This is a genomic window from Peribacillus sp. NPDC097895 (genome assembly GCF_050277555.1).
Classification (GTDB): Bacteria; Bacillota; Bacilli; order Bacillales; family DSM-1321; genus Peribacillus.
Map to the genome: position 1 here is coordinate 1 of NZ_JBNNSH010000004.1, position 57671 is coordinate 57671.

Annotated in this window: 60 protein-coding genes and 7 pseudogenes (1 of these 67 running past the window's edge); 49 read left to right on the forward strand and 18 right to left on the reverse strand. The window is 36.9% G+C overall.

From position 1 onward, the window contains the following. The 3 genes and pseudogenes from ACQKMH_RS19085 to ACQKMH_RS19095 all read right to left on the reverse strand — a co-directional run. A pseudogene (locus ACQKMH_RS19085) lies at positions 1-212 on the reverse strand (NAD(P)/FAD-dependent oxidoreductase); the annotation flags it as partial. Positions 213-251: 39 nt separating this feature from the next. Next, positions 252-689, reverse strand: a complete 438-nt coding sequence (locus ACQKMH_RS19090; RefSeq protein ID WP_427589012.1) for a DUF1641 domain-containing protein — start codon at positions 687-689, stop codon at positions 252-254. Between the two features lie 187 nt (positions 690-876). Next, positions 877-1038, reverse strand: a complete 162-nt coding sequence (locus ACQKMH_RS19095) for a hypothetical protein (protein WP_427589013.1) — start codon at positions 1036-1038, stop codon at positions 877-879. A 1086-nt stretch (positions 1039-2124) separates the two neighbouring features. On the opposite strand from ACQKMH_RS19095, the gene ACQKMH_RS19100 reads away from it, so the two are divergent. From ACQKMH_RS19100 to spoVK, 9 genes are all read left to right on the forward strand, one after another. Next, a complete protein-coding gene (locus tag ACQKMH_RS19100; RefSeq protein WP_427589014.1) occupies positions 2125-2580 on the forward strand; it encodes an SMI1/KNR4 family protein in 456 nt (151 codons plus the stop codon). Positions 2581-2720: 140 nt separating this feature from the next. Beyond that, on the forward strand, positions 2721-3428 hold the full coding sequence (locus tag ACQKMH_RS19105) for a response regulator transcription factor (protein WP_427589015.1): 708 nt from the start codon (positions 2721-2723) through the stop codon (positions 3426-3428). Further along, positions 3425-4486 (forward strand): sensor histidine kinase, encoded by a 1062-nt coding sequence (locus ACQKMH_RS19110; RefSeq protein WP_427589016.1) that lies wholly within the window; start codon positions 3425-3427, stop codon positions 4484-4486. The genes ACQKMH_RS19105 and ACQKMH_RS19110 overlap by 4 nt, the downstream gene beginning before the upstream one ends. A 98-nt stretch (positions 4487-4584) precedes the next feature. After that, a complete protein-coding gene (locus ACQKMH_RS19115) occupies positions 4585-5361 on the forward strand; it encodes an ABC transporter ATP-binding protein (RefSeq protein ID WP_427589017.1) in 777 nt (258 codons plus the stop codon). Then, the gene (locus ACQKMH_RS19120) at positions 5339-7279 is read left to right on the forward strand and encodes an FtsX-like permease family protein (RefSeq protein ID WP_427589018.1); all 1941 of its coding nucleotides are present in this window, start codon (positions 5339-5341) and stop codon (positions 7277-7279) included. Before ACQKMH_RS19115 ends, ACQKMH_RS19120 begins: the two co-directional genes overlap by 23 nt. A gap of 578 nt (positions 7280-7857) precedes the next feature. After that, positions 7858-9180, forward strand: coding sequence for a sensor histidine kinase (locus ACQKMH_RS19125; protein WP_427589019.1), 1323 nt, complete (start codon positions 7858-7860; stop codon positions 9178-9180). A gap of 625 nt (positions 9181-9805) precedes the next feature. After that, on the forward strand, positions 9806-10726 hold the full coding sequence (gene miaA, locus ACQKMH_RS19130) for a tRNA (adenosine(37)-N6)-dimethylallyltransferase MiaA (protein ID WP_427589356.1): 921 nt from the start codon (positions 9806-9808) through the stop codon (positions 10724-10726). Between the two features lie 3 nt (positions 10727-10729). Beyond that, a complete protein-coding gene (gene hfq / locus ACQKMH_RS19135) occupies positions 10730-10963 on the forward strand; it encodes an RNA chaperone Hfq (protein ID WP_034313436.1) in 234 nt (77 codons plus the stop codon). A 399-nt stretch (positions 10964-11362) separates the two neighbouring features. Beyond that, positions 11363-12319, forward strand: coding sequence for a stage V sporulation protein K (spoVK, locus tag ACQKMH_RS19140; protein ID WP_427589020.1), 957 nt, complete (start codon positions 11363-11365; stop codon positions 12317-12319). Between the two features lie 37 nt (positions 12320-12356). On the opposite strand, the gene ACQKMH_RS19145 is transcribed toward spoVK, so the two are convergent. After that, positions 12357-12965, reverse strand: coding sequence for a trimeric intracellular cation channel family protein (locus ACQKMH_RS19145; RefSeq protein WP_427589021.1), 609 nt, complete (start codon positions 12963-12965; stop codon positions 12357-12359). Positions 12966-13132: 167 nt separating this feature from the next. On the opposite strand from ACQKMH_RS19145, the gene hflX reads away from it, so the two are divergent. From hflX to ACQKMH_RS19190, 9 genes and pseudogenes are all read left to right on the forward strand, one after another. Next, positions 13133-14386, forward strand: coding sequence for a GTPase HflX (hflX, locus tag ACQKMH_RS19150; RefSeq protein ID WP_427589022.1), 1254 nt, complete (start codon positions 13133-13135; stop codon positions 14384-14386). Positions 14387-14399: 13 nt separating this feature from the next. Beyond that, the gene (locus ACQKMH_RS19155; RefSeq protein WP_427589023.1) at positions 14400-15668 is read left to right on the forward strand and encodes an aminotransferase class I/II-fold pyridoxal phosphate-dependent enzyme; all 1269 of its coding nucleotides are present in this window, start codon (positions 14400-14402) and stop codon (positions 15666-15668) included. Positions 15669-15863: 195 nt separating this feature from the next. Continuing rightward, entirely contained in the window at positions 15864-16268 is a 405-nt protein-coding gene (locus ACQKMH_RS19160) for a MerR family transcriptional regulator (protein ID WP_230159528.1), read from the forward strand. Between the two features lie 39 nt (positions 16269-16307). After that, the gene (gene glnA, locus ACQKMH_RS19165; RefSeq protein WP_427589024.1) at positions 16308-17642 is read left to right on the forward strand and encodes a type I glutamate--ammonia ligase; all 1335 of its coding nucleotides are present in this window, start codon (positions 16308-16310) and stop codon (positions 17640-17642) included. 117 nt (positions 17643-17759) lie between these two features. Continuing rightward, positions 17760-17858 (forward strand): holin, encoded by a 99-nt coding sequence (locus tag ACQKMH_RS19170; RefSeq protein WP_427589025.1) that lies wholly within the window; start codon positions 17760-17762, stop codon positions 17856-17858. A gap of 47 nt (positions 17859-17905) precedes the next feature. After that, positions 17906-18847: a GH25 family lysozyme gene (locus ACQKMH_RS19175; protein ID WP_427589026.1), complete on the forward strand. Its 942-nt coding sequence runs from the start codon at positions 17906-17908 to the stop codon at positions 18845-18847. 214 nt (positions 18848-19061) lie between these two features. After that, the gene (locus tag ACQKMH_RS19180; RefSeq protein ID WP_427589027.1) at positions 19062-19520 is read left to right on the forward strand and encodes a hypothetical protein; all 459 of its coding nucleotides are present in this window, start codon (positions 19062-19064) and stop codon (positions 19518-19520) included. 62 nt (positions 19521-19582) lie between these two features. Further along, positions 19583-20506 carry a hypothetical protein gene (locus ACQKMH_RS19185; RefSeq protein WP_427589028.1) on the forward strand — a complete coding sequence of 308 codons (924 nt, stop codon included), beginning with the start codon at positions 19583-19585 and terminating at the stop codon, positions 20504-20506. Between the two features lie 25 nt (positions 20507-20531). After that, positions 20532-20783: pseudogene (locus ACQKMH_RS19190) on the forward strand (VOC family protein); the annotation flags it as partial. A gap of 794 nt (positions 20784-21577) precedes the next feature. Here the strand turns inward: ACQKMH_RS19190 and ACQKMH_RS19195 are convergent. Further along, on the reverse strand, positions 21578-22399 hold the full coding sequence (locus tag ACQKMH_RS19195) for an STAS domain-containing protein (protein ID WP_427589029.1): 822 nt from the start codon (positions 22397-22399) through the stop codon (positions 21578-21580). 711 nt (positions 22400-23110) lie between these two features. On the opposite strand from ACQKMH_RS19195, the gene ACQKMH_RS19200 reads away from it, so the two are divergent. From ACQKMH_RS19200 to ACQKMH_RS19230, 7 genes are all read left to right on the forward strand, one after another. Then, a complete protein-coding gene (locus tag ACQKMH_RS19200; RefSeq protein ID WP_427589030.1) occupies positions 23111-23962 on the forward strand; it encodes an alpha/beta fold hydrolase in 852 nt (283 codons plus the stop codon). Next, a complete protein-coding gene (locus tag ACQKMH_RS19205) occupies positions 23955-25166 on the forward strand; it encodes a SpoIIE family protein phosphatase (protein ID WP_427589031.1) in 1212 nt (403 codons plus the stop codon). Before ACQKMH_RS19200 ends, ACQKMH_RS19205 begins: the two co-directional genes overlap by 8 nt. Before the next feature lie 363 nt (positions 25167-25529). Further along, entirely contained in the window at positions 25530-25742 is a 213-nt protein-coding gene (locus ACQKMH_RS19210; RefSeq protein WP_427589032.1) for a hypothetical protein, read from the forward strand. A gap of 477 nt (positions 25743-26219) precedes the next feature. Then, a complete protein-coding gene (locus tag ACQKMH_RS19215; protein ID WP_427589033.1) occupies positions 26220-26414 on the forward strand; it encodes a hypothetical protein in 195 nt (64 codons plus the stop codon). Between the two features lie 85 nt (positions 26415-26499). Then, the gene (locus ACQKMH_RS19220) at positions 26500-26715 is read left to right on the forward strand and encodes a hypothetical protein (protein ID WP_427589034.1); all 216 of its coding nucleotides are present in this window, start codon (positions 26500-26502) and stop codon (positions 26713-26715) included. Between the two features lie 420 nt (positions 26716-27135). Next, entirely contained in the window at positions 27136-27366 is a 231-nt protein-coding gene (locus ACQKMH_RS19225; RefSeq protein WP_427589035.1) for a hypothetical protein, read from the forward strand. Beyond that, the gene (locus ACQKMH_RS19230; protein ID WP_427589036.1) at positions 27359-27745 is read left to right on the forward strand and encodes a hypothetical protein; all 387 of its coding nucleotides are present in this window, start codon (positions 27359-27361) and stop codon (positions 27743-27745) included. The genes ACQKMH_RS19225 and ACQKMH_RS19230 overlap by 8 nt, the downstream gene beginning before the upstream one ends. Here ACQKMH_RS19230 and ACQKMH_RS19235 read toward each other — a convergent pair. Beyond that, positions 27671-27981: pseudogene (locus tag ACQKMH_RS19235) on the reverse strand (tyrosine-type recombinase/integrase); the annotation flags it as partial. The gene ACQKMH_RS19230 and the pseudogene ACQKMH_RS19235 sit on opposite strands and share 75 nt — an antisense overlap. A gap of 166 nt (positions 27982-28147) precedes the next feature. Here ACQKMH_RS19235 and ACQKMH_RS19240 point away from each other — a divergent pair. Next, complete coding sequence (locus ACQKMH_RS19240) at positions 28148-28276, forward strand: hypothetical protein (protein WP_427589037.1); 129 nt, start codon at positions 28148-28150, stop codon at positions 28274-28276. A 49-nt stretch (positions 28277-28325) separates the two neighbouring features. Here ACQKMH_RS19240 and ACQKMH_RS19245 read toward each other — a convergent pair whose 3' ends face one another. Further along, a complete protein-coding gene (locus tag ACQKMH_RS19245) occupies positions 28326-28757 on the reverse strand; it encodes a CotD family spore coat protein (RefSeq protein WP_427589038.1) in 432 nt (143 codons plus the stop codon). Between the two features lie 226 nt (positions 28758-28983). Here ACQKMH_RS19245 and ACQKMH_RS19250 point away from each other — a divergent pair, with 226 nt between their 5' ends. From ACQKMH_RS19250 to ACQKMH_RS19275, 6 genes are all read left to right on the forward strand, one after another. After that, a complete protein-coding gene (locus ACQKMH_RS19250; protein WP_427589039.1) occupies positions 28984-29325 on the forward strand; it encodes a hypothetical protein in 342 nt (113 codons plus the stop codon). A gap of 308 nt (positions 29326-29633) precedes the next feature. After that, positions 29634-30809, forward strand: coding sequence for an oxalate decarboxylase family bicupin (locus ACQKMH_RS19255; RefSeq protein WP_427589040.1), 1176 nt, complete (start codon positions 29634-29636; stop codon positions 30807-30809). A gap of 63 nt (positions 30810-30872) precedes the next feature. Then, positions 30873-31553 (forward strand): DUF6944 family repetitive protein, encoded by a 681-nt coding sequence (locus tag ACQKMH_RS19260; RefSeq protein ID WP_427589041.1) that lies wholly within the window; start codon positions 30873-30875, stop codon positions 31551-31553. A 118-nt stretch (positions 31554-31671) separates the two neighbouring features. Further along, on the forward strand, positions 31672-32013 hold the full coding sequence (locus ACQKMH_RS19265) for a YolD-like family protein (protein ID WP_427589042.1): 342 nt from the start codon (positions 31672-31674) through the stop codon (positions 32011-32013). Between the two features lie 292 nt (positions 32014-32305). Further along, positions 32306-32764, forward strand: a complete 459-nt coding sequence (locus tag ACQKMH_RS19270) for a LytTR family DNA-binding domain-containing protein (RefSeq protein WP_427589043.1) — start codon at positions 32306-32308, stop codon at positions 32762-32764. Further along, positions 32761-33171 carry a DUF3021 domain-containing protein gene (locus ACQKMH_RS19275; RefSeq protein ID WP_427589044.1) on the forward strand — a complete coding sequence of 137 codons (411 nt, stop codon included), beginning with the start codon at positions 32761-32763 and terminating at the stop codon, positions 33169-33171. The genes ACQKMH_RS19270 and ACQKMH_RS19275 overlap by 4 nt, the downstream gene beginning before the upstream one ends. Before the next feature lie 320 nt (positions 33172-33491). Here the strand turns inward: ACQKMH_RS19275 and ACQKMH_RS19280 are convergent. Next, positions 33492-33629, reverse strand: a pseudogene (locus ACQKMH_RS19280) (helix-turn-helix domain-containing protein); the annotation flags it as partial. 14 nt (positions 33630-33643) lie between these two features. On the opposite strand from ACQKMH_RS19280, the gene ACQKMH_RS19285 reads away from it, so the two are divergent. The 3 genes from ACQKMH_RS19285 (at position 33644) to ACQKMH_RS19295 (ending at position 36202) form a co-directional block, all read left to right on the forward strand. Beyond that, positions 33644-34432, forward strand: coding sequence for an acyltransferase family protein (locus tag ACQKMH_RS19285; RefSeq protein ID WP_427589357.1), 789 nt, complete (start codon positions 33644-33646; stop codon positions 34430-34432). A 276-nt stretch (positions 34433-34708) separates the two neighbouring features. Then, a complete protein-coding gene (locus ACQKMH_RS19290; protein ID WP_427589358.1) occupies positions 34709-35587 on the forward strand; it encodes a YitT family protein in 879 nt (292 codons plus the stop codon). Positions 35588-36034: 447 nt separating this feature from the next. After that, positions 36035-36202, forward strand: a complete 168-nt coding sequence (locus tag ACQKMH_RS19295; RefSeq protein WP_427589045.1) for a hypothetical protein — start codon at positions 36035-36037, stop codon at positions 36200-36202. A 25-nt stretch (positions 36203-36227) separates the two neighbouring features. Here ACQKMH_RS19295 and ACQKMH_RS19300 read toward each other — a convergent pair whose 3' ends face one another. Beyond that, positions 36228-36896, reverse strand: coding sequence for a DNA alkylation repair protein (locus ACQKMH_RS19300; RefSeq protein ID WP_427589046.1), 669 nt, complete (start codon positions 36894-36896; stop codon positions 36228-36230). 254 nt (positions 36897-37150) lie between these two features. Next, positions 37151-37408 carry a hypothetical protein gene (locus ACQKMH_RS19305; protein WP_427589047.1) on the reverse strand — a complete coding sequence of 86 codons (258 nt, stop codon included), beginning with the start codon at positions 37406-37408 and terminating at the stop codon, positions 37151-37153. 810 nt (positions 37409-38218) lie between these two features. Here ACQKMH_RS19305 and ACQKMH_RS19310 point away from each other — a divergent pair. Next, positions 38219-38427: pseudogene (locus ACQKMH_RS19310) on the forward strand (ERCC4 domain-containing protein); the annotation flags it as partial. A gap of 122 nt (positions 38428-38549) precedes the next feature. Here the strand turns inward: ACQKMH_RS19310 and ACQKMH_RS19315 are convergent. Next, positions 38550-38723: a hypothetical protein gene (locus ACQKMH_RS19315; RefSeq protein WP_427589048.1), complete on the reverse strand. Its 174-nt coding sequence runs from the start codon at positions 38721-38723 to the stop codon at positions 38550-38552. A 215-nt stretch (positions 38724-38938) separates the two neighbouring features. Then, complete coding sequence (locus tag ACQKMH_RS19320) at positions 38939-39403, reverse strand: hypothetical protein (protein ID WP_427589049.1); 465 nt, start codon at positions 39401-39403, stop codon at positions 38939-38941. Between the two features lie 611 nt (positions 39404-40014). On the opposite strand from ACQKMH_RS19320, the gene ACQKMH_RS19325 reads away from it, so the two are divergent. The 5 genes and pseudogenes from ACQKMH_RS19325 to ACQKMH_RS19345 all read left to right on the forward strand — a co-directional run bounded on the left by ACQKMH_RS19325 (position 40015) and on the right by ACQKMH_RS19345 (position 42869). Next, positions 40015-40152, forward strand: a complete 138-nt coding sequence (locus tag ACQKMH_RS19325) for a hypothetical protein (protein WP_427589050.1) — start codon at positions 40015-40017, stop codon at positions 40150-40152. A 322-nt stretch (positions 40153-40474) separates the two neighbouring features. Then, positions 40475-40806 (forward strand): annotated as a pseudogene (locus ACQKMH_RS19330) (transposase); the annotation flags it as partial. Between the two features lie 652 nt (positions 40807-41458). After that, positions 41459-41749, forward strand: a complete 291-nt coding sequence (locus tag ACQKMH_RS19335) for an RNA polymerase alpha subunit C-terminal domain-containing protein (RefSeq protein WP_427589051.1) — start codon at positions 41459-41461, stop codon at positions 41747-41749. Between the two features lie 95 nt (positions 41750-41844). Further along, positions 41845-42201 (forward strand): MFS transporter, encoded by a 357-nt coding sequence (locus tag ACQKMH_RS19340; RefSeq protein WP_427589052.1) that lies wholly within the window; start codon positions 41845-41847, stop codon positions 42199-42201. Between the two features lie 536 nt (positions 42202-42737). Continuing rightward, positions 42738-42869, forward strand: a complete 132-nt coding sequence (locus ACQKMH_RS19345) for a hypothetical protein (RefSeq protein WP_427589053.1) — start codon at positions 42738-42740, stop codon at positions 42867-42869. A 1004-nt stretch (positions 42870-43873) separates the two neighbouring features. Here the strand turns inward: ACQKMH_RS19345 and ACQKMH_RS19350 are convergent. The 5 genes from ACQKMH_RS19350 to ACQKMH_RS19370 are packed head-to-tail and all read right to left on the reverse strand — an operon-like array spanning position 43874 to position 48816. Next, positions 43874-45199, reverse strand: a complete 1326-nt coding sequence (locus ACQKMH_RS19350; RefSeq protein WP_427589054.1) for an MFS transporter — start codon at positions 45197-45199, stop codon at positions 43874-43876. 31 nt (positions 45200-45230) lie between these two features. Then, positions 45231-46379 (reverse strand): galactonate dehydratase, encoded by a 1149-nt coding sequence (dgoD, locus tag ACQKMH_RS19355; RefSeq protein ID WP_427589055.1) that lies wholly within the window; start codon positions 46377-46379, stop codon positions 45231-45233. 57 nt (positions 46380-46436) lie between these two features. Further along, complete coding sequence (locus ACQKMH_RS19360; protein ID WP_427589056.1) at positions 46437-47063, reverse strand: bifunctional 4-hydroxy-2-oxoglutarate aldolase/2-dehydro-3-deoxy-phosphogluconate aldolase; 627 nt, start codon at positions 47061-47063, stop codon at positions 46437-46439. Positions 47064-47083: 20 nt separating this feature from the next. Then, positions 47084-48037 (reverse strand): sugar kinase, encoded by a 954-nt coding sequence (locus ACQKMH_RS19365; RefSeq protein WP_427589057.1) that lies wholly within the window; start codon positions 48035-48037, stop codon positions 47084-47086. Between the two features lie 14 nt (positions 48038-48051). Further along, positions 48052-48816, reverse strand: a complete 765-nt coding sequence (locus tag ACQKMH_RS19370) for an IclR family transcriptional regulator (protein WP_427589058.1) — start codon at positions 48814-48816, stop codon at positions 48052-48054. Positions 48817-49232: 416 nt separating this feature from the next. Here ACQKMH_RS19370 and ACQKMH_RS19375 point away from each other — a divergent pair, with 416 nt between their 5' ends. From ACQKMH_RS19375 to ACQKMH_RS19400, 6 genes are all read left to right on the forward strand, one after another. Continuing rightward, a complete protein-coding gene (locus tag ACQKMH_RS19375) occupies positions 49233-49934 on the forward strand; it encodes a FadR/GntR family transcriptional regulator (protein ID WP_427589059.1) in 702 nt (233 codons plus the stop codon). A 115-nt stretch (positions 49935-50049) separates the two neighbouring features. After that, complete coding sequence (locus ACQKMH_RS19380) at positions 50050-51303, forward strand: enolase C-terminal domain-like protein (protein ID WP_427589060.1); 1254 nt, start codon at positions 50050-50052, stop codon at positions 51301-51303. Between the two features lie 73 nt (positions 51304-51376). Next, a complete protein-coding gene (locus ACQKMH_RS19385; RefSeq protein WP_427589061.1) occupies positions 51377-52387 on the forward strand; it encodes a zinc-dependent alcohol dehydrogenase in 1011 nt (336 codons plus the stop codon). 11 nt (positions 52388-52398) lie between these two features. After that, complete coding sequence (locus ACQKMH_RS19390) at positions 52399-53160, forward strand: SDR family oxidoreductase (protein WP_427589062.1); 762 nt, start codon at positions 52399-52401, stop codon at positions 53158-53160. 263 nt (positions 53161-53423) lie between these two features. After that, a complete protein-coding gene (locus ACQKMH_RS19395) occupies positions 53424-54755 on the forward strand; it encodes an MFS transporter (RefSeq protein ID WP_427589359.1) in 1332 nt (443 codons plus the stop codon). A gap of 132 nt (positions 54756-54887) precedes the next feature. Further along, positions 54888-55022 (forward strand): hypothetical protein, encoded by a 135-nt coding sequence (locus tag ACQKMH_RS19400; protein WP_427589063.1) that lies wholly within the window; start codon positions 54888-54890, stop codon positions 55020-55022. Positions 55023-55062: 40 nt separating this feature from the next. Here the strand turns inward: ACQKMH_RS19400 and ACQKMH_RS19405 are convergent. Then, a pseudogene (locus tag ACQKMH_RS19405) lies at positions 55063-55311 on the reverse strand (LysR substrate-binding domain-containing protein); the annotation flags it as partial. Positions 55312-55703: 392 nt separating this feature from the next. Between ACQKMH_RS19405 and ACQKMH_RS19410 the strand changes: the two are divergent. Continuing rightward, the gene (locus ACQKMH_RS19410; RefSeq protein ID WP_427589064.1) at positions 55704-56906 is read left to right on the forward strand and encodes a M20 family metallopeptidase; all 1203 of its coding nucleotides are present in this window, start codon (positions 55704-55706) and stop codon (positions 56904-56906) included. A gap of 74 nt (positions 56907-56980) precedes the next feature. Continuing rightward, a protein-coding gene (locus ACQKMH_RS19415) for a DUF3100 domain-containing protein (RefSeq protein ID WP_427589065.1) crosses the window boundary here: on the forward strand, positions 56981-57671 show its 5' portion. Its footprint extends 122 nt past the window's final position; 691 of the gene's 813 nt are visible here — the first part of the coding sequence; it begins with the start codon at positions 56981-56983; its stop codon lies beyond the right edge, outside the window.

A 57671-nucleotide genomic window follows, 5' to 3' on the forward strand; every position in this document is an offset into this window, starting at 1 on the left:
TTTCCTTTGAAAAGTTTTTCCAAAGGAATGGAAATGGCTTGCTCAGAAATGGATCCGCCTGCAAGACGATGCAATTCGGTGATGATTTGGTGTGTCGGAAATTGATTCACCACTGTAACCTGCACTTCATCCTTATTGTAATATTCACGTACGGATAACGCAGATAGTAAACCAGCGTATCCTGCACCTAAGATGACGATTTGTTTTGACATAGTTAATCCCCCGTCCTTACTGATTGAATGTTCATGAATTTATTTTTGGTTTTTATGTTCTGAAGAGATTTCAAGGAAAGCTTGGGCGAAACGGAAAAGTTTTTGTGCTTGTGGGTCTTTCATCATTTTTAACAGACCAAATAGACCAATTACATCTTGATTCGCTTCAGCACGATCTTTAGCTTCGATGGCAGTAGCCGCAAGCCCTTTCACTGAATCGACTACAGGTGTCGCGATTTCTGAAATCGCGCTGACTGTATCATTTTTCAGTACATCATCCGTCGCTACCGATTGAGCAAAATCATAAGACTTTGTTAAAATATTCACTAACTCAGTCAGCTTTGGTAATTGCTCAACTAAAGTGTTCAAGGATTCCTGTACCTCAGGATTTAAAAGCTGATCAAGAATATCCAATTGTCCTTGGTTTGCTGAATTATTAAGTGTTTCGTGTTCAGGTTTTGAGACTACTTCTACCATATCTAATTCCCCTTTAAACTTCATTTATTTTGGTTTATATGTTTTCCGCCGATACTACTAATCATACGACTCTAATCTCTTAATTTCAAATATATTTTTAGTGATATGAATATAATTTTATAGTTATAATTATGAGTTAGTAGGTGGGTTAAGTGATTTATCTTAATATTTCAAAAAAATATTAAGATTATTCTGTATGTAATATCTTTAATAGAGAGTTACTTTCAGATGTTACTTCCAGCATATATAGCAAACTGAAGACAAACTCGATGATGATTGATAGTAAAACTTGAACGTTGCGTTGGACGCCAAGCACTCGCTTTCTGCGGGCGATCCGCCCTCGGTGCATTCGCGCCTGCGGTGTCTCCCTTGGACGCGTATTCCCGCAGGAGTCTCGTACCTTCCGTTCCAATCAACTTTGTTTTTGGAGTTTGATAGAAACTCCTTTTATTTATAAACAGTTATAATTTCACCTATTTGTTTGTTTTGCTATAATGTCCATAATCTTTCATGGCTTGCACTTGTTCCAAGAATATTTCATCTGATTTAGGGTAAATAATATTATCGGAAATGGAGATGATGCCTTTGGTAGAAAGAAGAATGTTAAAGGTCCGTGGAGAAATGATAGAAGTATCCTCCAGGTATTGTACGAAATATAGTAAATGGAATTGTACTGCTAAACTTCCTAATAGTTCTATAATAGCTTATTGTCGGGATAAGAATAAGCTTCGTGCTGAGACAGTTTCTATGAGTAGGCTATTAATCACTTATGATGACTATAAAATTGGTTGAAAGTTTAATAAAAAAAGGCACACAAACCTGAAAATGGTTAGGTGCCTTTTTTATTGATTATTTCTGTAAGTTTAATTATTCACTTTCAAATGGGATGTACGATTATTAAATCGGATGAAACGCCCTTATTTATTGTATTCAGGAAGATGTATCAATGTATCGTCAGCATAGAAATAAATAGTATGCAGAACAGGTATTTGAAGAATGCGCATGCGATACAATGGCAATATGTCCATGCCCGCACATTATGTCCACTGCCTATAATTTTTCTGCAATCAACACATTCTTTTAATGAAGAAAAAATGTCTTTTTAGCAGCGCTAATTTCTTAATAGAAATAAGAATGAAACAGATTGCTCAAAAAAAATATCAGAAAATACTGAAATAAATAGTAAAATTATGTTAATATATTTAAAAAAGTGTAATTTTTCTATTCCTTATGAATATTTTATGTTCTAAGGATCTGCATGGAGAACAGGTCTTTTAGAATACCAGAGTTGTAATCAGAAAGTGAAGTTCCAATAGGCTGAGAATAATCAGTAAATCCTTGGCCGATTTATAAACCGCAATAACAAGTGAATAGGGTCATTATCTAGTGGTGATTTTTAGTAGGTTGCTACAATAAATGAAATGGAGTTGGTAGAATGGTGAATATTACTGGATACGGCAAAGCCGCACAAGAGGCAGTGAATGATTTTCAGGGATTTGTAGGTTTTGAAATCCCTGCAGATTATAAACAATTTCTCCTAAAGTATAATGGCGGCGCACCTGCAGTGCAAAATAGTAAGTTTTATGTAGATGCATTAGACACTCTCGTTTGCTTAAATGTACTTTATGGATTAGATCTTGAGGAAAAAGAGTTGGATTTACAAAAATGGCATGAAGAATACAGAGAAGGCTTACATAAGAATTGTATTATCATAGGGAATGATACGTGTGCAGGTAAAATCTTGTTAATAAATAACGAAGAGGAAAAGGGAGTTTACTTCTGGGATCAGGGGTGGTATTCGGATCCTTCAAGCCAGGAAGAAAATATTTATAAAGTTGCAGCGAGTTTTAAATCATTCATTGAGGGACTGAAAATCCCGGATGAAATTTAATTTAATGTGAATCTCCTTGATTGGTTCCTGCCATTCAAGGTTTTTTATTTATGTATTTATGAGCAATAAATGGGGTGTTATTGCATGTGTAGAACTGAAAGTGCAAAAGGGGACCGCGTCATTTTATAGAGGAGGAAAAGATGTATAAAATCTTATTGGTTGAAGACGATGTAAAAATAGCTGGAATCTTGGTTAATTATTTAAAAAGGTATGGGTATGAGGTTTTTGAAGTTAAGCAAATGGAAAAAGTCTTTGCAGAGTTCCAAGAGATAAGGCCGGATTTGGTTTTATTGGATATCAATCTACCCTATTATGATGGTTTCCATTGGTGCCGACTGATGAGGACGGTTTCAAAGGTTCCCATCATTTTTATTTCTGCAAGGACAGATGAAATGAACCAGGTCATGGCCATTGAATATGGGGGTGATGATTATATAACGAAACCGTTTCATTTGGAAGTCGTACTTGCAAAAATAAAGAGTGCCCTTCGCAGGGTTTATGGCGAATATGCCGAAACATCCTCATTCCATCATCGTGTAAAGGAAATGGATGGATTAACACTATATTTGGAGAAAGCGATGATTGAATATCAACACAAGCAGGTACTGTTATCCCAAAATGAGTTGAAATTATTGAATTGTTTACTAAAACAGTATGACACCATTGTCTCGCGAGAAGATTTACTTGAAGCGCTATGGAATGATGACTCATTTGTTGATGATAACACTTTGACTGTCAATGTCACTAGAGTACGGAGGAAACTAGAGGATATTGGAATCAAGTCCGCCATAACAACAAGCAGGGGAAAAGGATATCGGCTTAAAATCATGCAAGGTGAAGAAAAGTGAAGTTCAAATCCTACATAAAAGACCGTCTCTATTTTATATTTTATACCGTTCTATTAGGAAGTTTGCTCATCATTACTTATGCGTTTTCCGTTCTGGAAGCGGGGAATCACATATCGATTTCTAATATTATCTATCTATTTACCCTCGCAATGTTTATGATGTTACTATTTTTAGCGATTGATTACATAAGGCATTATCGTTTTCTTAATCAGTTAGGAAGGATGAAGCAAGAAGCAGCCTTGACGTTTGAATATGTCGAAGCCTTTATGAATCCCATGACAAATGAACATAAGTTGTGGATTGAGCTTTTTCAACAAATGAACCGGGCTACAATCGAGCAATTACAAGAACAAATCAAACAGAAGGAACAATATGAGCTATTGATTCACCAATGGGTTCATCAAATGAAGACACCTGTTTCGGTTATTTCTTTACTGATTCAAGAAGGAAAAAGGACATTTTCTGATGAAACGATGAAAGATTATCTTAACGAGATTGAGGATGAAAATGATCGTTTTCGCAGAGGGCTGGAAATTATATTACACGGTGCAAGGCTGCAGCGTTTTTCGGAGGATGTAAAATCAGAGCGGATTGACTTAATTAATTTAGTCAAGCAAGTGATCAACGAGGAAAAGAAACAATTCATTCAACGTTTCATTTATCCCAAGCTTGAAACAGAGCATGAAAACGTTTATGTGCATTCGGATCGTAAGTGGCTCCACTTTGCGATAAGCCAGGTTGCTTATAATGCACTGAAGTATTCAAGGCAAGGAGCGCATGACAGCATTACGTTTCGCATCGTTGAAAAAGAGTCTGAGATTTATCTTAGTATCATGGATCAGGGCATTGGAATTGTCCCGCATGACATAAAACGAGTGTTTGATTCATTTTTTACAGGAGAGAACGGACGAAACCAACAAGAGTCAACTGGTATGGGGCTTTATTTAGTGAAGGAGATCGTTAACAAATTTGGACATGAAGTTACCATTCAATCGACTGTATCCGTAGGGACCACAGTGGAATTTCTTTTTAAAACGAATACCTTACATGAAAGGTGACAGAATTGTAAGGCTGTTTTGCCGTTATGTAATAAACTTCGATGGGGGCCTCCGGCTTTATTTTTTATACTTACAATAAGAAAGGGAGGTATTCTAGTATGTCGATTTTAAAAGCAGAGCAATTATCCAAAACTTATTTTCAAAAGCAGGGGAATTTATTTCATAAAGCATTAGATAATTTCTCCATGAATGTTCAAAAAGGGGAGTTTGTCGGGGTGATGGGTCCTTCAGGAAGCGGGAAAACAACTTTGCTTAACTTAATGGCCACGATTGATAGGCCGACAACAGGGAAAGTGACTCTAAATGATCAAAATCCTAATGAATTAAACAATCATGATCTGTCTTTGTTTCGAAGGAGGGAGATTGGATTTGTTTTTCAAGACTTTAATCTCCTTGATACACTTACCGTTCGGGAAAATATCCTTCTTCCTTTAGCTTTAGACCATTATAAACAGCATGAAATGGAAGATAGGGTAAATCAGTTGGCACACTTACTTGGTATAGAAGGGATTTTAGAAAAACGGACTTTTGAAATTTCCGGAGGTCAGCAGCAGCGAACATCTTGTGCAAGAGCGATGATTCATGAACCATCCATTATTCTGGCTGATGAACCGACAGGTAATTTGGATTCCAAATCCGCCAAGCAGGTAATGGATAGCTTCACGACGCTTCAGGAGAAAAAGGGGGCATCCATCCTCATGGTCACCCATGATCCAACTGCCGCCAGTTTTTGTGACAGGATACTATTCATTAAGGACGGAAAGTTTTTTTCAGAGGTTCACAATGGTGGGGAAAGACAGTCCTTCCATCGTCGAATTTTAGATACGTTGAGCGTTTTGGGGGGAGTCTACCATGAACATTCGACTTCTCGCTAAGCGTAATATCCAAGGAAATACCCAACGTTATCTTGCTTATTTTTTCAGTATGGTCCTTTCTGTTTCAATCTTTTATATATATGCATCCTTTATCTTTCATCCAGATGTGGTCACTACGAATATCCCTGGAGGGCAGCTTGTTCGCAGGGGGCTTATAGCAGCTGAAATTGTCATCATCGTTTTTTCTGTTTTCTTTATCGCTTATTCTAATGCTGCATTCTTACAGCCGCGTAAAAAAGAATTTGGATTGCTCACATTATTCGGGATGTCCCAAGCCCAACTTAGAAAACTGATTTACTGGGAGCAAACGATGGTATCCCTCCTATCGATCATGATCGGGGTTGGATTGGGGTTATTGTTTTCAAAGTTATTCTTAATGGTAGTTTCTTGGTTATTAGAGGTGGAGACACCATTATCATTTGTATTTGTTCCTAAAGCTTTTGTGTATACGATTGTTGGTTTCATTTTATTGTTTCAGGTACTATCGCTTCTTTCATTGTTTCAAATCGGAAATGCAAAGGTAGTCGATTTGTTAAAAGATAAACAAAAACCTAAAAAGTCACCGATTGTATCAAAGTGGTTAATTGCACTATCAGTAGTATGCTTGGGCATTTCTTATTATTTGGCGGTTACGATGAAAATGAACAATGCATATATTCGGGTATTGCCCATTTTGGTTTTCATCCTGATCGGCACTTATTTTTTATTCAGCCAAAGTATTGTCGCTCTTTGCAGGAGGCTTCATCTGAAGAAGAAGAGCTTATATAATGGAACGAATTTAATTACTCAAACAAACTTAATATTTAATATCAAGGATTATTCCAGGTTATTCTTTTTAACCTCGATCATTACAGCTGTCATTTTGACAGCTGGAGGAACACTTTTCATGTTCACAGCAGATCTCAAGAAGCAAGGGGTGGATAACATCCCGCAATCAATTGGCTGGGTTGAAAATGATGCTTCTGTTTATTCCGTCATTGAACCAACTATGGTGGAGAGATCCTTAAAAGAAGATGGATTCAAGATCCTTTACAAAGTCAATATGACAGGCGTGCCCATTACACATATGATTCCCAATATGAAAACGGGAGAACCTATTGAAGATAGGTCATTATTAATCTCGGAAAGTGATTTTAACAAAGTAGCGGCATTGAGAAAGCTAGATCCAATCAAGTTATCGGGAAAAGAAGCGGTATATATTTTTCCTTATGCAGGAATGGATTATGAATTCATACAAAAGGGGGAAGAAAAGGAACTTCACCATGGCAAACAAATCGTACGAGTAACGATGGCAGATCAGCGAAATCAAACGATAATTGCTCCCATCAAATCAGCTACGACCCTAATGGTGGTTGATGATCAATTATTTAATGAAATCACGGCTGATGTGCCACTAAAAGAAATGATAAGAGCCCGCGGGTACGAAGTGAAAGATTGGGAAAAGGCAATAGAAACATCCAGGGAAATCGAAAAAATGTCGAACAACCCTGACCACAATCAATTGCAAACAAGAGCGCCTATTTATCAAAAGATGAAACAGGGAAGCATGTTGATCCTATTTATCGGCTTGTTTGTCAGTTTATTATTTTTTATAGTCCAAGGCAGCATGATGTATCTGCGTGTGTTTACGAACTTAGAAGATAAAAGAATTCAAATACATGCACTTCATCGATTGGGCCTAACAAAAAAAGAAATTCGGCAAATCTTAAGTGCGGAAATACGCATCCTCTTTTTTGCGCCTTTTGTGATAGGGATGATTCATGCAATATTTGCCTACATGGCATTAAGCAATTTATTGGGCTCCAATTTGTTTGGCTATTCGTCTATAGTCATCGCTACGTATTTTCTTCTTCAATTACTATATTATCAAATAACTAAAAGAATGTATGAGCGGGCTGTCATTAATACGATGAACTAAAAGCTATGATTAAATGGAATCGGGGGATATTGCTCCGATTCCATTTTCTATTTCAGCTCTTTTAAACTTGTGGAAAAACTTTAGGTCATTTCATTGACGTTTCCAGGAATAGTGAATTAGTCAATACGTACTATTGTAAGAGGATGCACCTGTTATTTATGTTGGACTGGATGCTATCACAATTAAAATAAATGAAATTTGGCCTGTTTCGACAGTTAACACTTAAAAAACTTGTAATATTTTCATATAAAGGGTAAAATTATTTGTTTCAAGAAACAATAATGAAACATCGGACCCTTTCTTTTTCCGTTTTCATTTATATTAAAATGATACATATATGGAAATAAAACACCAAATTGGAAATCATTGATCGTTGATATTAGTGTACATGATAAATTTAAAGTTAAAAGGTAAAAAAAGAACTGGGTAAGCTGTTAATTACTTGCTTAATTGTAGTCTTATATGCCTGTAATTATAAAGATTATTTGATTTTTCTCTACTTCTTTGCTCCTTTCTATAGTAAACTCACAATAGGTTCGTTAACTTTTAGCTGCTAGAGATGAGGTAAGTTTAATCCTATGAAAAATAAAAAGTTAAGGGCATTTCTTTATTTGACCATTCTTTTATTAATTGTTTTCATTCTCCTAAATATGTTTTCTACTTATTTAAGCATTAAAAATTCTGTTCAAAAATCCGTTGCAAATCAAAACTTGGTAGCTGCTAGGTCTATTGCCGACTCAATGGATATAGAGGCCTATCAACGATTTCTTAATAACCAAGTAAAGAGCCGGGAATATGAGGATATTAAAGCTTACTTAGAAGATGCCCGTGAAAAAATCGGAGCTTTGTATGTTTATACTATTAAGGTAGATAATCCGGTAGTATCCAAGGCTATGATTACTGGCTTTTCTAAGGATCATAAAGGGGATTTTCCCATTGGTGGGGTATGTACTGTACCAGCCAAGCAGGTGAAACAGGCCTATGAAGGCAAAAGCTTTATTACTGGGATTCTAGAGGATCCCGAATATGGGGATTATTTGACTGTCGGAGTGCCAATGAAAGATCAAAGTGGTAAGATTATTGGTTTTTTAGGTATTGATGTTAGTGCTGAGGATATCAATTCCATTAATGAAAAAGTATTGAAAAGCAGTATTGCCATCCTTGTTTATAACGGGGGATTTGTTATTATGCTGCTGGTAACCTTTTTTGTCATTCAAAAATGGTATCAAAAAGAACTGACACGTGAAGTGGGGGATACGGAGGATACATATCAATCGGAATTTCAATCGCTTATTGCTTCGGTCCATTCATTAAGGCATGATTTTTCCAATCATATTCAGGTGATACACGGCCTTCTCAAATTAGAAGAAAACGCTAAAGCGCTCGATTATTTAACCGGTCTCTCAAAAGAAGTGCATTCGATTGCATCGATGAAGTTGGATGTAATCCATCCAGGTCTATCAGTCCTGTTAGAGACTAAAAGGCTCTCCGCGCAGAATTATAACATCGATATTGAGCTTGATATTTCATCTAACTCGTTCAACAGGGTCAAAACAATCGATTTGATAAAATTGTTATCAAATGTCATAGATAATGCAATTGAGGCAACGATTGAATTGCCAGAGCAAGAACGCCGAATGAAAATTGCCTGTATAGCGGATGAGGAAAAGTATACGTTTATGGTCACGAACACCGGTCAAATGATTTCCGCCTTAGACCAGGAGAATATATTCGCTAGCGGATTTTCAACCAAAAAGGCACAAAAGGGCAAGGTTCGTGGGCAAGGCTTGTTTATCGTTAAAGACTTAGTGGACAGGTACGATGGAGAGATTCGAGTACAGTCTAATGAGAAGCAGACTTCCATTACGATGATTATACCTGTAAATGAAAAAATGGGCTGATTCATTTTCAAAGGGAAGCACAATAAAAAAGTCCGTAAAAAGGGCGCTAAAAACCTAAAAGGAATGATTCCTAATAATATAGAAGGAATCATTCTTTTTTATGACCATAGTTATTGAAGTATCGTGATCACATCTATCTTACAGAAAATTCATTCCTCATATAATCAGTCTCCTGTCCCAAAAAGTACGCATACTTAGTAAAGCCCTGTTTATGGAAATGAAACCTTTTTAATGAAGAGTTAATAGGAATTCTATATTCATTTATGGAGAAACCCGAAGGTGAAGTTTTTGTTGGAATGCAGCGGGGGCCTCAATTGCAGTTTCGGAATACTGCACTCTAACAAACTCAGACAATAAAACATAAACTATATGCCAAGACAACCGTTTTTGCAGGTTAATAATGAATGTAAATAAAGTGACTTTAAGACCAGCTTACCTTCATGTTTTTCCGTAAAAAGGAGTGAATAAAAGAATGGAAAATGGACATAATGGGAAGATGTTTAGCTGCTTTCATCGAGATTATGATAAGATAGGAAAAAAAATCATATAAGGCAGTGAGAGTGTGAAACAACAAAAAGGAAAACTTCTCGTCATCATTGGACCGACTGCTGTTGGCAAGACAAAAATGAGCATCGAGATGGCTAAGTTATTTAATGGTGAAATTATCAGTGGAGATTCGATGCAGGTATATAAAGGAATGGATATTGGGACTGCAAAAATCAAGAAGGAAGAAACAGAAGGAATTCCGCACTTTTTACTGGACATTAAGGATCCGGATGAACCATTTAGTGCAGCTGAGTTCCAGGAGCGCGCTAATGCTTGTATCGAGGACATCCAAAGCAGAGGTAAACTCCCTATTATCGTCGGTGGAACAGGATTATACATACAATCGGTCATTTATGATTATCAATTTTCGGAAGCTCCATCAGACCCGGTTTATAGGGATGGACTGGAAAAACAGGTAAGGGAGTTCGGAATCAATCCTGTTTTTGAGCAATTGCGAAAGGTCGACCCTGAAAGTGCAAATCGGATTCATCCTAATAATGTAAGACGGGTAATCAGGGCACTTGAGATTTTCCATTGTACAGGTAGTACGATGAGTGAGCAGCTGAATGATCAGCCAACAGAATTGAAATACGATACGTGCATCATTGGCTTGACCATGGAACGTGAAAAATTATATCAACGTATCGATCAACGTGTTGATGGGATGGTAGAAGAAGGACTGATTTCTGAGGTGAAGTCATTTTATGAACAAGGATTGAGGGATTGCCAATCAATCCAGGCTATAGGCTATAAAGAAATCTATGATTATTTTGAAGGAAGAGCTTCATTGGATGAAGCAGTGGAAACTTTAAAGCAAAACTCACGTCGATACGCCAAAAGGCAATTAACTTGGTTTCGGAACAAAATGGATGTGATTTGGTTTAATATGACCGATCTCGAAGGCTTTCCAAAAAAAATACATGAAATATCTGGATTTATTGCAGGAAAGCTTTTCAATGAAGGCGAATACATAAAATTAGAGAGAAAAGAGGAGGACTAATACATGAAACAATCAGTAAATATTCAAGATCAATTTCTTAATCAGTTACGAAAAGATGGTACGTATGTGACGGTATTTTTATTAAATGGTTTCCAGATTAGAGGTCAAGTTAAAGGGTTCGATAATTTTACCGTTTTATTTGAATCAGAGGGCAAGCAACAGTTAGTTTATAAACATGCGATTTCTACATTCGCTCCACAACGTAATGTTCAAATTGATTACGAGGTGAAGGAATAATCATATATATGAATGTGAAAACAGGTTTCGCTTATAGCGGCCTGTTTTTTTGTTTGCTTTACTCGTTTCTTTTTCAAAGAATCGATAATTTTACGTATCTGTATTGAATATATATTAAGGGACGGATTATTTTCCGGGAAACCGCAGGAAATGACATCGCAGCAAATAAATTGCCGAATCGAAAGAGTACTTGTCGTAAATATTTTTCTGAGGGAAGTATTCTGTCAGAATAAGGCGCCTTTTGAAAGGGAATATGGCTAACTATAAGAAATTTTTGGAATACCAAAAAGTAATAGGAATTTTCCGATGGGTTAGTTATGGCTATGCTACATATGACTATACCATCATAAATCGAATGAAATTGTGGAGTTAGGGGTCCAAGATGGAGAGGTGAATGCATTGGAACAACCGATCCGTATGAAAAATAACGGGCAAATCAATATTGTGTTTAATGCGGAAAACAGAAAAGCGCTACAAAAGGATCTACCGATAAAAGAAATTTTGGTGCAAGAAATCCCCCACCAGCATGTAGCATTGAAGGAAATTGAAGATGAACTGAAATCGCTGGTAGGAATGGAAGAAATGAAACGGATGATTAAAGAGATATATGCCTGGATTTACATTAACAAGCAGCGTGAGGCAAAAGGGCTGAAGACCGGCCGTCAAGCACTGCATATGATGTTTAAAGGAAATCCTGGAACAGGGAAAACAACGGTTGCACGTTTAATCGGGAAGTTGTTTCAAAAAATGAATGTACTCTCAAAAGGGCATTTAATTGAAGCGGAGAGGGCAGATCTGGTCGGAGAATATATTGGTCATACTGCCCAAAAAACAAGGGATTTAATTAAAAAGGCCATTGGCGGGATTTTATTTATCGATGAAGCCTATTCTTTGGGAAGAGGCGGCGAAAAGGATTTTGGTAAAGAAGCCATAGATACCCTTGTTAAACATATGGAAGATCGCCAACATGAATTCATTTTAATTCTTGCTGGGTATTCGCGGGAAATGGATTATTTCCTTAGCCTTAATCCTGGCCTTCATTCCAGGTTCCCGCTTGTTGTAGACTTTCCGGATTATACGATCGATCAGTTAATGGAAATAGCTGATCTTATGCTCCAGGAAAGGGAATATTTAATGAATCGGGATGCTGAAAGGAAATTAAAAGAACACTTAATCGTATTACGTTCATTTCGAGGATCGATTTCATTCTCTAACGGCCGTTATATCCGCAATGTACTTGAAAAGTCGATCAGGGCGCAGGCGATGCGGCTTTTACTGGAGGATTCGTTTGAAAAAACCGATTTACTGACCCTTACCAGCCAAGATTTGATCTTTGAGGATGATGAGAAAGAATGACAAAGGAAAGCCCACCAAAATGGCGGGCTTTTCTAATTTATGTTTTCGGTACCCATTTTTTATTGGGAAGGTGCCAATTATAAGTGTAAGAAAGGACTCGTAGTATTGTGATGACGGCAAAGAGCATATAAAGCTGCCATGACTGGGATAAAACTCCGCTTCCTAAAGCTAGGCCTGCAATGATGGCCCACACTACGTAAATTTCTTTTCTGAAGACCAATGGCTTTCTTCCGGCGAGCACGTCACGGACTATTCCTCCGCCGCATCCAGTTAATGCAGCTGATACGATGATGGCGCTTATTGGATGATTAAGTTCTACGGCATACATCGCGCCTTGGATAGCAAAAGCTGAAAGGCCAATGGCATCACTGAAGTTTCCCCATCTGTCCCAATGTTTTGATAGGATTGTAGGAAAAACAAAAACGATGGTGATGGATATTATAGCAATGGTAAAATAAAAACTTTGATTCCATAACGTTGAAACGGGGACGCCTATCAGTAGATTCCGAATGGCTCCACCGCCAAATGCCGTTATGATTCCTAAAATATAAACTCCTAAAATATCATACTCTTCTTCCATGGCAATGATGGTCCCGCTAATGGCAAATGCTATCGTACCTATGAAACTTAATACTTCCCATGTCATATGAATGTTCCCTCTATGTCTTCTCAAATTTGATGTTAAAGTCAAACTTGATTTTAGCATGATTATGGACTTTTTAAAACGGGTAAAAGCTTAGTTTTCAGGAAAGTTTTATAAGTGCGAATTTTTTGTTATGATTAACTGAAATCTTCGAGAAGGTGGTGCATGATTTGGAAGAACGAATAAAGGAAAAAGCCGTGTTGATAGGATGTCAAACAACAGAAGCTAATGAACGGTTTGATTATTCACTTGATGAGTTGGCTTCGTTGGCGAAGACGGCGAATGCTGAGGTATTACTGACCATAACCCAGAAAAGGGAAACCATCGATCCAGCTACATATATAGGTAAAGGCAAAGTGGAGGAGCTTCGGAATCTGGAAGAGGAGCTGGAGCCGGATTTATTCATCTTTAATGACGAACTATCCCCGAGCCAGATTCGAAACCTTTCGAAACAATTGGAGGCAAGGATCATTGACCGGACACAGCTCATATTAGATATCTTTGCTCAGCGTGCGCGTTCCAGAGAAGGGAAGCTACAGGTCGAACTTGCTCAGCTCCAATACCTATTGCCGCGTTTAGTCGGACAGGGAACGGCCATGTCCAGGCTTGGGGGCGGAATCGGCACAAGGGGTCCAGGAGAAACGAAGCTTGAAAGCGACCGTCGACACATTCGTGGCAAGATTGATGAAATCAAGCAACAATTAAGTGGCATAGTAAAGCACCGAGAACGCTATCGCGATAGAAGGAAACGGAATAAGACCTTCCAAATTGCACTTGTAGGATATACCAATGCAGGTAAATCAACGCTGTTCAACCGTTTGACGGAGGCGGATTCGTTCGAAGAGAACCAGTTGTTCGCTACACTGGACCCCATGACACGAAAGGCCATTCTCCCCAGCGGCTTTACCGTGCTGTTGACGGATACGGTTGGCTTTATACAAGATTTGCCGACATCCTTAATCGCCGCGTTCCGCTCGACTCTGGAAGAAGTGAAAGAAGCGGATCTATTGCTCCATGTGGTCGATTCCTCAAGTACCGATTACTTTAATCATGAGAAAACGGTGCATGATTTGCTAAATGACTTAGAAGTCCCTTCCATTCCACAGCTAACGTTGTATAATAAGAAAGATAAGGTTCACACTGATTTTGTAAGGTCTTCCAATCATCCTTCTTTATTGATCAGTGCATATGAACCATCGGACCTGAATCATATCATGGAAGAAATTGAAAAGTACGTGATTGAAGAAATGGTCCCATATTATGTTTTCCTCCCTTCGAGTGAGGGTAAACTATTATCACAGCTAAAGAATGAAACCATATTGCGCACTCTCTCCTTTAATGAAGAAACGGAAAGATATGAATGCAAAGGTTTTTGTCTAGCTGATCATCCATTAACCGGGCAGCTAGAGAAATTTTCATTATAAAGGGGAATTTTTGATGTATCAGCAGTTAACAAATGGAGTAGTGTTAAAAAACATTGCCCAGGAAGTCGAAGCAATGATTTCTCCATTACATAAGCAAGTGGATGAACGAATTGAAGAAAATCAATTCCGGGTATTACAAAGTTATCAAGCACATAGAGTGAGTGATTCACATTTCATCCCTACGACAGGGTACGGATACGATGACACGGGACGCGATACGCTTGAATTGATATATGCAGATGTTTTTGGTGCAGAAGCTGGATTGGTACGCCCTCAAATCATTTCGGGCACACATGCCATTTCCACCGCTTTGTTCGGCATATTGCGCCCAGGTGATGAATTATTATACATAACTGGAAAACCGTATGATACGTTGGAAGAGATTGTCGGTATCCGGGGCTCGGGCATCGGATCTTTACGCGATTTTAATATAAGCTATAAGGCCGTGCCATTAGCAGAAGCTGGGACCGTTGATTTCAAAGCAGTCAAGCAAGCCATTCAACCAAATACCAAGATGATTGGTATACAGCGTTCAAAAGGGTATGCTACACGTCCTTCTTTCACGATTGATGAAATCAAGGAAATGATTTCCTTTGTGAAAGAAATAAATCCTGAAATTGTCGTCTTCGTCGACAACTGTTATGGAGAGTTTGTTGAAACGCAAGAGCCATGTCATGTCGGGGCGGATTTAATGGCAGGTTCATTGATTAAAAACCCAGGTGGCGGGATCGTGAAAACCGGTGGATACATTGTCGGTAAAAAAGATCTTGTCGAAGCTTGCTCTTATCGATTAACATCACCTGGAATAGGTGCAGAAGCGGGCGCTTCGCTTTATAGTTTGCAGGAAATGTACCAAGGTTTCTTTCTTGCGCCACATGTCGTAGGCCAAGCTGTTAAAGGAGCCATGTTCACAGCCGCATTTTTAGAGAAAATAGGTATGAATACATATCCTCGATGGGATGCGAAGCGCACTGATTTGATTCAATCCGTCCAATTTGATGACCGGGATAAAATGGTTGCCTTCTGTCAGGCCATTCAATATGCATCACCAATCAATTCCCATGTAACACCATATCCTGCCTATATGCCGGGTTATGAAGATGATGTTATCATGGCAGCGGGCACTTTTATACAGGGAGCAAGCATTGAGCTGACGGCAGATGGTCCGACAAGGGCTCCATATGTTGCATACGTTCAAGGCGGGTTGACATATGCCCATGTTAAAATGGCTGTATTGACCGCAGTGAATGCGCTAATGGATAAAAAACTGATTCAATTGTAATGGGAATTTGGCGGTATTGTAAAAGGAATCCAGATCAACTGGATTTCTCCAATAAACAATAGTCACAATATTTGTTGAGTTACAAATCATTCGACTTTTCCGAAAAAAAGACGTCATAAAATGTAACATCATATTGACAAGTTTAATAACATGATATAAGATTATATTAAGATAAACAAAAGGAGGATGCTAAGAATGAGCGGCAACAACATTCGGCGTTCGATGCCTCTTTTTTCCATCGGAATCGTCATGCAGCTAACTGAGTTGTCTGCACGCCAAATTCGGTATTACGAAGAGCATCAACTTATTACTCCTATGAGAACAGATGGAAATCGTCGGGTTTTTTCTTTAAACGATATTGATCGACTACTTGAGATTAAAGACTTAATCGAACAAGGAGTCAATCTGGCCGGCATAAAAAAAATTTTCACTGTAAAGGAACAAAATTTACCTAAGACTCAAGATTTAGAACAAGCGGAAAAAATAAGGCGTGACCTAAGTGACGAGGAGCTTCGTAAGCTTCTGCGCGCTGAGCTTTTACAAGGCGGTAAGCATCGAACATCTCTACGACAAGGGGATATGTCTCGTTTTTTCCAATAAAAAATATGATTTTTTAAAGAATATTAGGGGGAATAGAAATTGACAAAGTTCACACGTGAAGACATCACTCGCTTAGCGAAAGAAGAAAATGTTAAGTACATTCGTTTACAGTTTACTGATATTTTAGGGACGATTAAAAACGTTGAGATCCCAGTCAGTCAATTGGAAAAAGCACTTGATAATAAAATGATGTTCGACGGATCTTCCATTGAAGGTTTCGTACGTATCGAAGAGTCTGATATGTATCTATATCCAGATTTAAATACATGGGTCATCTTCCCTTGGACTTCCGAAAAAGGTAAAGTTGCACGTCTGATTTGTGACATTTACAATACGGATGGAACACCTTTTGATGGGGATCCCCGTGCTAACCTAAAACGTGTTCTTGCTGAAGCAAGAGAAATGGGCTTCACAGATTTCAATCTTGGACCTGAACCAGAATTTTTCCTATTCAAACTGGACGCAAACGGAGAGCCTACTCTAGAATTGAATGATAAAGGCGGATACTTTGACCTTGCGCCTACTGACTTGGGAGAAAACTGCCGTCGTGATATCGTTCTTGAGCTTGAAGAAATGGGATTTGAAATTGAAGCATCCCACCATGAAGTAGCTCCAGGACAACATGAAATTGACTTTAAATATGCCGATGCGATCTCAGCATGTGATAACATCCAAACATTTAAATTAGTTGTTAAAACGATTGCTCGTAAACATGGTTTACACGCAACATTCATGCCAAAACCATTGTTCGGTGTTAATGGATCTGGTATGCACTGTAACGTTTCTTTATTCAAAGGAAACGAAAACGCATTTTATGATAAACAAGGCAAATTGGAATTAAGTAAAACAGCTGAGCAATTTATCGCAGGGATCATTAAGCATGCTCCAAGCTTCACAGCGGTAACAAACCCAACTGTTAACTCATACAAACGTCTAGTGCCTGGTTACGAAGCTCCTTGTTATGTTGCTTGGTCTGCTAAAAACCGTAGCCCATTAATTCGTATCCCAGCTTCACGCGGAGTGAGTACTCGCGTAGAAGTACGTAGTGTTGATCCAGCAGCAAACCCATACTTGGCACTTGCTGTATTATTGAAAGCCGGTCTTGACGGTATCAAAAACGACCTGACTCCTCCAGCTCCAGTTGACCGCAACATCTATGTTATGAATAAAGAAGAGCGTGAAGAAGTAGGTATCGTTGACCTGCCAGCTACTTTATATGCTGCATTGGAAACATTAAAAGCTGATGAAGTCATCAAAGAAGCGCTAGGTGAACACTTGCTTGAACACTTCATCGAAGCAAAAGAAATCGAGTGGGATATGTTCCGCACGCAAGTTCACCCATGGGAACGCGAACAATATATGTCTATGTATTAATATCTCAAACCCTTGGCACCTTTGGTGTCAGGGGTTTTTTTATTTCGGGCATTCATTCATAAAATCTAATGAAGTTATCAACTGCCCGATAAATGCCCGAAAAAAACTCAAACTGATATGGATATTGTCTTAAGATTATGGGCCGGTGCCTTTGCAGGTCTTAGTGGTACTGGTCTTTATGAAGTATTCAATAATCGTATAGGAACTACAAAATAGGCTGCCCATCGGGTGGCTTTTCTTTTAAAAACGAAGAGGATATTATTATGATGACTATAAAAGGGATAGACGTTTCGCATTGGCAAGGTGTAATTAATTGGGATAAAGTCGCGAAAGATGGTGTGAAGTTTGTATTTATTAAAGCAACCGAAGGAACGAGTTATTCCAAGCTTTCCTATTTTAAAGATAATGCCCCTAAAGCTTTGGCAGCAGGGTTAAAAGTAGGGGCATATCACTATGCTAAGTTTGCGACTGTAGCAGAAGCAAAGGCTGAAGCTGCGTATTTCTTAGGTTCTATCCGTTCTATTGGTTTAAATTACCCTGCCGTTCTTGATCTTGAAGAAAATAAGAAATGTGCAAATAGAGAGATACTAACTGACGCTGCTATTGCATTTTTAGAAGCCATTGAAGATGTAGGACAAACAGCTATGCTGTATACAGGTAGAGCCTTTCTTGAAAATCATTTAGATGAATCAAGATTGAAAAAGTATGCTTTGTGGATCGCTCGATACAATAGCACTTTGGGACGCAGTGCAGATATTTGGCAACATTCTGATACAGGAAAAGTAAATGGTATTAGCACAAAGGTGGATTTAAATTTAGCCTATAGGGATTTCACGGACACAGTAAATCCTATTAGCCCACCTGAAAACCCCAATACATCAAAACCTACATCCACAACAACTTATACTGTGAAAGAAGGCGACACACTTAGCGTTATTGCAAAAAAATATAATACAACCGTAAAATCTCTTGTTAGTATTAACGGAATTAAAAACCCGGACAAAATTAAAATCGGTCTGAAACTAAAAGTCAATGGATCTGTTTCATCAACAAATAGCAATAAGATGTATCACACTGTTAAAAGTGGCGATATCGTATCGTCTTTAGTTAAAAAATATGAAAGCTCCACATCTCAAATCAAAACTTGGAATAGTCTAAAGGATATTAACAAAATATATGTTGGTCAAAAACTGCGTGTGAAATGAATATATAATAAATGCAAAAAGATTTTCGGTATATGACTCCTAGAAATATCACCACGATAAAAACCCTAATCTTAATATAGAGTACAGTATTAATCTTTTGAAATAAACAAATACTGTATTTTTTTGTAAAAATTTGTAATTTAATAGAAATATATGGTATCATCTTTTTGTGTCAAAATTTGGTTATTTGATATTGAAGGAGATGGAATATTTAATGTTGAAGAAATTATGTGTTGTAGGTACAATTTTTGCAGGTCTAACCATGGGGAATAGCGCTCTGGCAGCTGAAGTAGAAACGGAAACAACTATTACTAACATATCAGTTCTATCTGAAGTTAGCAGTGTAACTCCTGGTATTGCAACAGCTACAGCTGGTAAAAAGATCACATGTTCCTCCAAGATAAATGCAAAGAATCCAATTGTGGGATCTCCAACGGCAACTGCTACTTCAACAGCAAGTGCATCCGAGGACTCTATCAGTGCAAAAGTTAGGGTATATAACAGTATGGGAGGTTTACAAGGGTCAAAAGAAGATAAACAGTCTTACTCGAAGTATGCTGGTGCAACATATACTAGTAAATCTGGTTCAATTCCATCTAAAGCTTTTGGCAATCATAATTATATTAAGAAAGATTATAAGACTATCAGGCATGAAACTGTGGGTAAATTTTAAATAATAGAAGAAGTTAAGGCTGACATTAGTTAGCCTTAACTTCTTTTCTGGGAGCGGGTTATATGAAAAAACAACTTATGGTAATAACGGTCATTTTATTAATTGGGATTTCAGGTTGGTTATTATATGATAATAAATCAGCTGAAAAAACAAATGGAAATACAAAAGGAGTTCAACCAGGATTTGAGGAAAGTTCTAACACCATATCCTTCGGCCTATTAGATGAAAACGATAAAGTAGTAAATAACGGAAGTATACTAGAACCAAAAGAAAATAAGCTCGAGTATACCTTTTCTCTCTCTAATTTTATCGAAGTGGAAAGGGACTATGCATTAATTGTCCTTGATAACTTTAAACAAATTCCTTTTACAGTCCAAGGAAAGAAGTTCAATGTATATCCTTTTAATGCGAAGGCAAATAAAACCGTTGAATTCAAGACAAGTATTTCCGTTAAAAAAGATACAAGTGAAATAGATTATCTTGTTATTAAAAAACCTAATTATTTTACAGAGAAATTAGATATTCCAAAGATGCATTCATTACAAGAAATTTTACCTTTGCGCTTTCAGGTTAAGAACAACAGTCAGAAACAAAAAACAGCTACCTTTACTCCTGAAGAAATGTTTAACGAAGGACCAAACGATACCATATTTATAAGTAAACAAAAAGAGGAATTAACGATTCTTCCAACAGAAAGAAGTGGGGAAGATATTTATATATCAGTCGGAAATATTAATGAGGAAAAAGAAAACTACAATATTATTGCTTTAAGTAATTGGAAGCAAGTTCCTTTTGAAAATAATGAATTAGTAGGTAATGTATTAGTTAATCCAGGTGAAAGAAAAGTTTTTAAATTTAAGCTGCCATTTGTAAAAGCTGACTCGAATTTTCAAGTTATTGCTTTACCAAGACCCTATGAAGTTAGCGAAAAAGATTATGAGAGCACAAGAGCAGAGGGGTCAATGCGAGCAGTTATAAAACCCTAAATAGTATAATAATAGGACCGAACAGAAAGAATCTTTAAAATGGTTAGATTCTATTCAAGTTAAAGTCGTGCCATTTGGTAGTAGAAAATCTATTGAGCCATTTATTCGACCATATCAAGAAAATGCTTCCGTTTACTTTGAAGACCCTGATGGTAACAGTTTGGAAATGATGTGTTCTGTTGAAGTTCCTAATGCTTTAAAACATATTACTGATAAGCTGTCCTTTGAAGATTGGGAGGAATTAGCTAAAAGTAAATTAAAAAAAGAGAAGGCATAATTATTTATTTTTCTAATGAACTAACGGGTGCGTTAGCTGAAGAGCAGAGCTGTCTTTAAGGCAGCTTTTTTTTATGGAACTAAAGGGGCAGGTTTGTTACAATCGTAGGTTGTTCGTACTGTGTAGCTACATCGAATAACAATACTTTTAATTATTAGTATGTTATAGTTAATTAGAATTAAAATTAGAATTATATGGGGCACCTCCAGACTTCTTTTAGTCATCTTCCCTCTGTAATAGAAGGGAGACTAAGACGATATGTCCTTAGACCACATTAAAACAATGTTAGAAACCTTAAAACAGTATAATAACTGTGATATAACATTAACTTTCAAAAACAAAAATAGTATACCGTTATTGTCTGTATGCTATGACCATAAATGTTATGAACTTACACATTTGGATACACAAATTATCGAAACCTGTGAAGATATAGAATCTACTATCTCATCTATTGATAAAGTTATGCAAGATAGTTCTAAAAAAACCTCTAATTAATAGAGGTTTTTTTGTTTCACAGTTTGTTTTGTCAGCTCTCTTCTTCAACTAACGGGTGCGGTAACTGAAAATTGGAGCTGTTTTAGGGCAGCTGCTCTTTAATTACGCTACTAACCAGGCATTTTTTAGTTGAAGATGAAAATGAATTGATTGGTGTTGAAATATTAAATACCCTCACTATAGTTTTATACCAAGATTTAACTGGGGGCAGGAACAAATATTTAGACAGTTGGTTAGGATATATTGAATTAAAAAAAAGAGTCCGCAAAGCGACCCTCCTCGAAGATTCTCCGTGTTTAATTTAATAAGTATTTATTCAATGCTTGTTGTAAAGTTCCCAATGTTTGTGCTTTATCATTTAATCTTATTCCTACATTTATCATTTTTCTGACCACTTCAGCTCTTAACCCGGTAATCACAGTGGTACATCCCATTAATGAAGTGCCGTCAATAATCTTTATTAAATGATCAATTACTTCAACCTCCATTTCCATAATTCCAGATAAGTCCATAATCAATGTTTGAATACGTAGGTTCCCAATCTCTGTTAAAACTTTATCCTCGAGAATATTCGTTCGATAAAGATCAACCGCACCAATTAAAGGCAAAATACATATAGTGGGTGTTATTGGTATTATAGGTACTGAAAGATTTTCAACCAATTTTTTTTGAGCCATTATCAATGAATCTTTGTATTGAGAATAGGTGATAAAAAAAACATTTAAAAACCTGTCTACTTGATTATTTACTTGTTTTTCTACCAAAAAAAATTCTTCAGCTAAAACCTTATTTGTTACCTCGTTATATTCTTCTAGGAACTTCCACAAGGTTCTTCGAATGGCTTGCACCCACTCTAATTTGAAAGATAATGGTATTGCGTGTGTCGCCCAAGCTATACCTTCTTGTTTAGCAAATGCTTGAAGTTCTTGATCTTTACCCTCAATAATGTATTGAATCAGACTATGGGCATTATTTATCAGGTCAATATTACCAATCGTTAAAATTTCTTCGATTTTTTCTTTCACATTAGATGCTTCGTTTAATAATGAATCTTCAAAATCCTCTTTATGTCCTTGGATGAATTCCAGTAATGTATATATATCTAGTGACCCATTCATAATTTAATCCCCCTATTTTTTGTGTGCCAAAAATACTATTACCCTGTACTTATAATTACTAAACCCGTTTACTCTATAAGCTTCTATCTTAAAGGGAAAGATGCATTAGCTGAAGTTCGAAACTGTCTTAAGGCAGCTCTTTTCTTATGGAACTAAAGGGGCAGGTTAGTTGAGGGGAAAACGAACCACACCAATTTAAGCCAAAATTTCATATACGGGTGTTATTGGAACCAAAAGATTTTCAACCAATTCACTTTGAGTCATTATCAATGAATCTTAGTATTGAATATTTGACAAAAAAGGTATATAAAAACTGGTCTACTCGATTATTTATTTGTTTTTCTACTTCAGTTATAACCTTATTCGTTACCTCGTTATATTCTTGTAGGAACTCCACAACGTTCTACGCTCTTGAACAGTGAAAAGAAAAACATCATGGGCCATATATTTCTTAGTGACCTAAACAAAAAATCCCTCGTAGATATCTTTTACATAATCCCTTCTTATAATTAGACTTTCCTAAGGCTAATTATCAAGGAATGTTGTCGACCTTTTCCGGGTATAAGAGGTTCGTGTATACGTAAGACTAAGAGTTTCCAAAAGTCTTGAAACTCCACGAAGTGGATACTTCTCCCACCATTGCTGTTCTTTAATTCAAATAAAGTTAGTGTTAACATATAGTAAGTATATCTTCTAATGAAGGAGCCAATTATGAATTCCGATATTTTATTACGTAATAATGTAAAGGTTAAAGGAAGTGGTACACGACCAATGATATTTGCTCCAGGTTTTGGTTGTGATCAAAATGTCTGGCAATTAGTTGCAAAAGACTTTGAAGATGAATACCAAATTATCCTATTTGACTATGTTGGGTCAGGTAATTCAGATATACAGGCGTATAACGTGGAAAGATACAGTACTCTTGAAGGGTATGCACAGGACGTACTTGATGTTTGTTCCGCATTAGACCTAAAAGATGCTATATTTGTTGGACACTCTGTTGGATGTGTGATTGGCATGCTGGCATCAATTAAACATCCTGAATATTTTTCTAATCTTGTTCTGGTTGGTCCTTCCCCTTGCTACCTGAATCTCCCTAATGATTATTATGGAGGATTCGAGAAAGAACAACTTTTAGGATTAATTGATATGATGGACAAAAATTATATAGGCTGGGCAACCGCCTTTGCGGGAACGGTAATGAATAATCCAGATCGACCAGAGCTTAAACGGGAGCTAGAGAATCGTTTTTGTTCAACTGATCCAATTATTGCTCGACAATTTGCGGAGGTTACCTTTTTTGCAGACAATCGTAAAGACTTAGCAAAAGTAAAAGTACCATCACTCATTTTGCAATGTTCTAAAGATGTTATTGCTCCTTCAGCAGTAGGTGATTACATTCATAAGCATCTTCCTCATAGTACATTGAAAATGATGAAAGCAACAGGACACTGTCCACATATGAGTCATCCTGAAGAGACGATATACCTAATCTGTCAGTATTTGGATGAATTTCCGACAAGCGATTTACGGAAAGGGATGGGTGTGAATTTTTGTGAATGAACAATTAAATGAGGCTCCCTGCGGATATTTGACTTTATCAGAAGACGATACTATTTTATCCGTTAACCAAACCTTACTTAACATATTGGGGTATAAACTGGATCAGATGAAAGGGCAGCATATTAATTTTATCCTTTCGGCTTCTGCTATACTCTTTCATCAGCTTTATCTGGTTCCTCTGATTAAGTTAGAAAATCACATTGAGGAAATATATATATCCTTAAAGTCTTTAGATGAAGAAGAAATACCTGTGTTACTCAACGCTGTTCGAAGAGAGCGAGATGGAAGAACTATTATTGAGTGTGTGGTGATTCCAATGCGAAAAAGAAACGAATTAGAAAATGAGCTTCTTATAGCGAAAAAAGAGGCAGTGACAGCTCTAAACGCTAGGAATAAGGCTTATTCTGATTTAGAGAATGCTCATGAAACGATGAAAATGCAAAAGGATAAACTTATTGAATTAAACGAAAAAAACGAAAAATACAAAGTAGATACAGAAAGAGAAATGGATCTTGCTAAAAAAATCCAAGAGACACTATTAACTGTTCCTATTATTAATGAACATCTTGAAATTCAAGCGTATTATAAAGGCTCCAATCAATTATCAGGTGACCTTTATGGATTTTACCAAATTGACGCCCAACGGTATGGTATTATCCTACTTGATGTGATGGGGCACGGGCTTTCTTCAGCTCTAATAACCATGTCACTTCATTCCATATTTCAGAGATTAATTTTAAAAGGTTCTGAAGTGAAAACTGTGATGAAGGAATTAGATGATCATCTTCATTCTTTATTCAAAAACACAAGTGAAACTTGGCATTACTGCACAGCCGTCTACCTTTTAATCGATACTGATAAGAGAGAAATTAATTATATCAATGCAGGCCATCCTTCCGTTCTTTTACAGGATATAAACGGAAATCAATATCACTTGCGTTCTAATCGACCTCCACTCGGGATGTTTGAAGATATGATTTTCAAAACAAATACCCTTACATACGATAAGGACAGTAAGCTGTGCCTTTATACAGATGGAGTTGAAGAACCTTTAGGTTCAGACCGCTTATGCTCATTGTTAAAGACCTATTCGGCTGCCCCTTTATCTACACTCAAAGAGGAAATTATACATTCGCTTAGAAATGAAGAGGAAACTGACCAACGTAAAGATGACCAAAGTCTTATTTTAGTTAAACTAAAATAAGACTTTGGGGTTGTGCTATCCGTTACATAAACTAATACAGGTTGCTGTTCAATTTCTTGGGAGTTCGTGTAGTAGATACTATGTTCGCAAATCAATTATTTAAATTTAGTTGGTTCGAAAACCTCATTTTGATGAAATTATTGATGTGATCGTAGAGGATTAAAAATACCATCACTTAGCGAAAGGGCTTTTTTAAATTTCAAGCGAATAATAAGTAATTGTACGGTTTCAAATTTGTGTAAATCTTGGATTTTGAAGAAATTATTAACTAAGATACTCCTTTTTAGGTATAAAGAACCTTTATGAGATGTGAGTAAACTAATACTTTAGAATTAGTTTTATTCACAATTTTGGGGGGATATAATGACAATCGCATTATCAATTAAAATTAATGATGGAATTGTGTTAGCTGCTGATAGTGCTACAACAATTACTGAGTATTACAATGATGGCCAGGAATTAAAACGGGTATACAATAATGCTAATAAGGTGTTACAGTTACATAAAGAAATACCTGCAGGATTAATAACTTGGGGCAATGGTAGTATTGGTAAAGAATCGATAGCTACTATTTAACAATTTTGCGTCGATAAAGCTGGCTGAAAGATTAGGATTCGAAAATCCAATGGAATATTCAATATTCGTTAGAAAGTAAAAAATCCTTATTTCGCTAACGGGTGTTTTACTCCAATTATGGAGGTTGCTGAGGCAACTTTTTTTGTATGCACTTAAAGGTGCGTTTGTTTAACAAGAAGGAAAGGGAGATACATATTAGTCATGTATAATATGTATCTCTCTTTATCTTTTATGACTTTTTACGATTTAGGTCTTGATAAGCGGAGCAATCCATCTTTCGTTGAATATATATCATAACCGTCTATCCCAATGGCGAGGCGTTTTTATGTTCCTTGTAAACTAGGCATACAGAAATACATGATCTACAACAAATAAAGTGAGTGTAAAGTCTTGTGCCTAGTTTAGAGTGAATAAACAATTGGGAATCCTTGCCTTTTAGTTGAATATAAATAGTATGAAAACTAAGGGGGAGAAAAGGTGGATATATTTGATGAACATGCGAAAGTGTTAAAAAAGATGTTTGATAATAAAAAAGCCCAAAAGGAAATTATAGAGAAAATGGGAAACGGCATAAATTCAGAGTTGGAGAATCAGTTGCAAACTTTAAAAAAGGAATACTACATTTTGAGCAAATTAGAAAGAACATATGATAATCGCTATGAATTTTATTGAATTTGAGCACCCATACATTTGGGTGCTTTTTTTAGGCAGGAAAACGTCTCCTTTTGTCGTATTGATAAACGAAGGGGATGACAAAATGAATGATGATTATGAGAAAATCGGTATTTTATTGTCCAATATGACGAACGAATTAGTGTCGAGTAGAGTAAGGGTTAAAGCTATAGTAGAATTACTAACTGAAAAAGGTCAGATAACCTACGAAGAGTATGAAAAAAGGTTTGAAAAAGTTTTTGAACGAGATGCAAAGTCATTTAGAGATGATTTAATAAAAGACGTCAAGAGTAGTGAATAAAAGGAGAGGGCACCCATTAATTTGGGTGCTTTTTTTTATGGGGTGAGAACGATGAACCGTGAAGAGAAGAAGAAACCAGTTAAGAATCAATCACCCTCTCTATACATTTACAAGTTTAGCTGAAGAAGAATTTTTTATATAAATTCAAACGTAATTATCGGAATAATAAAACTACACATAGTAAGTATACCTTGATATTTATGTTCAAAAAGGCTCAATCCTCTTTCTCATACAGATCATCTACTTTAACCCCTAATAAATCTGCCAAAGAATATGCTCTGTCCATAGGTGGGTAACTATTTTGTAATTCATAATTCCTTAATTGTCTTGTGGAAATACTTTACACCATTCAATGAAGAATACACCTGATGAATTGTACTATGAAGTCTTCTTTCTATAATTCAATGAAGGAGCGATTGTATGTTTTTTCATAAGAGTACCAAGAAAGCTTTTAAACCATTACATGACTTCTTGTCCGAATGGAGCAATGATCCAGAAGATACTGAGGAAACTTCAAGCCAGTACATGTACATGTTTCATTATGAAGAAAAAACATATTACAAGCACTTTGGAAACCGTGAATACTTCAACGTTTGTAATAACGGTACAACAGAAGGGGAAATTGAGGATTGGAGCAACTGGAATGATTAAATGGTTAGCGATACCAGCAATGGCATTTGGTGCAGCACTTCTCCCCAAGAAAAAGTTAACTGATCAGAAAAAAATACAGCTGATTTTTGAAAATAGAAAAGTTGGTATCAATAAATGCGAGAATTTCCTACACCCTAAATTAGTCCGCAAATACAACCATACCACTTACACCACATATATCTACTCCTTGCCGTTAGGCGTACCTTCAGAAGCGTTTGAATCATTTATCCCTGTTTTAAAGGATGGAATTAATAAAAATGAAGTTATTATTTGCCCGATAAATGCCCGGAAAAAATCAAAAAAATTATTCAAGGACATTTTTCATATGCTCCTCGAATTTATCCATTGTGTCATGTTCAATTTTTTTACTAATATGTGAGTATACATCTGCTGTGATTTGCATACTGCCATGTCCTAAGCGCTCTTGAATGTATTTCATGCTTGCGCCAGGTCAGCCTCTAAGTGTAATACTGCATGCGTATGTCGAGTAGAGTGAATAGGCAAAGAGGGAAGCTCTGCTTTTTTTAGGATTCGAGCAAATGAATTAAAAAGGCTTGATTTTGGCATGTAGTTACCATCATTTCTGCATAATACTAAATGAAGTTCATGAGAGTAATAAAGTTAAAAGAAAATAATCTAATGAATCAAAACGTTGCCTCCATTGCAGAAGTAACGTCTTTTTTAATTATGAATACTGCGGCATCGGCCGAAGTTAATACAGAAATCATGATGAAATGAATGGATGCTGAACAACACATTACAGAATTGGAGGGGAAAATCAATGGATGATTCTTATTTTAATTTTTATCTAACTGCAGTAAAGTTCGGTATTCTAGATATCGAACTTGTTCCAGATAAATATCGTGAAACCTTAAGGAACGAACTATTTCCACACCCAAATGAAGAATAGAACAACCTACTATGTAGATAAGGGCAAATAAGCCCTTATACAGTATTAATTAATATCCAAAGTGCCTGGGAGGGCAGCATGGGTTTTGCGGTGGCTGTCCACAAATCAGGTTTTGAGTATAGCATTCGTTGACCACAGATTGAGTGTGAGGAAAGTAATGCTTATACGTATTCACATGTTTATTGACAGTTGTAGTATGCGATGGATGAACGACAGGAATCACTGTGTTCGATACATTCGTATTAACATATTGCTGTGTTGGAGAGACTTGCGCTGGAGCAACTTGAGTAGGAAGTGTTTGCGTTGGGCAATGTTGCACTGGAGACCCAGCCATTGGACTATAGGCTCCCATTACGTTGGAATGTTTACCGGTCGATGCTCCCATTACTCCAGGCGCGTTCCAGTATGCTCCCATTACATTGTTGGATGCTCCCATTACATGGGGGTTATTTCCTCCGCTATTACGATTACGAAAAAACATTAATATTACATCCCTTCTTTAAGATTTCATTACACTTGTAGTTTATGAAGAAAGTGTAGGTTTGTACTAATGAAAAAGCCTTTTAAGACAAGAATAGGCATAGAACACTTGTTACAATCAAAGTCGCCTCATTGGGTGGCTTTTTATTATGTATACATCCTAGACATACAGAGAGAGAGAGAGAATTTTATGTTAAAGGGGGTTATGGACATTGGAGGAGATGGACATGCCACAACGTTTAGAGAACCATGAGCAACGAATATCGAAGTTGGAAACCAATTATGGTGAGGTTATCGATAAGATTAATAGCATGGAAAAGGGTCAATTGGAAATTCAAAACGTTGTCCTTAAATCTTCTGGTGATCAGAAAGATTTACTAAATAAATTAATTGAACACAGCCTTGGGATTACTGCTAAGCAGGAAGAGACTAAAGGAGAAGTTTCTAAATTTAAGATTAGTTCACGTAAGGAAATCGTTTTAGGGTTACTTGGTGGTGGAGGGTTCGTTGGAATTCTTACAGCTGTTATTGCATTTTGGGGAGAAATAACAAAAACATTCGGAGGTTGATCATATGGATAACGAAGTCGGTTTCTTAATGTACTAACAGATGCGTTAGCTGAAGATCGGAGCTATCTTTAAGGCAGCATTTTCTTTATGCAACTAACGTAGGCAGGTTAGTTGAACAAGAAATTTTAGTCTCAGAAACAAAAATTTCAGAAGTAGTTTCTTATATTAAATTTTAAACTAAAAGGAGTAATTTCTTCATGAAGTGTAGCCCCTGTATATTTCAATAGGCACAGTAACAGTTTGAAGCCCAAGTCATACACTATGAAAAATAATTTCCCCTTAATATCCCATAAACGAGGAGCGTATTTATGGAAAAACGAATCATTAATCAAGTGGACGGGAACGTGCCTCAGCCTATCCGAAGTGATGGAGCTGGAGGGATTGACTCTGGCCCGCGTAATATTATGCGAGATATTCAAAATCCGAATATGCTCGTCCCACCTATTACAGATGCAGGATTAGTTCCTAACTTGAAATTCTCATTTTCAGACACTTCTATGACATTAAATCACGGGGGATGGTCACGGGAGATCACCGTCAGGGAACTTCCTATAGCGACTACTCTTGCGGGTGTAAATATGAGTTTAACGGCAGGCGGAGTACGTGAACTCCATTGGCATAAACAGGCTGAATGGTCTTATATGCTATTGGGCCGGGCACGTATAACCTCGGTTGACCAACAAGGACGAAATTTTATTGCCGACGTGGGCCCAGGCGATCTTTGGTACTTTCCCCCAGGTATCCCACATTCGATTCAAGGGTTGGAACATTGCGAATTTCTACTCGTCTTCGATGACGGGAATTTTTCCGATCTTTCCACCTTATCCATCTCCGACTGGTTTGCACATACTCCAAAAGATGTTCTATCGGCCAATTTCGGAGTACCAGAGAGTGCTTTTAACTCCATTCCTTCAGAACAGGTATATATCTATCAGGGGGATGTACCAGGTTCACTGGAAAGTCAAGATGTCCAGTCACCCTATGGAGAAGTCCCGTTAACCTTCAAGCACGAACTGTTGAAACAAACACCAATCAAAACGCCTGGTGGTAGTGTACGAATTGTTGATTCTTCTAACTTTCCCATTTCTAAAACAATCGCAGCAGCACTCGTTGAGATTGAACCGGGTGCAATGAGAGAACTTCATTGGCATCCTAATAACGACGAGTGGCAGTATTACCTTACCGGACAAGGGAGAATGACCGTATTTACTGGAAACGGTGAAGCTCGTACATTTGATTATAGAGCTGGTGATGTCGGGTATGTGCCCTTTGCAACCGGACACTATATTCAAAACACAGGTACCGAAACATTATGGTTTTTAGCGATGTTCAAAAGCAACCGCTATGAAGATATGTCGCTGAATCAATGGATGGCACTGACTCCTAAAGAATTAGTTGAAAGCAACTTAAATGTTGGATCAGAATTGATCGATTCTCTACGCAAGGAGAAATGGAATGTTGTAAAATATCCTGGTTTTTCCTAAGTACCAAAAAAGGGATGAAAAAGAACTACAAATTCTTTAATTATTGACAGGTTGGCGGTTGAAATGGGAAGCGTATTTATATCAATCTTTGGTTCGGTGATCGTAGCTGTCGGAACAATTTCAGCTGCACTCGGTTCTACGCCAGTGAACTATATAAAAAGTAATTTGCGTAATGACCTAAATTTGTGGGGAAACGTTTTACAGGCAGGGGGAAATGCTTTACAAGCTGACGTACAAGGGGATGTCCTTAGAACAGTTGGAAAGGAATTTCAGTCAATTGGAAACTCTATCGTAGTTACAGGGTTGGTTATTGACTTCAATAAAGAAATAGATCAGAAATTATTCATAACGGGCAACTGGATACAAGCTTTGGGTGGGGCAATTAATGTTGGCCATGGACTTGAGCTTTCTCCTTTCCCAGGCCACTCAGAAAACTTAATAGGAAACATATTACAAGTCACAGGGAACTCATTACAAGCTATAGGAGGGATTAATGAATTAAGAAATAGTGATGAAAAAGGTAAAGACCAAAAAGCCGATAATGAGAATTCTTTAACCACTAAAGGTGTATTAAATGAAAATAAAAACAATGGCTACAGTTATGGAGACTATATAGAACAAAACAATGAACAATCAGAAACATTAGTAGTAATGGGTAGTTGGATACAAGCAACTGGCTCTGTCCTTTCATTGATTGGAACAATAAAGGAAGCCACTCTAGATAATCAATCGAAAAGCCAGTAGGAAATGCTGGCTTTTGTCAAGTTCTTTAAGCCCGAACCTCTTTGGGGAAGTAATTTTTTTCTGTCTTATATAAGAACTCTTGTTCGTATATAATAAATGTAAAGGAGGAATCTATCTGATGAGTACAATTCGTGATAGAGGGCTCGTTAAATGGGAAGCAGCATTGATTATGCCAGAACATAAAGCATTAAATAGTAAATTGGGTGAGGTTGATTACTTCCTAAATAAAAAACCTGTCCTTGATGAATATCAGGTTGAAGAATTTGAATACAATATTCATTATGCGTTGGAATATCATTTACCAATAAGTTTTAAATTGCACAACGAGGGAAAGCCCCATGATCTGCACGGGTATTGTGTGTACATACATCGTCACGAAAGAGTTACGTATTCAGAAGAAAGAGACCACTCATATAATGGTCTCATTTCGTGCCCTTTGGAACTAACGCGCACCCGTTAGTTTAAGTACAATACTTCACAAAGTAATGAATAATACTCAACAAAAAATACAGTAACCATTCCTCTCTCACAGTTGAAGGTTTTATGGCCTTCTTTATAACTACCTCAACAAATTGTTGTTTTCGTTAAACGGATCATGGGATTCCTTTTGTGTAAGTCACCAACTATTTTCCACAAGTTACCCTTCATTTTTCTTCCACTTACTGGAATTATGGAGACTTGAAAGGAATTTCATCATACAATAAATTAGAAAGTCAATGAGAGGATTTTAGGTGAAAAGAGGTGTCTGAAATTTGAAACTTTCTCTTAATATTGACAAAGCATTTAAAGAAACAAGAGTTACCATCGAAGGTCCTGAGTTGGATGAAAATATACAGGAACTAATTGACTGCATCTATGGAAGGGAGCAACAATTCCTGATTGGAAAAAAGGGAGAAATGCAACATATTCTCAAACCGGATGACATCCACTATTTTCATACTGAAAACGATCATATTATCGCCGTAACAGAAAAAGATTCCTTTATTTTAAAAGAGAAATTATATGAGCTCGAGTCCATGCTCCCTTCTAAAAAATTTATCCGTCTGTCTAAATCTGTTATCGCTAATTTGAATCAATTGAGCCGTTTTGAAGCATTATTCAATGGTACACTCTGCGTTTACTTCAAATCAGGAAAGAAAGAATATGTGTCTCGTACCTATGTCCCTGCGATTAAAGAAGCTCTAAAATTGAACAGGAGGAAAGTAGAATGAAAACATTTATAATCCGCAGTTTTATCGGTATTTTCTTTGGATGCTTTATTGCGGTTTTAGTCACCAATTTATATATCCTTTTCGGTGGCTTCGAAATGATAGATGGACCAGTATTTTTGAAAAACTCCATCGGCTCCGCTCTTTGTGGCTGGTTTTTTACAGTCAGTCCCTTATACTTTGAAAACAGGAATTTGAAACTATCCCAGCAGACGATTCTCCATTTTTTAACCATCATAATCCTATACCTCATCTTGGCACTCACGATTGGCTGGATTCCATTTAATATTACCAACATACTGTTAACACTCTTAATTTCCATTGTCGTCTATACGATCTTTTGGGTTGCATTTTATCTTTACTTCAAAAATCAAGCACGGAAATTAAATGATGATTTAAAGAAACTATGAGAATTGATGTTTATGAGGTACTGGGCTTTGGGCTAGCAAGGATATCCCCATTTAAAATAAAAAAATCTTCCGCCTTGGAAGATTTTTTGTTTGATTTTCCATACAGAAATATTGTGGTTATTAAAGTAAACTGCCCCTTTAGTTGCATAAGAAAATCAGCAAAAACCTTTAATAAAAAAAATTTGAAGAGAATTGATCGGATTAACTAAAGGAGTAATAAAAAATTCTCTTATGGAAACATACTCTTTTGTTTAATGAGCCTGATACTTTAAGGGCTAAATGAATAAAATATTCTGGGCGGGTAAAAACCTTTTCTGAGATTAATTAAGGTTGCCCATAAAATCCGCATCAAAGTAAAGATTATTCATAAGTTTGTTCACAATCCCGTTATAGTAAGCAAATTTGCCTTTATGCATCTGCACTCCACTTTTCACCTTCATAGCAAATTCCTTAAACGCTAATTAATTTTTGGATAGTGTTAATCCTATTTGTGGCCCTTGGTTCTTTTATTGGATCTGGTTATCCGGAAAGCATGAACGAATTTCTTTCAAATTTCTTTTTAATTACAAATAGCTACAATTCGGCATGGTGGTTCATGCAAACTTATGTTATCCTAGTTGCCTTATCCCCACTGCTTGTAAAGTTAATAAAGAAATATAACTCTATGTACCTTATCATTATTTTCGGCTTAGTGTATCTAATTAGTTATATTCAAAGAATAATGGAAGTAATAGACTTTAATGACTCTGTTATTCTATCAACTATTTCACATGCCTTAGGTTTAGTTGGCACGTCGCTGTTTCCTTTTATTATAGGTTCCATTTTTGCAAAAGAAAAAATATATTCTAAAATTTATGATAAGTGTTATGGAATGAAATATAAAAATGCTGTTTGTATATTACTTATTTTCTCTCTTGTTTTAGGACATTCATTATATGAGTCCATGATTATTGCTCCTTTCACAGCGATTGCTTTTATATGTATCTTTACTCTTATGAACAAAAACATAAAGGTCAAGAGGTTATTAGAGTACTTAGGCGATCATTCAACAAGTGTATGGTTAACTCACATGTTTTTTTATATGACTTTGTTTCCTGAATTAACATTTATGCCAAAATATCCAATCTTGTTTTTAGCATGGCTGTTCATACTATGCTTAGTTTCGTCTCACATCATTAATTCCAACTACAATCCAGTAATTAGTTTAATCTTCACAAATAAAACCAAGGTAAAGATAAAAATGAAAAGTGTTGCGGGTTAAATGGTTTTAACTAACCGAAGGAAAAAATGTGCGGTAATGAGAAGTCGTCCAAAATGGCGGCTTTTTATTATGCCTTTAAAAATGGTGTTGCGATGGACCATAAAGAAGTAGAGTAGCAGCGAGACAAATACAGCTATTTTGTTGAGGGAGAAGGAGGGTGTGAGTCAATGGAGGAACATACTGTGCGTTAGATTAGAACTTCTATTATTCAAAGGTATTTTTCCTGATTTGATATTAGGATATAATAGAAAAAAATGAATAAAAGGTGTGATTTTTCTGACGGAAGTTCTAAAAAAGCAGCATAGAAAGTTATCTAGTTTGATAATTATCCAACGGACCATTCTTATTACAATTGGTGCTTTGCTAATGGCCACTGGATTGGAGATCTTTTTAATTCCCAATCATGTAATTGATGGTGGTATTACAGGTATTTCAATTATGCTTTCTCACATTACTGGTATAAAACTAGGAATCTTTCTTTTCCTATTGAATCTACCATTTGTATATCTTGGATATAAACAGTTTGGAAAAACTTTTGCTATATCTACTATATATGGGATTATAATGCTTTCGATTTTTGCAACATATTTTCATCCTATTCCGCCCTTCACTGAGGATATCCTTCTTGCTACAATTTTTGGCGGCATTTTCTTAGGTGTTGGTGTAGGAATAGTAATTCGTAACGGTGGTGCGCTTGATGGTACAGAAATACTTTCGATTGTAATAAGTAAAAAAGTACCTTTTTCTGTTGGCGAAATTGTTATGTTCATCAATCTATTTATTCTTGGTTCTGCTGGATTCGTTTACACATGGGATAGAGCTATGTATTCAATCTTAGCTTATGTAATAGCTGCTAAAGCCATTGACATTGTTATTACTGGAATGGAAGAAACAAAGTCAGTGTGGATAATTAGCGATGAAGCAAGAGAGATAGGTGATGCAATCAATAATCGCTTAGGACGGGGAGTGACATACTTACATGGTGAAGGTGCCTATTCTGGAGAGGATAAGAAGGTTATTTTCTGTATAATTACCAGACTTGAAGAATCTAAGTTAACTACAATTGTTGAAGAGATCGACCCTTCATCATTCTTAGCAATTGCAAATATTGCGGAAGTACGAGGTGGACGGTTCAAAAAGAGAGATATTCATTAATTTGTACAATGTACTTATTAACAGAGCCAACATTTTGATGCTGTCACCACTAGAACAAACTGTGTGGTACTGAAAACTAAATAGCAATTCAATTCAAGTCGTCCAAATGGGCGGCTTTTTATTTTGTATAAATAACCTAGACAAACAGAGAGAATGATTATTAAGTTGGACTTAGCGCCTGCCAAGTAGGAGGAAACTTAGAAGAAAGAATAAATATACCAATTGACATTACGGATTGAGGTTGACCTTATTAAGAAGATACTATGAAAAACTCATTCTATCATCATTTGAGAATGAGGCTAGGCGAAAGGTTTTTAATAGACAATAATATAAGAATACACCGAATTTAGATTTTTAGAAGAGAGAATGGACTTGGTAGTCGTTGAAATCGATCCGAATAAAACTTCCCGTGTACAATTAAGTAATTGTGTAAAGAGGATAATATCTGTGATTGAAATGAAATATAAAAGCAAGAAAGTAAAAGAGATTTGTTTTGATAAAGATATTATTAAGATCATGAAATTTATAGATGTTATGGATAATGAGACCATGTTTTACACAGCCTTTTTAAGAGATAAGTCATTTAAACCTGAAGAGGAAGTTACTCATTATTAAACCCTAATAAATTTTTCAGAGGTAACTAATTATTCTGTCGTTTGTTAACTTCAATCGTAATGAACTCCGGCAAATAGCTGGGAGTACATCCTTTTGCTACTATTTCATCTTTGTAAAGACCCGTTTTCTCACCAAGTTTAATACAACGTGCACGATTCTTTTCATCATAAACGCCTATCCAGCCTGCGGTGAAATTCATAGCCCATTGAACTTCCGGTTCTTCCTGCGTAATATTAGCTTCTAATGCAGATAGTAAGTCTGCGGTGTTATCAGGCGGTGTTTGTCCAGTCCATCTCAATCGCCCTTGATAATACCAGAAAGCTCGCCTTTGAAGAACAGAAGGACTATTTTCCCATGACTCCATCAATGCAATTTTCTTCTTGTCTTTGGTGAGCTGATTAGCCATTAACCAATCCATTAAGTTATTTCGCTCATCAAAAGTGTGAGTCTGCATATCCTTATCAAGCTTATTTAGCACATCTTGTGAAAGAAGTTTTTTGTCCATAATTAAGATTGCTAATAGTCTGGGCAAAAACTCTTCGGTTGACCAAAGTTCCATAGCTAGTTCGTGATCTTTTTTAATGTCCTTCGCGATTTTTCGTAAGTCGCCTAGCTTAGTTTTACTATTGATCTGAGGTAGAATGTTTTCTGCTTTTGAAGAGCGTTTTATTTCTGTATCTTTTTTTTCATCCATTTTATACAACTCCTTTATTAAAGCACTGTTTCATAAATATGTCCTTGACGGGATATATCAAGAAATTAATTTCGTTATAAGTCTTATTGCAGTGGTTTGCCTCCAAAGTTTACCTTTTTTAATATTGTAGCATATATCGTTTAAAGCTTTCTCCACATGTAATAGAAGAGCAACCATCTTTAATATAGTAATAACATTTACTTCCTTTTAATTGGATACGAAAAGAGCATTCCTTTTTAAAGAAACGCCCCCCGTTAGTTCAACAATGTTTTATAAGAAAATATAATAATTCCGCAAATCACTGTTACACCTATAAAAGTAAACAAGTAAAGAAAAGGAGAATTAACTTTACCAAAAACTACTTCACTTTGAAGTGTCTCTACTTTATCCCACGCACTTGCTATATCTGGTTTGTAGTTTCTTGTTTTGATATAACCGACTAACATCATACCGACTATATAGATTATATGAATTATTATTGAACCAATAAATGCTTGTAAAATTATCTTCATTTAGACTCCTCCTCTACATTTATATTACCATAATAACCCATAATCGCATGAGCTGCTTTAGACAAAGGTACCTATACCAAGATTCAATACAATAAAATTTTGTTTGAAATACAGCAATTAGAGGAAATGAAGAAATATGAAGATAAGATAAAGGTATACAATAAGAACAGATAGGAAACCAGATATTATTTTCCCTGCTTGTGCGCCTTTATTATCAGGATAAATATTACCAATAATAAAGGAAGTGATGAAAAATATAGCTGAATAGAACATTGTATAATGTGTACCTGAATCACCATTTGACCAAGCGCTTAATCCGATATTATTTAAAATAATATCTCCAATGCAAAACTTATTACCAAATCGAAAAGCAAACATATTCCGATTAAACAAAGTGCGAAAGAAAGTGAACCTACTCCAATGTTTTTTGTTTTTTTCTCTGTAAATGTTGTCATGTCTTTTTCCCCTTACTGATAGGTATTTTCCTCTTATCAAGAAAAACCCTAATTACTTAATTTTATGAGTTTTCAAGTTAAATCCCACAAATATTGTTTACGACCATAAAAGACCCACTGAATTATGGTTTTTTTATTTAAACATATCTTATTTTAAAGGGATATATAGTTTTGAATTATTGTAATAATAATGAAGGTATATATAACTATTATACTGTTTTTTGGAGAAATGAAGTTAAGAGGGAACGGTTGAATGAATCTGAAAGAATCCATTTCGTATTTTGAAAATGAAAAGACAAAAGAACCATCAAAAGAAATGTATGATCGTGCGATGACTTACTTTAGGAGGAAATAAATGTCGGACATAACTTACATTGTGGACACCAGGGAACAGAAAAATCAGCATGTACTTGATTATTTCAGAAAGAAAAATGTTCCTTTCAAGTTAAGGACCATGAAAACTGCGGATTACTCGCTATGATTCCTAAAAATCATGAAATGGGTATCACCAGGGATATTTACTTGGCTGCAGGTATTGAACGAAAAAATGGAGTGGATGAACTGTTTTAAGGATTTGAGTTAGATAAAATAATTTCACAGTTCAAATAAGCGGTATACAAACTGAGAAGTAAAGGTGATGGAATAATAGTGAAATAAAATAAAAATGAAAAAGAAAGAGTATTATATCACTCTTCCCTTTTGCCAATTTCATACTTATCTAACTTTAATGAAATGTCTCTAAGTAAACTGTTTCGTTCCTTTTGAGTTTTGATAAAGCTGATTAAAAACCAAGCGATAAATGCTATTGGAATCAAATAAAATAGTATACCAGTAAGTGCCATGAAGTCTACCCAGTTCATTTTTTTCTCTCCAATCTTTCTATTGGGAATTATAGCATAAATCCCCCAAAAAAATGGCAAGAAAATAATTGATGAACAGTTCGAATAAACAAAGACACAAAAAGTAACTATTCTCCGAAAAATATTTACCCAGGAAAAAAAGGAATTTACACAAAGGTTTTATATTCTAAGTTTGCGCTGGCCTACAAATGAGGTTCCCGATTAAAATCGGAAACTTATAACCGTTCGCCATAAAGTTCTTTTTCTTCATTTGGATGGAAAAGAGTGAATCCTTTTGAACAAAATAAAAACCGTCTATCTATCTCGAATCCAGCTTTATTCAAAATTTCTAATGTGCCATGGGGACCTGTACCAGAGTAACCACAACTACAACCAGAAAGGTGTAGTTCATTTCCTTTTTTGTCTATAAGAATAAGATCACTATCTACCAAAATATTGGCGTTATTAAATTCTTTAAAGATTTTTGCAATTTTAAAACGGTCAAACTGATCTTTAACAGCTTCAAATAACGCAACACTTTTATGAGTAACACCGCGATCTTCACCATAATCTTTAATGACAAATACTTCTCTTTCATACGATTTCTTATATGAGTGGTACTTTTGGTAAGTAGCGCCATTGGTTGTACAAATAATTGGCTTATCACTATTATGTTTTTTATTCGAGGATTTATTAAACATTGCATCCCTCCTAACTAGATTTTATTAAGTTTATTAAGGGAAAAAGGATATTAGTACAAACAATTTGGTGAAATGCTAAAAATTTCATTTTCTCTTAGCATCGTTAAATGGATTTAAAAACAAACAAAACTATTATGGCATAAGAATGGTGCTAAATTGAATGGCTATTACAAACCTTGGAAATCAGCTTAAAGAGTTTTTCTAACTTGCTAGGACGTGTCGAAATCAGGTTAACCGTAAGCTATACCATTGAGGAAAAATGGAAGGTAGGAGTAGAGGCACGAAAGAACTATCCGAGCTTAGAAGTATTGTGAACAGTCAAAAGACGGTAACAACTAATCGGTTAAAACCATTACTGAATGAAATTCAAAAATCATATATACAAACGGGCAATAAGGTCAAAAGCCAGAAAAAAATCCTTAAGAAAATTAATTCAAATTACAGTGTGGCAAATTTAAAGGCGACTAGGTTATCGGTACATGTCCAAACTCATGAGGAACTTAAAAAGGCCCAGTTCAGAGTTAAAGGTAAAATATAACGAAGTCATGAAGGAGCTACACCAATTTAAATACACCAGATAAAAGGAAGGTTAGCAAGTATGGGTTATTCCCGTGATTACGGTTAAAAATGCTGAAAGTTACCTTAAGACTGAGATTGCTGATGATATAAAAAAAGTTTGGGAAACATTTAAGGATTTTTGTAAAGAAGCAATAGAGGGAGAAGAAGATAAAGAATATATCATAAGGTAAATGGAAATTTCATACAAATATATTGACATCCTATTAGCTGGTTTACTTGAAAAACTAGGGTTGATGCGTCAGTCTTTTTTATGGAACTAAAGGGGGATCTTCCCTAGGTGTAGAGTGACAATTTTGTTCATTAATACAACTTATATTCATTTAAATTTCAGAAGCTTCTCGCTGGAGACCTCCTATATTTCTATCTTCGACTACCATGCGCAATCCACGCTTCGGTCTGAGTGTAATAGACGGAAGTGGCTTTACTTCATGATGGTCAGGCGCCAGCCTTATCCGATATCTTTGAGCAATGCATGCTAGGACAAGCACAGGTGGTTTCTCTCACGGTAACTCTCTATTAGGGCATGCGGGATTACATCTAGCTGAAGCAAGTTCAGGCAAATGGAAAGGTCAGATTGTCATTTCAAAGCGTGGAAGGTCAAGACTACGACGATTCCTCTACTTAGCAACAATGAGTCTTGTGATGAATAACCCTGAGTTTAAAGCCGTCCATTTCCATAATGTGAAGGTAAAGGAGATAAAGAAAATGAAATCAATCATGAAACTGATAGGTAAAAACTAGCAAGGATTTTTGTAGGAATAGCAAGACGAAACGAGTCTTATTGTCCAAATAAAGTTCAAGTATTATCCTCTTTAGCAGCATAGAAGAAAAACATTAGTTATATAAAATGTATCATTTTAAAATAGTTAACTTTAATTTTGAATGTTGTCTTATTCGTAGGATTTCAAATATGCACGGAGTACCAGGTTTCTTAAACAAAAGGGCACTGTGACCCATCAGGTTAGCATAACTGGCCTCCACCCCTTGGATAGGCATGCCGAAGGAATGAAAGGGCAATTGACCCGTTGAGACATGGGAGGGAAAGCCTCCAGGGGCGGTGTGGAGATGTACATAATATGGAGATATATGGAGTAGTAGCTGACTTCTTTATTTAACTATGCCTTCACGAAGCCTAACTGATTTGAACTCATTTCATTTACCCGTAAGACTAATTACAAGGGCTATGAAATCCTGCGAATAAGTGAGCATTCGAGAGATATTCGCATCAAACTGAAGGAGTTCAACAGTGCTGCTTGATCTTTGTTCAACAATTGGGCCAGATTGTGAAGAAAATCAAAAAGGAAATTGGATATTTATGTTAAATTGATATAAAGAACATTGCTAATAAATGAAATTAAGTTAACAGGGCAATTTAGCTTAATAGGGACATACAGAGTTTTGTCGGATTGTACCACTTAGTATAGAAAAAATATAATATGTTAAAATTGGATACAGAATTTATTAGGAGGAGTTAAATTGAAAGAAGGAAAAAGTTTAAGGGTATGTGAAAAAGGCCATAAGTATTATAAAAGTAGTGAATGTCCAAGTTGTCCTACCTGTGATAAAGAGAATAAGCCTAAAAGTGGCTTCCTTTCGAAACTCAGTTCACCTGCTAGAAATGCATTGGTTCACGAAGGGATTGACACTTTGCAAGAACTATCGAAGTACACTGAAAAAGAAATTTTAAAAATCCATGGTATTGGACCAGCTTCCTTACCAATAATGAGAACTTCATTAGAAGGAGAAGGTTTATCATTTAAAGAATAAATATTAAATAGGTTAGATGAATTTTTAAAAATGTAATATATAACAATTGTATACTTTATACTAAAGGCACTGCCGAGAACTGTCATTATGTACTAATGATGTATAAGGTATTCATTCCCTTCAATAAAATTATTGCTTTATTTTTGGGAATGGCGTTTGTAAATGGTATGTTTCCACTTGCACCCCAGATTGTGAATCACTTACTTCCTGAACGAAGAGGATTAATGTCAGGTGTTTTACTAGGGATTGCAAACTTGTCAGGAATTATTGGTCCAGCTGTAATTGGTTTTGTTGTCCAATCTGCAGGCGATAACATTAGGATCGGTTTTAATTACTCTGTTCTATTGACTGCCACTTTATTATTAATTGCCAGCCTTATTTTCTGCATTTTTACAAAACCTGATAGTCACACGAAAAAATCACCATTATCTACTTATGTTGTAAATTTATAGAAATAAAAACAGGTGGGAAAACTAAACACCGACCTCTCCGTATACCGTGTGTACCTTCTGGTATACGCTGGTTCAATTAAGTCAAATCCAGAATAAAATATCTTTCATAGACGCTTTAGTGCCCTTGACGATTCCAATAGGAATTATCGAGGGTTTTTGTGTAGGTTTCTGGTGTAAAACCTTCAAAACAAGGGCAATTAAACTTTAAACCTGAACATACTGATACTAATCTAAAAGAGATGTGGATCGAATACGCCATTGAAAATAATTTGTTTAAGTGGATGCATTATCATCCTAAAAATATATTCATCTGACTGTTAGATGTTACTTACAGTAATGGGATTCCGATTTCGGTCGAACTGACAGGGACATAGAAAATGATGGATTATGGGACTATTAATTATGAAATATATGTTAAGTGCTGTACGGGATGTCTTTATGCTAGTTAGCGATGTGCTACATCCAGGTGAGGCGTATAAAATTTGGAGGCAAGTGTAAGCTAACATACGTATATAAGCTGTGGGAGGTGAGTAAGTATGAGTAATGATGCAGGAGGTTCTAAAAAAAATAAACGAAATGATGCAAACCATGTGAATGCTGAAACGAAAGCCAATCAAAGACGAATTTCAGAAAAGAATAACCCGGAGAATAATGACAAGAAAGAATAATGGGAAGGTTCAGTAGGGACTGATTTTTTTTGATTCCACTATAAATTTCTTCTCATATAACAAATAAAGAATAAAGAAAAAATTTTTACTAGAGAACTGATATATCGACATCAGTTCTCTTTATTGATTTATCACTCGAAAAAGAAGGTCATATTCAAGACCATGAACCTCGTTAGAATATATAATATTTAAAGTGATCTCTATAAATATAAGATAGTTTCCTTTTGTCCTAGAGTTACTGCCCTAATTGAAACCTCTTTTACATAAGTTCTGGATTTATGATGAGGAGAAGAGTGGGAAATTATAGTATTAACCTTTGCGTAAAATATCTATTTTACGAATTATAAGAGTGACTATAAGGCATGTTACGGTTTATTTGATATCTCACAATATTAAGAAGAGGTTAATTAATGGTTTATAATTTTGAAATGGCTTGTTTTAATTCTTCGCATACCTCTTCGTCTTGGCGTAAGCTCTGATTTCTTCATTTGGGACAACTTGAGGCTACCCCGTATTGACCAAAAAAGAACCCTTTCAAGGTGCTTTTTCTATTGTAGTCTTGGAATTATAATATACTGACTCTAAGTACTTGGGAGGACTTCGTGAACTCTATAGAGGAGGAGAAGCATCTCCCGATGGAATACTTAGACATTGTTTCAGGCTACTGATACCATTAAGCTTCACCAGTAATCGGCTGTATTATAGTAGTAATAGTTTGGCAGGAAGGTCACCGGTTGTAGTGTTGATCAGATTGAAAGTTTCCGGTGTAGTATGTCACAGATAAATAATCCCCAATTTTTATAGAGTGATTTTTGAAAATCCATTTTCAAGGCCTTTCAAGGTCATGTTTTACTACTATAATTACCCTAAAAGTTCACCACGAAAATATTGGATACATTTAGCACCGATGGTTACTTAAACAAACAACTAAACAGTGCATCCCAATTTCCGGGTTGCACTGCTTGTTGTACTAATTAATTTGTAAGTATTCTATGCATTCATAATTAGCTCGATAACTTCTTTTCATTCGCTAAATCAAAATCAGCATAATCCTGAACCCTTTCGATTTTACCAACCAAGAAAATGTAGGACAGGGCTCCTGCAAAGGTTATACAAGCAATAAAGGTAAGTGCAGGAGCAAAATCACCGCCCTTGGCCAGGAAGCCAATCACAATCGGTATTATAATTGATGCTGTGCCACCAATGAAATTGAATGTACCTCCAGCAATCCCAATCAGCCTTTTTGGAGCAAGCAATGAAACAAACACCCAGGTGATTGAAGCGAAACCGTTTCCAAAAAAGGCGATACACATGAATAAAATAACTAAATTAGTATTATCAACGAAATTCGCTCCAATGATTGAAGTGGAAAGCAATAAGCCTGATATTACTGGAACTTTTCTTGCAATATCTACAGATACTCCTTTTTTAGCAAGGAAATCAGATAGGAAGCCTGCGAATAAAACTCCGACAAATGCCGCTAAGAATGGTAAGGAAGCCAGAAGACCAGACTTAATGAAGGTTAAGCCTCTGTATTCAACTAGGTAAGTAGGGAACCATGTTAAGAAAAACCATAGTGTGGAGGCTACTGCAAACTGTCCTATATATATTCCCCATAGTTTTCTGCTTTTCAGAACAGCCAAGAAATCTTTTTTACCTATTTTTCTAACAGGTGAATCATCATTTCCAGAAGAAGATTCAACGATAGCTCCACCTTTTTTGATATAATCCATTTCAGCCTTGTTTATTCTCTTACTATGCTGTGGATCTCTATATAAAACATACCATAAAATGGACCACGCCAGCCCTATGATACCTGTCATAACGAAAAGCCCTCGCCAGCCTACGGACTGCTGAAGAAATACTAATGTTGGAGTTAAAAAAGCCAGGCCTACAAATTGACCAGATGTGTAGATGGAGATGGCTCTTGCTCGTTCATTTTCTGGAAACCAGCTAGCAGCAACCTTACTGTTGGTCGGGAAGGCAGGAGCTTCGAACGCTCCAAGCCCGATCCGTAACAAGAAAAACCCTGAAAACCCGCTTGCAAATCCCTGTAGAAGCGTTGCGATGGAAAATCCAGCAATTCCGTATGCGTGAGTTCTACGATTTCCTAGTTTTTCTAAAATCCACCCGCCTGGAATCTGCAAGGCACAATAAGTCCAGCCGAAAGCAGAAAAGATTAACCCCATACTCACGGAATCCAATCCTAGTTCTTTTGAAATAAAAGGTGCTGCAATGGAAATATTGCTTCGATCCATGTAGTTAATAATTACGGTGAAAAATAGCATCATTACAATTCCGTAACGAACTTTTGTCATTTTTTTATTCACTGTACTCACCTTTTTCATGTGGGATTTTGTTTTACCACTCCGCGATGCTACCGTCCTTGTGTCTCCAAACAGGGTTTCTCCAATTATGACCAATCTCCGTCATTTTTCTCACATGGTCCTCATTTATCTCGATTCCTAGTCCTGCCCCATCCGGAATCTTCACATAGCCTTCCTCGTATTTGAACACTTGATTATCAACTATGTAATCCAGCAAATCACTACCTTGGTTATAATGAATGCCTAGGCTTTGTTCTTGGATAAACGCATTATGGCACGTAGCATCCACTTGAAGGCAGGCTGCCAAAGCAATCGGTCCTAATGGACAATGAGGAGCAGCTGCCACATCAAAAGCCTCAGCCATCGAGATGATTTTCTTACATTCTGTTATTCCCCCAGCGTGCGATAAATCAGGTTGAATAATATCAGCATATCCATCTGTAAGCAGCTTTTTAAAATCCCACTTAGAGTACATTCTTTCACCGGTTGCAATCGGAATCGCAGTATGATTCACAATATCCCGCAAAGCTTCATTATTCTCTGGTAATACAGGTTCTTCAATGAACATCGGCCTGTATGCTTCCAGCTCTTTTACAAGGATTTTGGCCATTGGTTTATGGACCCTTCCGTGAAAGTCAATTCCGATTCCAATATATGGTCCTACTGATTCACGTACAGCAGCAATTCGCTCTATCACCTGATCAATTTTTTCATATGAGTCCACATATTGGAGTTCCTCAGTCCCATTCATTTTAACCGCTGTGAATCCTTTAGATACCACTTCCTTAGCTGCTTCACCAACATCGGAAGGACGGTCTCCGCCAATCCAAGAATAAACCTTAATAGAATCTCTGGCTTTTCCTCCAAGAAGCTGGTGCACCGGGGCGTTATAATATTTCCCTTTGATATCCCAAAGAGCTTGATCAATCCCGGAAATTGCACTCATTAAGATTGGGCCTCCACGATAGAATTCTGCTCTGTACATGAGATTCCAATGATCTTCAATATTAAGTGGATCTTTACCAATTAGGTTTTCCATTAATTCATCAACTGCAGCTTTAACAGTTGCCACTTTTCCCTCAATTACGGGTTCTCCCCAGCCAACAATGCCTTCATCTGTTTCTATTTTTAAAAATAACCAACGAGGTGGTACTTGGAATAATTCATAGCTTTTAATTTTCATAGTTAATCTCTCCTTAGTAGTTAGTAGTATTATTGGTGATTGATAGGCATTTAGTTTTTAAGACCGTATAGCAGAAACAAATGATCTAGCTTTTTGCGTCAATTCCATTAAGAATCTTTCATTTACTTCCTGTTTTGCATCGACAAGCGAGCTGCCAATTCCGAAACCAACAACTCCAGCTTTTTGGAACTCGGCCATATTGTCTAAAGTAACTCCACCTGTAGGTAAAAGAGGGATATGAGATAACGGACCACGAATATCCTTAAAATAATTGGGACCGACACTTGCCGGGAAAACCTTGATAATATCTCCTCCATTTTCATATGCTGTTAGAATTTCTGTAGGGGTGAAAGCTCCTGGTATACTAACTGCACCATATCTTTTCGTCATTTTAATGGTTTCTAGATTTACGGTTGGAGATAAAATGAATTTTGACCCTGCGAGGAGGGCTGCTCGAGCTGTTTCAGGGTCTAATACCGTACCAGCGCCCACCACCATTTCCTCGCCAAGCTCTTGAGAAACTAGTTCAATTGATTCCAAAGCATTGGGAGAGTTAAGTGTGATCTCAATTAATCTGATACCACCATCCCGTAAAGCTCTTGCAATTTTTAAAGTATCCTCTGGCCTAGCTCCTCGGACAATGGATATGATTTTATTTTCAAAAATACGAGTAAGCGTATTCATTTTGAACACTCCTTTTCAGCTTAACGGATTACATCCTCTTTATTGGTTTGGTTCATATATTTTTCAAGTGTTTCTTTATCTGGTAGCCCTTCAATATCACCATTTACAGATGTAACAATTGCTCCTATCGCACAACCACGTTTTACCGCTTCATGAATAGGTATTTCATCCAATATCCCGGATAATACACCGGCAGCGAATCCATCGCCAGCTCCAATAGGATCAATTACCGTTTCGACTTGATAAGGCTGAACATAACCAGAAGTATCAGAAGTGGAATAGTAGGCTCCCTTTTCTCCCAGTTTCACGATTACCATTTCAGCACCTAATTGTTTACATTCTCTCGCTATCTGTTCACATTCTGTCGACTTGAATAAGTAGTAACCTTCCGAGATCCCTGGAAGAATGATATCGGACTTTGCTGCTATTTCCAATAACGTTTCTCTACCTGTCTTATCATCAAGAAGCGTCTTTCGTACATTGGGGTCAAATACGATTTTTTGACCATTTTTCTTTGCAAGCTCTATTGCATGTAGAACGGTATTTTTACAAGAATCACTAATCGCGGGAGTGATTCCAGTAAGATATAGGAACTTTGCTTTGGCTATATAGCTTTCTTCCATATCTGCAGGGACCATTTTACTGGCAGCAGATTGATTTCGGTAATAGAATACTCTCGAACTATTGATAGTAGTTCTTTCTCTTAAAAACAAGCCCGTCGGTGCGATTTCATCTTCTTTTACAAAAGAAGTGTCTACACCTTCACCCCGTATGGTCGAAAGGATACGTTTTCCAAGCTCATCTTTGCCAACTCTGCTTATCCAGCCTGTTTGGTAGCCAAGCTTGGCTAAGCCAATAAGTGTATTTGTTTCAGCACCGGCAACTCTTGAAGTGAAGTTCTGGTTGTATCGTAATTGACCTGTTGCTTCAGCAGAAAATAAGATCATCGTTTCCCCTAAACTTACAACATCCATTTGAACACCTCATTTCATTTAAAATGACTATTCCCTGCATTTCCAATACTGGTTGCAACGTCTTTTGCGGTGGTAATCAATTTTCCTACGATAAAATCCGTTTGCTTAATCATCCTATCCTTTGGGCCTGCCACACTGATGGCTGCTTGAATGGTATGATCGGTTCCATAAATCGGAGCAGCCAGACAGAATAAACCATCTTCATTTTCCTCATCATCAATGGAATAACCAAGTTCATTAAAGGACTTTAGCTGCTCTTCAAGCCGCTTTTTGTCTGTGATGGTGTGCTCTGTGATAGGGCGTAATTCAAGACTATCTAGGATAGTAGTCCTTTGTTGCTGAGGTAAAAAGGCCAAAAAAGCTTTTCCGAGACCTGTGCAATATAAGGGTTTTTGACTTCCAGGCTGTGCAGTAGTACGAATAGAACGGTTGTTATCAATTTTTGCAACATATACCAGTTCATTCTCTGATAACACCGCCATGAATACCGTTTCTTGAACATCCTCCATCAATTTTTTTAAATAAGGCAGGCCTTGAGAGGAAATATCCAACGAATCCATAGCAGCGCTACCAATTTGAATCAACTTTGGTCCTAATTTATATTTATTATAGGAGTCGAGAGAGAGATACCCCTCATTTAACAACGTTCTAATGAGACCAGACGTACTACTTTGTGGAAAAGACAAGGATTCACTAATTTCCTTGATGGTTAAACCATGCTGATTCTGGCTTAATAATTCAAACACTCTTAAAACTCTTTCTGCAGATTTAACGGACATTTGTTTACTCTCCTTTAAATCACATATATGATTTCATATCCTATATATGATTTGATGATTTAATATTATCATAGGGAGAAAAAATATCAAGATTTAAATTTACAATTTTCTGAGAATGTTATTTTAATAATTTAAGTGTTAGTTGAACAAAAATGGCGGAGATGAGTTGAATCATGGTTTCCGGTACGGATGCTTTATTCGCGGGGGGCTCAACGGAAGAAGCTAAAACCGTAGATCCAAGCTTCTAGTGAGATATAAGGTGCCTATACCGCAGACCGACACAGGTAGGCGAGGAGATTGATGGGAATATAGGTTGATTGAGTTAAAAATTTAATTGAAAACGTTTACTTTAGAAAATATCCATGATATTATTTACTTGTAACTTGTATGACATGTTACAAGAGAGGTAGACAAAATTGAAATTAAACTCCATTGATAAACAAAATATTGTCAATATAGTGTACGAACAGTTAAAAGAAAACATTGCTAGTGGCAATTGGGCTCCGGGTAGTAAGATTCCTTCGGAATTACAATTGCAAAAAATGTTTAATGTGAGCCGAGTCAGTATCCGTAGTGCGATACAGCGACTTAGGGATTTAGGGATTGTTGTCACTTATCAAGGTAAAGGAACATTTATATCTGAAAATATAGGTGCGATTGGCATCCATGATTTTAACCTTATTATGCATCTTAGCGAGGAAGAGTTTTTAGACATGATGGTGTTCCGACAAACGATTGAATATAAGTGCATAGAATTAGCTGTGGAAAATGCAACAAAAAAAGATCTTGATAACATTGAAGAGGCTTTGAATCAAATGTTTCTTTATAAAGATGATTACAGGAAATATTCAGAAGTAGATTTTAATTTTCATTTAGCCATTGCCAAGGCCTCAAGAAACAAAGTTTTTGTAAATGTGATTCTTTCTATCCGAGATCTATACTATCATTATCTAGAAGAGCTAAATCGGGTTATAGGTGTAACATTGGAAAGTATAGAAGTGCATTTACAAATTTTCAGAGCCATTCAAAGTAAAGATGCCGAAAAAGCAAAAGCGCTTCTTAGTAATGCTATGGTAAAAAATATTGAGAGTATAAAGAAATTTAATCAAAAAAAATAGTTTAAGGTTATTTACCTCATTTAGAGGTAAATATTTTTATATAAATTTGTAGGACAACTAACAAGTTAACAGTACTCATAAGCTACAAACCTATTAAACAAGAGGAGATATGAAAATGAACAATTTAGAAATTCGCGATGTAAAAGTCATATTAACTGCACCAGGGGGGATAGATTTAGTAGTAGTAAAGGTGGAAACAAATGAGCCTGAGTTATATGGACTGGGATGTGCTACCTTTACTCAGAGAATTTTTTCAGTAAAATCAGCAATTGAGGATTATCTAAGACCGTTTCTTATCGGAAAAGACCCAAGAAGAATCGAAGATATTTGGCAGTCAGCTAATGTAAGCGGATACTGGAGGAATGGTCCTATCATGAACAATGCTTTATCTGGAATTGATATGGCCCTTTGGGATATAAAGGGGAAAATTGCTAACTTACCTGTCTACGAATTATTGGGTGGTAAATGCAGAGAAGGTATTCCATTGTATCGGCATGCGGATGGAGTGGATGAAATTGCTGTCGAAGAAAATATACTAGCACTCATGGAAGAAGGTTATCAGTATGCGCGCTGTCAAATGGGGATGTACGGTGGGAGCGGAACTACAGATAGACGATTAATTGCGACAATGTATGAAAAATCAAGTAAAATCGTGCCCAAACTTTCACCAAAAAATTCAATGCCAGGATGCTACTTTGATCCTGAAGCCTATGCTAAAAGTATAGACAAATTATTTGATCATTTGCGTTCGAAAATTGGATATAACATGGAATTTATACATGATATCCATGAACGAATTCCACCTATTGAAGCAGTAAGATTAGCTAAAAAATTAGAACCTTATCATCTTTTTTTCTTAGAGGATCCTGTTGCACCGGAAAATATAGAATGGCTTCAAATGATTAGACAACAAACTTCTACGCCAATTGGAATGGGAGAACTATTCACTAATGTGAATGAATGGAAGAGTCTGATCACTAATCAACAAATTGACTTTATTCGATGCCATATAAGTTCTATCGGTGGAATTACTCCAGCTAAAAAAATCGCAACATTCAGTGAATTATATGGTGTAAGAACAGCATGGCATGGGCCAGGGGATATTTCTCCTGTAGGAGTTGCTGCAAATCTTCATTTAGATTTAAGTTCAACGAATTTTGGAATTCAAGAGTGGACTCCATTTAACGATGCATTACAAGAAGTTTTCCCTGGATGCCCGGTAGTAGAGCAAGGTTTTGCTTATGTAAATGACAAGCCAGGTTTGGGGTTGGATATTGATGAAGTAAAGGCAAGAAAATTCCCTATTAGCGGTGGAATTCCTTCCTGGACTTTAGCTCGTACGCCAGATGGAACAGCTGTCAGACCGTAATGAATGAATTACTTCGCCTTTCTAGGGCCATTAAGAATAAAACATTGTAAAAATCTTTACGAGGGGTGTGTTTATGAAAATAGGAGTTTACTATTCACCAAAAACAGTTGCAACATCGACTTTAGAAAAGCCGTCAATCAAAGATAATGAAGCACTAGTAAAAGTGTCTTATGCCGGAATTTGTGGAACAGATATGATGATATATTCTGGTCAACACCCAAGGGCAAAAGCCCCCCTAATCATGGGTCATGAATTTAGCGGCATTGTTGACGAAATTGGAGAAGGACATGACTTTCAAAAAGGAGACCGAGTTATTGTTGAACCAATCCTGAATTGTGGGAAATGTGCTGCCTGTAAGGCTGGTCAGATTCACGTATGTGCTAGTCTCAAGTATATCGGCATTGACAAGGATGGTGGGTTTACGGAATTTTCCACTATACCTGTCGACAGACTACGGCGCCTACCTGATAATGTATCCGATGAAGATGCGGCATTAACGGAACCGTTGGCTGTAGCAATACATACCGTCCGACGCTCTAGTTTAAAAGTGGGAGATACGGTGGCGATACTCGGCGCAGGACCGATAGGATTATTAATTGGACTAATTGCTAAAGAGGCGGGAGCAGGTGATATTTTCATTTCTGATGTAAGCCCTTACCGTCTGAAAGTTGCCACTGAAATGGGTTTTACAGCGATAAATGACGCTAATGAAAGTATCGTTAAAGAGGTGAGGTCGCATACTCGTAACGTTGGTGCTGATGTAGTCTTTGAAGTTGCCGGTAATCAGATAACCGCAGATCAAATGATTGATTGTATCAAATTTCAGGGTCAAATCGTCGTAGTCAGTGTTTACAAGAAAGCTCCGGTGGTCAATCTGGCCGCAATGCATTTCCGAGAAATATCATTAATTACGACTCGATGCTATAGCCCAGATGATTTTACTAAAGCGATAAAGCTTTTGGAACAGAAAACGTTTGATGTGAACCCTCTTATTTCTCATATCCTTCCGTTAGATGAATTTGAAAAAGGTTTTCAATTAATGGAAAATCCGGAATCATCTTTGAAGATATTATTCCATCCTTAAGGAGCTGAACCATGATGAGCAAATTATTTGATTTAAGTAACAAAGTAGCAGCTGTAACTGGTGGTACAAGAGGTATTGGAAAGGCAATCGCTCTAGGGTTGGCGGAAGCGGGAGCGGACATAGCCTTGCTGCAGCGTTCGATTGAAAATACAGTTACCAAGAAAGAAATTGAAAAACTGGGCGTTAAATGCGAAATTATTCCTTGCGATCTAGACTATCTTGACCAGGTAAAGGTTGCTGTTCCTGAGACGATTAAACAGATGGGTAGTCTTGATATTCTAATCAACAATGCCGGGATACAACGCCGATCCCCTGCTGTGGATTTTTCAGAAGAGGATTGGGACAGCGTCATGCAGGTTAATCTTAAAGCTGTCTGGTTACTTTGCCAGCAAGCTGGAAGACATATGGTTCCGAAACAAAGCGGAAAAATTATCAATATTGCCTCACTAGTTTCCTTTCAGGGCGGTCTGTATGTACCTGCATACGCATCTGCTAAAGGGGCGGTTGCTCAATTAACCAAGGCACTGGCAAACGAGTGGTCACAGCACGGTGTCAATGTTAATGCTATTGTCCCAGGTTACATTTCAACCGAAATGAATACAGCATTAATCAAGGACCCTGTCCGAAGCAGACAGATTCTCGAAAGGATTCCAGCAGGGAGATGGGGGAAACCGGAAGATTTTGTAGGGCCATCTCTCTTCCTTGCCTCTGAAGCAGCTAACTATGTTCACGGTCATTTGCTTGCAGTGGATGGAGGCTGGCTGGGAAGATAAGTAACAGGTCCCTATCAAGAAAAAAGTAGTGTTTGGAAGGGTGAATATAATATGTACAGAGTGATATTTGATAAAGTGAAAATCTTACCCATCAACAAATATACAAACTTATTCGCAAACATTTTCCCAATGGCCAATTGTAAAAAAACAAAGCACTCATTTGACAAAGTACAGAAATGCGCCTATTTCAATTTCAGAGCTTATCTGCTGAATGGCACTACGGTGATGCCATGATGGAACCTTTAAAAGATAGCAAACCAACTATGGATGAAAAAACCACCCGGTTCCGCTTTTATATACTGGCTTTACTCTTTGTGGCGACCGCTATCAACTATATGGACCGAGCGAACTTGTCTGTGGCAGGTTCTACTCTTCAGCAAGAATTAGGGCTAACTGCAACACAGTTAGGGTTGTTATTCTCTGCTTTCACATGGGCGTATGTGGTTGCACAGGTGCCAGCCGGCTGGCTCCTAGATCGTATCGGCCCTCGACATCTTTATGGTTGGGCAATCATTATTTGGAGTTTCTTTACTCTAATTATGGCACTTAGTTCACATAATATTTTTGCCTCAACCACATCTTCATTCATGATGCTATTGATTTGCAGAATGTTAATCGGGGTTGCAGAGGCACCAGGCTATCCAAGCAACACAAAGATTGCCACAATGTGGTTTCCGAATAACGAACGTGCAAGGGCCACCAGTATTTATGCTTCAGGACAATATATCGGTTTAGCCATTTTCACTCCTTTACTCGGTATTATGGTGGCTAAAATTAGCTGGGAGTCTGTATTCTACACAACTGGAGCTATCGGTATTATTTTTGGAATACTGTGGCTCATCTTGTATCGTGATCCCCAAAATAGCAAACGGGCGAACCAAAGTGAAAAAGACTATATCAAAGCAAATGGAGGGTTTGACTCTAATCAAATTCATGCAGACAGTCAAAAAGTTAGTTTTGCAGAAGTAATGTATGTTGTGAAACAGCGAAAAGTATGGGGAATCTTTTTTGCCCAATTTGCTGGAGCATCTACACTCTACTTTTTTCTGACGTGGTTTATCGTTTACCTTGAACAAGGACTTAATTTACCGATAGCAAAAGCAGGGTTTGCTGCAACTCTTCCCTATTTAATGGCAATGGCCGGTGTGCTTTTTGGGGGATTTCTCAGCGACAGTTTATTAAAGAAAGGGCGGTCACTTACTGTTGCCCGTAAAATACCTATAGTCTCGGGACTGATTATTTCATCTATGATCTGTCTGGCGAACTTTTTTGAAGACTCTCCTATAATAGCAGTGGTCATTCTGTCGATTGCGTTCTTTGCAAACGCTGCCGGAAATATGGGATGGGTCGCACTGGGCGATGTCCTCCCGAAAAAAATGGTCGGAACTGTAGGGGGAATCCTCAACGTCTGCGGGAATCTAGCTGGCATCATTAGCCCTATTATATTTGGCACCTTGCTTGAAAAAACGGGTAGTTTCCACTGGGCAATGTATTACACGAGTGCTGTTGCTTTGCTAGGCGGTATAAGCTTTCTTCTTATTATAGATAAGTTGGAAATAATTGATTTAAGTGTAATGGATTCAAAAAAGAATTAGTCATATATCCGATAGAGTCCAATACTTAGGATGAAATAAAGGTTTGAGTTGTGTAAGGAAACAAGACGGATTTTTGCAGGTTGGGAAGCTGATATAAGGACGCAGTTGAACATTATTACTAACGGGGATGCAATGAAAACGTTCGATCACCATACTGAAGAGCCGGAAGGTCAAGTCACGGTACGACAAATACAGAAGATACTAACAGAAAAAAGCCAATCCCTTGAACATACATATGGGATTGGCTTTTTTGCTAACTTCATATAATAAATTTTTATGTTAACTAAAAATGCATATTAGATTTCAATCAAATTCCCTTCGTTTTGCTATGAAACTGTTCTTTTTGGAAAACCAGTCGAGTTGTTGCGAATCGGTACTGTTCCGGAACCGTATGAGCCCGTACGCGATCGTCGCTCACAGCAACGGCCGAATTGGTTAAAAGCGTGTACCCGATTTCAGCTCGTACGCAATTCAGCATCTTCTCCAGTATGCTGATCTCAACGATGTTAGTGAGGGCTGCACCGACGCCGTGAAGCCAATCTTCGAGAGTTGCACCTAAAGGGCAGCCCTATGAAAACATAACCCATGCAAAAAAGGTCGAAAAGAGCGAGGAGGTGATTGGGATGTAAATAATGTTTACTGAAAATAGACTAAATCGACGCTAATCATGGGAAATAATCTTTTTACAGATAAATGGTAAAAAAAGAAATAATCATAGAATATCGTTATCTGCATTTATCGATTGGTTATGTTTGCTGAGCAGATGAAGGATGAAACGGTTACGGGGATAATTAATAGAATAAAGTTTAGTAGCTAACAATTAAATACATTGAATTTTCTGAATATTATTGATATTATTATGATGATAATACTCCGAAGTAAGGGCTAAAATCGTTATTTAACCATTTATTTGAAATAAAATACTACTATATTAAAGGAGTGGAATTAATGGATCAATTATTTAAAGGATTAGATGATATTTATAATGAAATCGTCGATATTCGACGCTATCTTCATCAACATCCTGAGCTCTCTTTTGAAGAAGTGAATACAGCAAATTATATTGCGACTTATCATGAAAAACTAGGGCACAAAGTACGCAAAAATGTTGGAGGAAATGGGGTTTTAGCTTATCTAGAAGGAGATAAACCCGGGCCGACAGTTGCTGTACGGGCAGACTTTGATGCACTTCCGATTCATGAACAAACAGACGTTCCGTTTAAATCAGTTAATGAAGGAGTCATGCATGCATGTGGCCATGATGGGCATACAGCAACATTATTAGGCCTTGCAAAAGTTCTAAATGGCATGAAGTCGGAAATTGAAGGGACAGTTGTTTTTCTCCATCAACATGCCGAAGAACTACCTCCAGGTGGAGCCATTGCTATGATAGAAGATGGTTGCCTAAATGGGGTTGATGTTATTTTTGGAACGCACTTACAGGCACAGATGCCTTTAGGTGAAATTGGTTATCGGACAGGCCCTCTCCAAGCAGCACCTGATCGTTTTGATATAACAATTCAGGGTAAAGGCGGACATGGCGCTGCTCCGCATGAAACAAAGGATAGTATTGTAATTGGAGGACAGCTAATAGGAAATCTACAACAAATAGTTAGCCGGAAAGTAGATCCATTAGAATCTGCTGTTGTCTCTGTTTGTGCTTTTGAAGCAAAAAATCCTTACAATGTTATTGCAGATACAGCTACTTTAACTGGTACAGTTCGAACATTTAAAGAAGAGATTCGGAATTTTATAGAAAAAGAAATTGAAAGAGTCGTTAAGGGAACATGTATTGTGTCCGATGCAACCTATGACTATAAATATATGAGAGGATATCCGACGACAGTTAACCACAAGGAAGAAACTGAATTCGTTGCGAAATTGGCTCACTCAGTACCTGGTGTTGAATCTGTTAAAGAAACCCCACCTATTATGGGTGGTGAAGACTTTTCCTATTATTTAGAAAAAGTAAAAGGAACTTTCTTTTTCACAGGAGCAAAAAGTCCTGATTGGGAACAAGCCTATCCACACCATCATCCAAAGTTTGACATCGATGAACGCTCGTTATTAATCGCTGCAAAAACTCTTGGAGTAGCGACATTACAATACATGAAGAATAGTGCAAAGACTTTATCATCACAACAAGTATAAAAAATAGTGAAATTTAGGGGCCAATTTGTATTTGGCCCCTAAATCAAGACCAAAAATGAAAAGGGATGATAAAGATGACAACTGAAACACAAAAACTTTGGAAAGATTGGCGAGTACATGCCACCGTCTTAGCTATCGTATTACTGTCTGAAACGATTGGCACACACCAAATTCCGTTAGGACCAGGAGTTATTTTATTATTGCCAATGCTTTATGCAGTTATAATTGGAATTTCATTATTCTTCACACCACTTGTTAAGGAAAAGCAATCAAAAAGTGCTGAATCACTTGTATTTATATCGGTTACATTACTTATTGCGAAGTTTGGGGTACAAGCAGGGCCAGCCTTGCCTCTGTTAATTGAAGCAGGACCTGCACTACTACTTCAAGAAATAGGAAATCTCGGCACCATTTTTCTGGCCCTTCCAGTCGCAGTTTTACTAGGATTGAAACGAGAATCTATCGGAATGACACACTCTATTGGACGTGAGCCAAATGTCGCTTTAATTACTGATAAATACGGTTTTTCCTCACCAGAGGGCCGTGGAGTTATGGCTGTATACATATTTGGTACCGTTTTTGGCGCTATTTTTATGGGATTAATATCTGGATTGTTAGCAACTGTTACGCCCATTCATCCATTATCCTTTGCTATGGCAACAGGAATAGGAAGTGGAAGTATGGCAGCTGCTGCATTAGGTCCTCTAGTTACGGCGTTTCCAGAAATGAAAGATCAAATTATTGCTTTTTCAGGTGCAAGTAATC

Bases quoted from the DNA above. Each gene is read 5' to 3' on its own strand.
- ACQKMH_RS19090 (WP_427589012.1), bottom strand. From the start codon at position 689: ATGGTAGAAGTAGTCTCAAAACCTGAACACGAAACACTTAATAATTCA.
- ACQKMH_RS19095 (WP_427589013.1), bottom strand. From the start codon at position 1,038: ATGCACCGAGGGCGGATCGCCCGCAGAAAGCGAGTGCTTGGCGTCCAA.
- ACQKMH_RS19100 (WP_427589014.1), top strand. From the start codon at position 2,125: ATGGTGAATATTACTGGATACGGCAAAGCCGCACAAGAGGCAGTGAAT.
- ACQKMH_RS19105 (WP_427589015.1), top strand. From the start codon at position 2,721: ATGTATAAAATCTTATTGGTTGAAGACGATGTAAAAATAGCTGGAATC.
- ACQKMH_RS19115 (WP_427589017.1), top strand. From the start codon at position 4,585: ATGTCGATTTTAAAAGCAGAGCAATTATCCAAAACTTATTTTCAAAAG.
- ACQKMH_RS19120 (WP_427589018.1), top strand. From the start codon at position 5,339: ATGAACATTCGACTTCTCGCTAAGCGTAATATCCAAGGAAATACCCAA.
- ACQKMH_RS19125 (WP_427589019.1), top strand. From the start codon at position 7,858: ATGAAAAATAAAAAGTTAAGGGCATTTCTTTATTTGACCATTCTTTTA.
- miaA (WP_427589356.1), top strand. From the start codon at position 9,806: ATGAGCATCGAGATGGCTAAGTTATTTAATGGTGAAATTATCAGTGGA.
- hfq (WP_034313436.1), top strand. From the start codon at position 10,730: ATGAAACAATCAGTAAATATTCAAGATCAATTTCTTAATCAGTTACGA.
- ACQKMH_RS19145 (WP_427589021.1), bottom strand. From the start codon at position 12,965: ATGACATGGGAAGTATTAAGTTTCATAGGTACGATAGCATTTGCCATT.
- ACQKMH_RS19155 (WP_427589023.1), top strand. From the start codon at position 14,400: ATGTATCAGCAGTTAACAAATGGAGTAGTGTTAAAAAACATTGCCCAG.
- ACQKMH_RS19160 (WP_230159528.1), top strand. From the start codon at position 15,864: ATGAGCGGCAACAACATTCGGCGTTCGATGCCTCTTTTTTCCATCGGA.
- ACQKMH_RS19170 (WP_427589025.1), top strand. From the start codon at position 17,760: ATGGATATTGTCTTAAGATTATGGGCCGGTGCCTTTGCAGGTCTTAGT.
- ACQKMH_RS19175 (WP_427589026.1), top strand. From the start codon at position 17,906: ATGATGACTATAAAAGGGATAGACGTTTCGCATTGGCAAGGTGTAATT.
- ACQKMH_RS19180 (WP_427589027.1), top strand. From the start codon at position 19,062: ATGTTGAAGAAATTATGTGTTGTAGGTACAATTTTTGCAGGTCTAACC.
- ACQKMH_RS19185 (WP_427589028.1), top strand. From the start codon at position 19,583: ATGAAAAAACAACTTATGGTAATAACGGTCATTTTATTAATTGGGATT.
- ACQKMH_RS19195 (WP_427589029.1), bottom strand. From the start codon at position 22,399: ATGAATGGGTCACTAGATATATATACATTACTGGAATTCATCCAAGGA.
- ACQKMH_RS19200 (WP_427589030.1), top strand. From the start codon at position 23,111: ATGAATTCCGATATTTTATTACGTAATAATGTAAAGGTTAAAGGAAGT.
- ACQKMH_RS19210 (WP_427589032.1), top strand. From the start codon at position 25,530: ATGACAATCGCATTATCAATTAAAATTAATGATGGAATTGTGTTAGCT.
- ACQKMH_RS19220 (WP_427589034.1), top strand. From the start codon at position 26,500: ATGAATGATGATTATGAGAAAATCGGTATTTTATTGTCCAATATGACG.
- ACQKMH_RS19225 (WP_427589035.1), top strand. From the start codon at position 27,136: ATGTTTTTTCATAAGAGTACCAAGAAAGCTTTTAAACCATTACATGAC.
- ACQKMH_RS19230 (WP_427589036.1), top strand. From the start codon at position 27,359: ATGATTAAATGGTTAGCGATACCAGCAATGGCATTTGGTGCAGCACTT.
- ACQKMH_RS19240 (WP_427589037.1), top strand. From the start codon at position 28,148: ATGGATGATTCTTATTTTAATTTTTATCTAACTGCAGTAAAGTTCGGT.
- ACQKMH_RS19245 (WP_427589038.1), bottom strand. From the start codon at position 28,757: ATGTTTTTTCGTAATCGTAATAGCGGAGGAAATAACCCCCATGTAATG.
- ACQKMH_RS19250 (WP_427589039.1), top strand. From the start codon at position 28,984: ATGCCACAACGTTTAGAGAACCATGAGCAACGAATATCGAAGTTGGAA.
- ACQKMH_RS19255 (WP_427589040.1), top strand. From the start codon at position 29,634: ATGGAAAAACGAATCATTAATCAAGTGGACGGGAACGTGCCTCAGCCT.
- ACQKMH_RS19260 (WP_427589041.1), top strand. From the start codon at position 30,873: ATGGGAAGCGTATTTATATCAATCTTTGGTTCGGTGATCGTAGCTGTC.
- ACQKMH_RS19265 (WP_427589042.1), top strand. From the start codon at position 31,672: ATGAGTACAATTCGTGATAGAGGGCTCGTTAAATGGGAAGCAGCATTG.
- ACQKMH_RS19275 (WP_427589044.1), top strand. From the start codon at position 32,761: ATGAAAACATTTATAATCCGCAGTTTTATCGGTATTTTCTTTGGATGC.
- ACQKMH_RS19300 (WP_427589046.1), bottom strand. From the start codon at position 36,896: ATGGATGAAAAAAAAGATACAGAAATAAAACGCTCTTCAAAAGCAGAA.
- ACQKMH_RS19305 (WP_427589047.1), bottom strand. From the start codon at position 37,408: ATGAAGATAATTTTACAAGCATTTATTGGTTCAATAATAATTCATATA.
- ACQKMH_RS19315 (WP_427589048.1), bottom strand. From the start codon at position 38,723: ATGAACTGGGTAGACTTCATGGCACTTACTGGTATACTATTTTATTTG.
- ACQKMH_RS19320 (WP_427589049.1), bottom strand. From the start codon at position 39,403: ATGTTTAATAAATCCTCGAATAAAAAACATAATAGTGATAAGCCAATT.
- ACQKMH_RS19340 (WP_427589052.1), top strand. From the start codon at position 41,845: ATGATGTATAAGGTATTCATTCCCTTCAATAAAATTATTGCTTTATTT.
- ACQKMH_RS19345 (WP_427589053.1), top strand. From the start codon at position 42,738: ATGAGTAATGATGCAGGAGGTTCTAAAAAAAATAAACGAAATGATGCA.
- dgoD (WP_427589055.1), bottom strand. From the start codon at position 46,379: ATGAAAATTAAAAGCTATGAATTATTCCAAGTACCACCTCGTTGGTTA.
- ACQKMH_RS19360 (WP_427589056.1), bottom strand. From the start codon at position 47,063: ATGAATACGCTTACTCGTATTTTTGAAAATAAAATCATATCCATTGTC.
- ACQKMH_RS19365 (WP_427589057.1), bottom strand. From the start codon at position 48,037: ATGGATGTTGTAAGTTTAGGGGAAACGATGATCTTATTTTCTGCTGAA.
- ACQKMH_RS19370 (WP_427589058.1), bottom strand. From the start codon at position 48,816: ATGTCCGTTAAATCTGCAGAAAGAGTTTTAAGAGTGTTTGAATTATTA.
- ACQKMH_RS19380 (WP_427589060.1), top strand. From the start codon at position 50,050: ATGAACAATTTAGAAATTCGCGATGTAAAAGTCATATTAACTGCACCA.
- ACQKMH_RS19385 (WP_427589061.1), top strand. From the start codon at position 51,377: ATGAAAATAGGAGTTTACTATTCACCAAAAACAGTTGCAACATCGACT.
- ACQKMH_RS19390 (WP_427589062.1), top strand. From the start codon at position 52,399: ATGATGAGCAAATTATTTGATTTAAGTAACAAAGTAGCAGCTGTAACT.
- ACQKMH_RS19395 (WP_427589359.1), top strand. From the start codon at position 53,424: ATGGATGAAAAAACCACCCGGTTCCGCTTTTATATACTGGCTTTACTC.
- ACQKMH_RS19400 (WP_427589063.1), top strand. From the start codon at position 54,888: ATGAAAACGTTCGATCACCATACTGAAGAGCCGGAAGGTCAAGTCACG.
- ACQKMH_RS19410 (WP_427589064.1), top strand. From the start codon at position 55,704: ATGGATCAATTATTTAAAGGATTAGATGATATTTATAATGAAATCGTC.